At 40.4% G+C, this 57,671-nt stretch carries 53 protein-coding genes (2 of these 53 cut by a window edge); 26 read left to right on the forward strand and 27 right to left on the reverse strand.

Translation table 11 applies throughout. The features are described 5' to 3' along the window. Positions 1-793, reverse strand: partial view of a DASH family cryptochrome gene (locus ABMY35_RS13810; protein WP_349286730.1) — the 5' portion only. The gene continues 572 nt to the left of window position 1, outside the view; 793 of the gene's 1,365 nt are visible here — the first part of the coding sequence; it begins with the start codon at positions 791-793; its stop codon lies off the left edge, out of view. A gap of 88 nt (positions 794-881) precedes the next feature. Here ABMY35_RS13810 and ABMY35_RS13815 point away from each other — a divergent pair, with 88 nt between their 5' ends. Continuing rightward, positions 882-1,142, forward strand: coding sequence for a Rho-binding antiterminator (locus tag ABMY35_RS13815; RefSeq protein ID WP_349286731.1), 261 nt, complete (start codon positions 882-884; stop codon positions 1,140-1,142). Between the two features lie 83 nt (positions 1,143-1,225). Beyond that, complete coding sequence (locus tag ABMY35_RS13820; RefSeq protein ID WP_349286732.1) at positions 1,226-2,524, forward strand: hypothetical protein; 1,299 nt, start codon at positions 1,226-1,228, stop codon at positions 2,522-2,524. A gap of 43 nt (positions 2,525-2,567) precedes the next feature. On the opposite strand, the gene ABMY35_RS13825 is transcribed toward ABMY35_RS13820, so the two are convergent. The 3 genes from ABMY35_RS13825 to ABMY35_RS13835 all read right to left on the reverse strand — a co-directional run bounded on the left by ABMY35_RS13825 (position 2,568) and on the right by ABMY35_RS13835 (position 6,906). Next, the gene (locus ABMY35_RS13825; RefSeq protein WP_349286733.1) at positions 2,568-4,223 is read right to left on the reverse strand and encodes a winged helix-turn-helix domain-containing protein; all 1,656 of its coding nucleotides are present in this window, start codon (positions 4,221-4,223) and stop codon (positions 2,568-2,570) included. 318 nt (positions 4,224-4,541) lie between these two features. Then, positions 4,542-5,540: a cytochrome d ubiquinol oxidase subunit II gene (gene cydB, locus ABMY35_RS13830; protein ID WP_349286734.1), complete on the reverse strand. Its 999-nt coding sequence runs from the start codon at positions 5,538-5,540 to the stop codon at positions 4,542-4,544. Further along, positions 5,533-6,906 (reverse strand): cytochrome ubiquinol oxidase subunit I, encoded by a 1,374-nt coding sequence (locus ABMY35_RS13835; protein WP_349286735.1) that lies wholly within the window; start codon positions 6,904-6,906, stop codon positions 5,533-5,535. Before ABMY35_RS13835 ends, cydB begins: the two co-directional genes overlap by 8 nt. A 235-nt stretch (positions 6,907-7,141) precedes the next feature. Here ABMY35_RS13835 and ABMY35_RS13840 point away from each other — a divergent pair, with 235 nt between their 5' ends. Then, positions 7,142-8,287, forward strand: coding sequence for a hypothetical protein (locus ABMY35_RS13840; RefSeq protein WP_349286736.1), 1,146 nt, complete (start codon positions 7,142-7,144; stop codon positions 8,285-8,287). A 26-nt stretch (positions 8,288-8,313) separates the two neighbouring features. Here the strand turns inward: ABMY35_RS13840 and ABMY35_RS13845 are convergent, their stop codons facing one another. Further along, positions 8,314-8,730 carry a hypothetical protein gene (locus tag ABMY35_RS13845; protein ID WP_349286737.1) on the reverse strand — a complete coding sequence of 139 codons (417 nt, stop codon included), beginning with the start codon at positions 8,728-8,730 and terminating at the stop codon, positions 8,314-8,316. Between the two features lie 319 nt (positions 8,731-9,049). On the opposite strand from ABMY35_RS13845, the gene brnQ reads away from it, so the two are divergent. The 4 genes from brnQ to ABMY35_RS13865 all read left to right on the forward strand — a co-directional run bounded on the left by brnQ (position 9,050) and on the right by ABMY35_RS13865 (position 14,186). Beyond that, on the forward strand, positions 9,050-10,339 hold the full coding sequence (brnQ, locus tag ABMY35_RS13850; RefSeq protein ID WP_349286738.1) for a branched-chain amino acid transport system II carrier protein: 1,290 nt from the start codon (positions 9,050-9,052) through the stop codon (positions 10,337-10,339). Positions 10,340-10,478: 139 nt separating this feature from the next. Next, on the forward strand, positions 10,479-12,719 hold the full coding sequence (locus ABMY35_RS13855; protein WP_349286739.1) for a DUF5916 domain-containing protein: 2,241 nt from the start codon (positions 10,479-10,481) through the stop codon (positions 12,717-12,719). 142 nt (positions 12,720-12,861) lie between these two features. Continuing rightward, the gene (locus ABMY35_RS13860) at positions 12,862-13,266 is read left to right on the forward strand and encodes a hypothetical protein (protein WP_349286740.1); all 405 of its coding nucleotides are present in this window, start codon (positions 12,862-12,864) and stop codon (positions 13,264-13,266) included. Positions 13,267-13,418: 152 nt separating this feature from the next. After that, the gene (locus tag ABMY35_RS13865) at positions 13,419-14,186 is read left to right on the forward strand and encodes a transporter substrate-binding domain-containing protein (protein ID WP_349286741.1); all 768 of its coding nucleotides are present in this window, start codon (positions 13,419-13,421) and stop codon (positions 14,184-14,186) included. Between the two features lie 211 nt (positions 14,187-14,397). Here the strand turns inward: ABMY35_RS13865 and ABMY35_RS13870 are convergent, their stop codons facing one another. From ABMY35_RS13870 to ABMY35_RS13885, 4 genes are all read right to left on the reverse strand, one after another. Beyond that, positions 14,398-15,081 carry a manganese efflux pump gene (locus ABMY35_RS13870; RefSeq protein WP_349286742.1) on the reverse strand — a complete coding sequence of 228 codons (684 nt, stop codon included), beginning with the start codon at positions 15,079-15,081 and terminating at the stop codon, positions 14,398-14,400. A 4-nt stretch (positions 15,082-15,085) separates the two neighbouring features. Then, positions 15,086-16,723: a hypothetical protein gene (locus tag ABMY35_RS13875; protein ID WP_349286743.1), complete on the reverse strand. Its 1,638-nt coding sequence runs from the start codon at positions 16,721-16,723 to the stop codon at positions 15,086-15,088. 55 nt (positions 16,724-16,778) lie between these two features. After that, the gene (locus ABMY35_RS13880) at positions 16,779-18,680 is read right to left on the reverse strand and encodes an alkaline phosphatase PhoX (RefSeq protein WP_349286744.1); all 1,902 of its coding nucleotides are present in this window, start codon (positions 18,678-18,680) and stop codon (positions 16,779-16,781) included. 261 nt (positions 18,681-18,941) lie between these two features. Beyond that, on the reverse strand, positions 18,942-21,014 hold the full coding sequence (locus ABMY35_RS13885; protein ID WP_349286745.1) for a TonB-dependent receptor plug domain-containing protein: 2,073 nt from the start codon (positions 21,012-21,014) through the stop codon (positions 18,942-18,944). A 105-nt stretch (positions 21,015-21,119) separates the two neighbouring features. Here ABMY35_RS13885 and ABMY35_RS13890 point away from each other — a divergent pair, with 105 nt between their 5' ends. Beyond that, entirely contained in the window at positions 21,120-22,010 is an 891-nt protein-coding gene (locus ABMY35_RS13890; protein WP_349286746.1) for a LytTR family DNA-binding domain-containing protein, read from the forward strand. An 86-nt stretch (positions 22,011-22,096) separates the two neighbouring features. On the opposite strand, the gene ABMY35_RS13895 is transcribed toward ABMY35_RS13890, so the two are convergent. The 5 genes from ABMY35_RS13895 to ABMY35_RS13915 all read right to left on the reverse strand — a co-directional run bounded on the left by ABMY35_RS13895 (position 22,097) and on the right by ABMY35_RS13915 (position 27,700). After that, entirely contained in the window at positions 22,097-23,089 is a 993-nt protein-coding gene (locus ABMY35_RS13895) for an Abi family protein (RefSeq protein WP_349286747.1), read from the reverse strand. A 128-nt stretch (positions 23,090-23,217) separates the two neighbouring features. Beyond that, entirely contained in the window at positions 23,218-24,090 is an 873-nt protein-coding gene (locus tag ABMY35_RS13900) for a DUF6236 family protein (protein ID WP_349286748.1), read from the reverse strand. Positions 24,091-24,364: 274 nt separating this feature from the next. Continuing rightward, entirely contained in the window at positions 24,365-25,618 is a 1,254-nt protein-coding gene (yjeH, locus tag ABMY35_RS13905) for an L-methionine/branched-chain amino acid transporter (RefSeq protein ID WP_349286749.1), read from the reverse strand. 393 nt (positions 25,619-26,011) lie between these two features. Further along, positions 26,012-27,217, reverse strand: coding sequence for a zinc metallochaperone GTPase ZigA (zigA, locus tag ABMY35_RS13910; RefSeq protein ID WP_138568944.1), 1,206 nt, complete (start codon positions 27,215-27,217; stop codon positions 26,012-26,014). Between the two features lie 36 nt (positions 27,218-27,253). Then, complete coding sequence (locus ABMY35_RS13915; protein WP_349286750.1) at positions 27,254-27,700, reverse strand: TraR/DksA C4-type zinc finger protein; 447 nt, start codon at positions 27,698-27,700, stop codon at positions 27,254-27,256. 155 nt (positions 27,701-27,855) lie between these two features. On the opposite strand from ABMY35_RS13915, the gene ABMY35_RS13920 reads away from it, so the two are divergent. After that, the gene (locus tag ABMY35_RS13920; RefSeq protein ID WP_349286751.1) at positions 27,856-29,220 is read left to right on the forward strand and encodes a peptidoglycan DD-metalloendopeptidase family protein; all 1,365 of its coding nucleotides are present in this window, start codon (positions 27,856-27,858) and stop codon (positions 29,218-29,220) included. A 56-nt stretch (positions 29,221-29,276) separates the two neighbouring features. On the opposite strand, the gene ABMY35_RS13925 is transcribed toward ABMY35_RS13920, so the two are convergent. From ABMY35_RS13925 to ABMY35_RS13945, 5 genes are read right to left on the reverse strand one after another with little or no spacing between them, the layout of a single operon-like run. Continuing rightward, entirely contained in the window at positions 29,277-31,400 is a 2,124-nt protein-coding gene (locus tag ABMY35_RS13925) for a prolyl oligopeptidase family serine peptidase (RefSeq protein WP_349286752.1), read from the reverse strand. A 43-nt stretch (positions 31,401-31,443) separates the two neighbouring features. Next, on the reverse strand, positions 31,444-33,351 hold the full coding sequence (locus ABMY35_RS13930; protein WP_349286753.1) for a hypothetical protein: 1,908 nt from the start codon (positions 33,349-33,351) through the stop codon (positions 31,444-31,446). Further along, on the reverse strand, positions 33,348-35,240 hold the full coding sequence (locus ABMY35_RS13935; protein WP_349286754.1) for a hypothetical protein: 1,893 nt from the start codon (positions 35,238-35,240) through the stop codon (positions 33,348-33,350). The genes ABMY35_RS13930 and ABMY35_RS13935 overlap by 4 nt, the downstream gene beginning before the upstream one ends. Positions 35,241-35,249: 9 nt before the next feature. Continuing rightward, on the reverse strand, positions 35,250-36,152 hold the full coding sequence (locus tag ABMY35_RS13940; RefSeq protein ID WP_349286755.1) for an ABC transporter ATP-binding protein: 903 nt from the start codon (positions 36,150-36,152) through the stop codon (positions 35,250-35,252). Between the two features lie 2 nt (positions 36,153-36,154). After that, positions 36,155-36,568 carry a GntR family transcriptional regulator gene (locus ABMY35_RS13945; protein WP_349286756.1) on the reverse strand — a complete coding sequence of 138 codons (414 nt, stop codon included), beginning with the start codon at positions 36,566-36,568 and terminating at the stop codon, positions 36,155-36,157. 195 nt (positions 36,569-36,763) lie between these two features. Here ABMY35_RS13945 and ABMY35_RS13950 point away from each other — a divergent pair, with 195 nt between their 5' ends. The 7 genes from ABMY35_RS13950 to ABMY35_RS13980 all read left to right on the forward strand — a co-directional run bounded on the left by ABMY35_RS13950 (position 36,764) and on the right by ABMY35_RS13980 (position 41,028). Beyond that, positions 36,764-37,195 carry an Lrp/AsnC family transcriptional regulator gene (locus ABMY35_RS13950; protein WP_349286757.1) on the forward strand — a complete coding sequence of 144 codons (432 nt, stop codon included), beginning with the start codon at positions 36,764-36,766 and terminating at the stop codon, positions 37,193-37,195. A 105-nt stretch (positions 37,196-37,300) separates the two neighbouring features. Next, entirely contained in the window at positions 37,301-38,257 is a 957-nt protein-coding gene (locus tag ABMY35_RS13955; protein ID WP_349286758.1) for an endonuclease/exonuclease/phosphatase family protein, read from the forward strand. A 66-nt stretch (positions 38,258-38,323) separates the two neighbouring features. Then, complete coding sequence (locus ABMY35_RS13960) at positions 38,324-38,794, forward strand: glutathione peroxidase (RefSeq protein WP_349286759.1); 471 nt, start codon at positions 38,324-38,326, stop codon at positions 38,792-38,794. A gap of 11 nt (positions 38,795-38,805) precedes the next feature. After that, the gene (locus ABMY35_RS13965; RefSeq protein ID WP_349286760.1) at positions 38,806-39,237 is read left to right on the forward strand and encodes a MarR family transcriptional regulator; all 432 of its coding nucleotides are present in this window, start codon (positions 38,806-38,808) and stop codon (positions 39,235-39,237) included. 25 nt (positions 39,238-39,262) lie between these two features. After that, positions 39,263-39,733, forward strand: coding sequence for a hypothetical protein (locus ABMY35_RS13970; RefSeq protein ID WP_349286761.1), 471 nt, complete (start codon positions 39,263-39,265; stop codon positions 39,731-39,733). A gap of 27 nt (positions 39,734-39,760) precedes the next feature. Further along, entirely contained in the window at positions 39,761-40,597 is an 837-nt protein-coding gene (locus ABMY35_RS13975) for a hypothetical protein (RefSeq protein WP_349286762.1), read from the forward strand. A gap of 11 nt (positions 40,598-40,608) precedes the next feature. Next, entirely contained in the window at positions 40,609-41,028 is a 420-nt protein-coding gene (locus ABMY35_RS13980) for an HIT domain-containing protein (RefSeq protein WP_349286763.1), read from the forward strand. 20 nt (positions 41,029-41,048) lie between these two features. Here ABMY35_RS13980 and ABMY35_RS13985 read toward each other — a convergent pair whose 3' ends face one another. Beyond that, complete coding sequence (locus ABMY35_RS13985; RefSeq protein WP_349286764.1) at positions 41,049-41,462, reverse strand: VOC family protein; 414 nt, start codon at positions 41,460-41,462, stop codon at positions 41,049-41,051. Between the two features lie 379 nt (positions 41,463-41,841). On the opposite strand from ABMY35_RS13985, the gene ABMY35_RS13990 reads away from it, so the two are divergent. Further along, the gene (locus tag ABMY35_RS13990) at positions 41,842-42,603 is read left to right on the forward strand and encodes an isocitrate lyase/phosphoenolpyruvate mutase family protein (RefSeq protein ID WP_349286765.1); all 762 of its coding nucleotides are present in this window, start codon (positions 41,842-41,844) and stop codon (positions 42,601-42,603) included. An 81-nt stretch (positions 42,604-42,684) separates the two neighbouring features. On the opposite strand, the gene ABMY35_RS13995 is transcribed toward ABMY35_RS13990, so the two are convergent. Beyond that, positions 42,685-42,912, reverse strand: coding sequence for a hypothetical protein (locus ABMY35_RS13995; RefSeq protein ID WP_349286766.1), 228 nt, complete (start codon positions 42,910-42,912; stop codon positions 42,685-42,687). 173 nt (positions 42,913-43,085) lie between these two features. On the opposite strand from ABMY35_RS13995, the gene ABMY35_RS14000 reads away from it, so the two are divergent. Together ABMY35_RS14000 and ABMY35_RS14005 are read left to right on the forward strand one after the other, a co-directional pair. Continuing rightward, entirely contained in the window at positions 43,086-43,580 is a 495-nt protein-coding gene (locus tag ABMY35_RS14000; protein ID WP_349286767.1) for a hypothetical protein, read from the forward strand. Between the two features lie 31 nt (positions 43,581-43,611). Beyond that, positions 43,612-44,220, forward strand: coding sequence for a superoxide dismutase (locus tag ABMY35_RS14005; protein ID WP_349286768.1), 609 nt, complete (start codon positions 43,612-43,614; stop codon positions 44,218-44,220). A 60-nt stretch (positions 44,221-44,280) separates the two neighbouring features. On the opposite strand, the gene ABMY35_RS14010 is transcribed toward ABMY35_RS14005, so the two are convergent. Further along, positions 44,281-44,943 carry a hypothetical protein gene (locus tag ABMY35_RS14010; RefSeq protein WP_349286769.1) on the reverse strand — a complete coding sequence of 221 codons (663 nt, stop codon included), beginning with the start codon at positions 44,941-44,943 and terminating at the stop codon, positions 44,281-44,283. A gap of 191 nt (positions 44,944-45,134) precedes the next feature. Continuing rightward, entirely contained in the window at positions 45,135-46,760 is a 1,626-nt protein-coding gene (locus ABMY35_RS14015; RefSeq protein ID WP_349286770.1) for a HAMP domain-containing methyl-accepting chemotaxis protein, read from the reverse strand. 144 nt (positions 46,761-46,904) lie between these two features. Between ABMY35_RS14015 and ABMY35_RS14020 the strand changes: the two genes are divergently transcribed. Further along, the gene (locus tag ABMY35_RS14020) at positions 46,905-47,645 is read left to right on the forward strand and encodes a transporter substrate-binding domain-containing protein (protein ID WP_138630758.1); all 741 of its coding nucleotides are present in this window, start codon (positions 46,905-46,907) and stop codon (positions 47,643-47,645) included. A gap of 490 nt (positions 47,646-48,135) precedes the next feature. Here the strand turns inward: ABMY35_RS14020 and ABMY35_RS14025 are convergent, their stop codons facing one another. The 3 genes from ABMY35_RS14025 to ABMY35_RS14035 form a co-directional block, all read right to left on the reverse strand. Then, positions 48,136-50,046, reverse strand: a complete 1,911-nt coding sequence (locus ABMY35_RS14025) for a propionyl-CoA synthetase (RefSeq protein ID WP_349286771.1) — start codon at positions 50,044-50,046, stop codon at positions 48,136-48,138. A gap of 311 nt (positions 50,047-50,357) precedes the next feature. Then, positions 50,358-50,639: a hypothetical protein gene (locus ABMY35_RS14030; protein WP_349286772.1), complete on the reverse strand. Its 282-nt coding sequence runs from the start codon at positions 50,637-50,639 to the stop codon at positions 50,358-50,360. Beyond that, complete coding sequence (locus ABMY35_RS14035; RefSeq protein WP_349286773.1) at positions 50,585-51,205, reverse strand: hypothetical protein; 621 nt, start codon at positions 51,203-51,205, stop codon at positions 50,585-50,587. Before ABMY35_RS14035 ends, ABMY35_RS14030 begins: the two co-directional genes overlap by 55 nt. Positions 51,206-51,368: 163 nt before the next feature. On the opposite strand from ABMY35_RS14035, the gene ABMY35_RS14040 reads away from it, so the two are divergent. The 4 genes from ABMY35_RS14040 (at position 51,369) to ABMY35_RS14055 (ending at position 55,114) form a co-directional block, all read left to right on the forward strand. Next, positions 51,369-52,757: an AlkA N-terminal domain-containing protein gene (locus ABMY35_RS14040; protein WP_349286774.1), complete on the forward strand. Its 1,389-nt coding sequence runs from the start codon at positions 51,369-51,371 to the stop codon at positions 52,755-52,757. Continuing rightward, positions 52,757-53,278: a methylated-DNA--[protein]-cysteine S-methyltransferase gene (locus ABMY35_RS14045; RefSeq protein WP_349286775.1), complete on the forward strand. Its 522-nt coding sequence runs from the start codon at positions 52,757-52,759 to the stop codon at positions 53,276-53,278. The genes ABMY35_RS14040 and ABMY35_RS14045 overlap by 1 nt, the downstream gene beginning before the upstream one ends. A gap of 82 nt (positions 53,279-53,360) precedes the next feature. Continuing rightward, positions 53,361-54,689 (forward strand): AarF/ABC1/UbiB kinase family protein, encoded by a 1,329-nt coding sequence (locus ABMY35_RS14050; protein ID WP_349286776.1) that lies wholly within the window; start codon positions 53,361-53,363, stop codon positions 54,687-54,689. A 47-nt stretch (positions 54,690-54,736) separates the two neighbouring features. Then, positions 54,737-55,114 (forward strand): VOC family protein, encoded by a 378-nt coding sequence (locus tag ABMY35_RS14055; RefSeq protein ID WP_349286777.1) that lies wholly within the window; start codon positions 54,737-54,739, stop codon positions 55,112-55,114. Between the two features lie 44 nt (positions 55,115-55,158). Here the strand turns inward: ABMY35_RS14055 and ABMY35_RS14060 are convergent, their stop codons facing one another. Continuing rightward, positions 55,159-56,820 (reverse strand): asparagine synthase-related protein, encoded by a 1,662-nt coding sequence (locus ABMY35_RS14060; RefSeq protein ID WP_349286778.1) that lies wholly within the window; start codon positions 56,818-56,820, stop codon positions 55,159-55,161. Between the two features lie 155 nt (positions 56,821-56,975). Here ABMY35_RS14060 and ABMY35_RS14065 point away from each other — a divergent pair, with 155 nt between their 5' ends. Together ABMY35_RS14065 and ABMY35_RS14070 are read left to right on the forward strand one after the other, a co-directional pair. Further along, the gene (locus tag ABMY35_RS14065; RefSeq protein WP_349286779.1) at positions 56,976-57,488 is read left to right on the forward strand and encodes an NAD(P)H-dependent oxidoreductase; all 513 of its coding nucleotides are present in this window, start codon (positions 56,976-56,978) and stop codon (positions 57,486-57,488) included. A gap of 34 nt (positions 57,489-57,522) precedes the next feature. Beyond that, on the forward strand, positions 57,523-57,671 hold the 5' end (the start) of the coding sequence (locus ABMY35_RS14070) for a YbhB/YbcL family Raf kinase inhibitor-like protein (RefSeq protein WP_349286780.1). The gene runs 409 nt beyond the window's last position; 149 of the gene's 558 nt are visible here — the first part of the coding sequence; it begins with the start codon at positions 57,523-57,525; its stop codon lies off the right edge, out of view.

The following is a 57,671-nucleotide window of genomic DNA, read 5'->3' on the forward strand; positions in this document are numbered from 1 at the left end:
CTTGACGAGGTGACAAACTGCCTTGCGCAAGATAAGGGCTAAATTTAGTAGACAGCTGCCAGCCATCGAGTTCGTTGCGAGTTTCTTTATAAGTACTTGGTGCAGTTGAATCGAAGTAACTTTTTAAGTGTGCTGAAGCTGCATGCTCACCACCTTGAAATAGTGAATCGGTAAAGTCTTCATCACTTAGCCCTTCACTTTGTAAAATATCACCAATCACCTGCTCTGTACTCATAAAATCTAATGCAGTTTTAGTCGCTGGTGGAAACAGCTCATTCAGTTTTAAGGGCTCGGCAATCTCAGAAATTTTTTGTTTTTCGACAAAACGGCGATACTTTGAAAAGCTATCAAGGTAGGCCGGATGGCTTAAAACCTCAGTGTCATGCCAAAGAGTGTGTTGCCAAGCACTATGCAGCCTAACGGAGGTGTTCTGCTCAACCTCTTTGAGCCATTGCCTTTCATACACACCAACTTGATGCGCTACGGCTAAGGTATTAACTTGTAGCTTCTCACATAAATTGCTTATAGCAGTAACAGGGTTGCCTTTGAGAAGTATTAAGTTTTGCCCTCTGGCGGCTAGTTGAAGTGCCAAATTTGAGATTGCTTGCAAAGTAAAAACGAGACGCCGTTTGCCCATTGCTCGTTGCTGAAAGTTGTTCGCTTTGAAATCTGACTCATTAAGTACATAAACAAACGACATTTCATCTGAAAAATCACACACATTATTCAGCAATAGATTATCTTGTAACCTTAAATCGTGAGTGAACCAATATAGCGTGTTTATCTTTAGCAAATTATTTATCCAATAGAAATATGCACCTATTTTAATTACGTTTAGTTCAACTCATAAGTTCACTATCAAAACGAAATTAGGACAAACAATGAAAACTACAATTAGCTGCGATGTGCATGATTACTTTGAGATTGTCTGTATGAGGAAAAGTCAGATCACCATCACACTGCACTCAGAAAAGATAATATCTGGCGAAGCGTCAGATATTATCTTAAATCAGGAAAAGCAAGAGTGCTTACAGATGAGGGTAAACAATGCACTATACACAATCCCGCTTACTGAAATTAAACACTTACATGCACATAATAATCCTACATCTGCACATAATTTTCAGGTTAAGATTACATAAAGGTTTTAGGTACTAAACTGAATACCCAAATTTTCTTAAGATAACGGGTTACTTGGGTGTAATGATTATTATGAAGGAATGCTATGTCATCTAGAACAATTATTATTAGTTTGTTTGCCTGTTGTATTTCTTTCGCAGCCGGTTACTTTGTTAAAGACAACCAACCCAAGTATGCAAATCAACCAACGGCCAAAGTAAAAGCGCAGGTTACTGAGAAAAGTAATACACAGCAAAAAACAGACCTTACAAAGTCCACGATACATATTCCTAGTTCGTTATCTTCAAAAAACGAGCAGCACACTCTTGATGTATTAGAGGGCTTTCTAAATAATTATCAAGACTCTAACTATTTGACTATTACAAATAAGTCACTGGCACCTCTATACCTGCAACTAAGTCAGTTAGATGCTTATCAATTACAGCAAAAAGCCCAAGACTTACTCAACCTTTTACCCAACGCGGCCGCGTCAAGAGCCCTTGGGGTTACACTTGAAGTGCTTGCTGAGCAAGCACCTATTGCAGCACTTGATATAGCATTAAATTTAAGTGTTCCAGAAGAATTTAAATGGAGTTATGCTTGGTCAGTTTTGTCAGTCTGGACTAACAACTCACCGCTCGACGCCTATGATTGGTACATGGCTCAAGATTTTAGCCAATCAAACCTGAAAGGTTTTGGCACCGAAAACATGGTGTCTACTGCAGTACTTAGTGGCTTATATAGTTATGACAAAGCCTTAGCAATTTCAAAAATTACGGAGTTGTCACAACAGAATAAAGTGAGTGCACCTTCATTATCTTTAATCTCAAGAAGCATTAATGACTCAGAAGAGTTTAGAAATTTGCTCAACGCCTTAGGCGCAGATAAAGAAAGTAAAATGGGGCGAACTGAAATTGCTGGAGAATGGTTTAGTAAAGCTCCTCATGATGCTGCTGCCTGGGTCAATATGCTTAGCGAAGAGCAAAAAACCGAACCGCTTTTAAGACACGCATTAAATCGTTGGGCAGAATCAAGTCCACTTGAAGCTTCAGATTGGTATATCAAGCAATTTAATGAGCAACAGCAATCAAAAGCAATTTCTGAAGCCGCAACCAGTTTTGCCGCACGTGATCCGCAAGCTGCATTGGACTGGGTTGATAGTTTAAATAGAAGTGATACTGACTTTGCAGTCGAAGAGTTATTACATAGGGCCAGCTACGAAAACCCAGATTTTGTGCTTGAACACCTTGATAGAGTCAATGAAGAACAGCGCAAGATATCAGTATTACAATCCGCCATTTATGCTATTCATCAACAAGACCCAAGCAAGGCTAAAAGGATCGTAAACGCTTCGCCTTACAAAGATGAGCTAGAAGAATACCTTAACAGGATAAATGAGTATTAATGATGGTGTTCAGGTTAACGACTTTGAACTCATCTTGAGAAGCTTAGTTAACCGTATAAACAGTCGCATTGTTAAACCACGCATCAACTCGCGCTATTAGCATAGGGTTATCACTGTGATTGGCGATAACCTTTGCCTTATTCGCAAACTGTTCTGCTTTGCTTTGCAATAACTGACTTCTTGCAATATCAGCCCTAGCTAATAATACCCAAATCTGGTTTGCAGGTGCTTGCGAATGGGTCGCGATTTCAAATGCTTGTTGTAAATATTGCTCAACAAGCGCATGATTTTGCTGCGCATTTGATACCTTTGCTAATTCAATTAATGCCGCAGTTTGACCATAATCGCCTTGAAACTGCTTATGATATTGCAGTGCCGCAGTGAGATGGTGTGCAGAGTCGCTAAACTCACCTTGTAAACGCTTGATTTTGCCAAGCTCTTCATGAGAATACGCAATAAATAACTCATCGTTTTGCTGCTCAGCCAATTGTTTCGCTTGTTCAACATACTGCTCAGCACTGAGCAATTCGTTTTCTCTGTCGGTTTGCTGTGGCCAATTTATTTGCAAATATCCAATCATTAAATAAGCGCGCAATAACTCTCTACCTTGCTCTCCTTGAGTTTGAGCCAGATTAATACTGTCTTTTAGCAGCGCTATCGCCTCTGTAATTTGCCCTGAGTTTGCATAGCTCGCAGCCAAATAACGTTTGGCCGCCAATAAATCAGGCTCTGTACTTAATGCTGTTTGCAATAAAGGTTTTGCAGCAACGAAATCTTGCTCTAAATATTTAGCAACACCTCTAGCAAACGCTTCATTACTAAATTGGCTGATGCTTTTATCATTACCTGAGGGCTGATATTCATCGAAGCGAATTGCTATTTTGCTCACTAATTGATTGAACGCGTCATCAACAGAGGATGCGAACTCAATACCTTGCTCCACACCAAATGGAGTTTGTAATTGATAATGCAGTTGGAAATCTTCAGGGAAGCCTGTTAAACGAGTGGCAACGATTAGATCAGCTTCTAACTTCTCTTGAATGGGATAAAGCGCCCCTCTTTGATAAGCTCTGCGCTGCTCGGCGTTCAGCCTTTCTATCGCGAAAAGTACATGATCGCTGTCAATGACTGTTAATTGAGTTGACTGACTTAAACCAAGCGTGAGTTGCTCTTGACCACGCAGTGGCACCCAATTGTGAACGCTGTCTTGCACATCATTCTTCACAGGTAAAAACGCCACTTTTAGAGGCGGCTCTGAACGAATAAATAAAAACACAAACACAATCATAAGCAACAGAAAAACGGCGATTGACGCGCCAATCCACACTTTGCTTTTATCTATGACTGGCCGAGTTTTAATTCTCGCTTGTGGATTAATAGACTGAATTGGCTCTGACTGTATTGATTCAGGTAATAAAGGCGCAACCCACTGATAGCCTTTACGAGAATAGGTTTTTATTACATTAGCACCGAGTAAGTCTCGGATCTCTTTAATCGACTGTGTCAGAACTTGGTCTTGAACAACAACATCATCCCAAACGGCGTTTATGACTGCCTGCTTGCTAACAATATCGCTTTTATGCTCAATAAGATAATTAAGAACTTGCAAGGTTTTTGCACGAATAGAATGTTCAGAATCAACGCTGCTTACTATCCCTGTTACTGTATCTAACACTTTGTCGTCTATCTGAAATCGCATGACATTCTATGGCATTATATTTAGTTATTCTTTTTAGTAGTCTGCTATATCAACTAAAAAGTAGCAAGTTTATGAGGTTGGGAAAATGTTCATAAACTTGCTAGTAAAGTTAAAGTATTAACCTGAGCTTTGGTTAAGGGGTTTACTAAAGTGTTGATCTTAAATTGATAAGTATTTTTCAAGTCTGCAGCCGGAAACTTTCAGGGATAACAAGACGAATTTACGCGTCAATAGCTAGCCTATTGCAAGTAAATTCAACGTAGTTAGCGTTGAAAGTAGCCGCTGGAGATAAATTTATTATCCATAGCTCAGGTTAAATTAATAATATCTTAGGTCGTCGACTTTGCCCCAAAACACGCGATACGAATAAGCGGTGTAGGCCAAGATTGTTGGCACCACAAGTAATGCTCCCCAAAGTAAAAAGGCCAGTGATTCTGCCGCTGCTACTGCCTGCCAAATAGTAAGATGATTTGGCACTATGTCTGGAAAGAAGCTAATTGCTAACCCCAAGAACGACAGAGTAAAAATAGTCACGCTCAAAATAAACGGATGATGTGCTTTATTATCTGGCTGGGTGGTTAGCTGCGATAGCTTCCGAGCAATTAATACAAAGCAACTAAAACAGATAATCGGCAGAGGTAATAACAGCAACATGCTCGGCCAGCTAAACCACTTCAAGAAAATCTCAGGCGACAACCATAAATTTGCGCCTGACACGAGAGCAATACCCACTAATGCAACATACACACAACGCTTACAGACTTTAATTGCATATTGCTGCAACTCGTCTTCTGTTTTCATCACTAACCAAGCTGCACCAATTAAGGTATATGCGGCCGCTACGCCGACTGCACTCAAAAGTGCAAAACCATAAGACCAAGCAGACTCATCAAAGCCCATTACATAGCGGCCTAACATATAACCCTGAGATGTCGCCGCTAAAAGTGAACCAAATTTAAAGGCCAAATCCCATGCATTCTTGTGATCGACGATAGCTTTGGCTCTAAAATCAAACGCAACACCACGCAGAATCAAACCAATCAGCATAAAAGTACAAGGAATATATAGAGCTTTAAGCACCAAGCTATGGGCGGTCGGAAATGCAATTAGTAATAAGCCAATCGCCAAAACCAACCAAGTTTCATTGGCATCCCAAAACGGGCCGATTGAAGCGATCATTTTATCGGCATCATGGTCGTTATTGGTAGGTAGTAAAATCCCCACTCCCAAATCATAACCATCCAAAATGGCATACAACAAAACAGCTAACGCCATCAGTGCAGCGTAAATAATTGCTAAATTATCTTGTTCAAACATACGCAGACTCCTTAATCTCAATACTTGAACGCTTTTTGCCAACATGCTCTTGTAATGATATTTCTTCAATAAGCACCGCTTTTCTCGCCATCAAAAATACAGTGTGTAAATAAGCAACTAGTAAAAACGCGTACACGGTTAGATACATGACTAAGCTAAACCCGACATTTTCAGGCGCAATGGTGGTGGCTGCTTGATCGACTGTTAAAACACCGCTAACGATAAACGGCTGACGACCAATCTCAGTGACATACCAGCCAGCAAGCGTTGCCACCCAACCAGAAAAACTCATTACCACCAAAGTTCGCAGTAACCAATTTGGTAAACAATTACTTTTATAAAGCCTGAACACAGCAAACCAAGCGACTACAATCATAAGTAAACCAAGTCCCACCATAACTCTAAAACTAAAAAAAACAGGTTTTACAGGTGGGTGTTCGCCTTTGAATTCATTTAAGCCTCTAATTTCGCCATCGAGTTGATGGGTTAAAATTAAACTCGCCAAGTTCGACACTGCAAGTTCAAAGTGGTTTGTGCGCTGCTCTTCATCTGGAATAGCAAATAATAGTAGAGGCGCACCTTGAGTTGTTTCCCATACACCTTCCATCGCAGCGACTTTTTGTGGTTGATGTTCAAACGTATTGAGGCCGTGTAAATCACCTACATAAGCTTGTAACGGCGCTAATACAGCAGCCACAACCAGCGCGACTTTAAGGGTGAGTTTAGGCGCTTTCTTATCATCGCCTCGCAATAGGCGGTAACTACTGATCCCAGCAATTAAAAAGCTCGCGGTTAAGCCTGATGCAATGAGCTTGTGAGTAAAACGGTAAGGAAAAGAAGGATTAAAAATGATCGCAATCCAATCGGTCGGATAAGCAATGCCGTCTCGCATTTCAAAACCAACAGGCGTTTGCATCCAAGAATTGAGGCTTAATATCCAAAATGCAGACAAAGTAGTGCCAATTGCAACAACAAAACACGCAATTGTATGCACGCGAACTGGCACCTTATTTATACCAAACAACATGATCCCTAAGAAGGTTGCTTCTAGAAAGAACGCGGTTAGCACTTCGTAACCGAGTAATGGCCCTGCAATGTTGCCCACTTTTTCCATAAAACCCGGCCAGTTCGTGCCGAATTGAAACGACATAGTAATACCACTTACAACACCTAGTGCAAAAGTCAGCGCAAAAATTTTTACCCAGAAACGATAGGCTCGCATCCAAACCGCATCGCCGGTTTGTTCAAACCTGACTTTAAAGAATACGAGAAACCATCCTAACGCGATGGTTATAGTAGGAAATAAAATATGAAAACTGATATTTGCCGCAAACTGAATTCGCGACAGCATTAATGTATCTAACATGTTCCCCTCCGAACACGACCCAAGCACGCCTTAGCTGAAATCCTCCTCAACCAAGATTTTAAAGTTTCAATAATTACTGAAACTTTAAAACATACTAAACACTAAATTGACTCAGATCAATTAATATTCGGTATTAATATTGTGCTCATTGAGGCCGCTCAGAAAATGCTTGTTTCATGACTGAAGTAAAAATGACATGATAGCCGCATCCTTTTAAAACTTTTGGTCGTGCGCTTTGAAAACGGTACGCTTTTTTCTTTATATCTTTCTATCAATCACCGCCGTGGCTGCAAATGCAAATACTCTCTCTATTGAGCAAACGCCAAGCTATGTTTTAACTAATGATGTTCAAGGTGTAGATGGATTAAATAATCCGAGAGATATCGCATTAAGCAAAGATAAAAAATGGGTATTTGTTGCCAGTGCCGATGATAACTCGCTTTCGGTATTTAAGGTGAACTCTGACTTGTCGCTTTCACATCGGCAAACGATTAAAAGCAGCGACAGAATTAAACTCGAGGGCGCGCTTTCTGTGGTGAGCGACGACAGCGGCCAAAACGTTTATGTATTAAGTTATTACCACAGCGCACTGCTACACTTTAGCTATTCTGAAAAAACAGGATTAGCGTTACAACATACCTTGTCCGACAATCTGCCTTTTGCACAAGTATTTAAACAACCTGAAACCATCAAACCAGAACAAGATACGGTTGGGCTCTTTGGTGGTTATGAGCTAGCAATTAATCACAATACTAATCAATTATTTATCGCTGCAACAGTCAGCCATGGTGTTAGTGTATTTAACTTGAATCAAGATGGTAAACCAATACTGTCTCAACGAATTCATACAAACAAAGATACAGCCCTTTCAGGTGCGGTTTCTGTGACAACCAATCATTCAGGCCAGTTTTTGGCTGTTGCAGGTATGAAAGGTAAAGCCGTATCTATTTACAAACGCAATGAAGCTGGGAAATTTCACTTTTATCAAACTCTAAAGCACCCATTTGATATGCCGATTTCTGTGGCTTTTGCTAATAACGGACACTACCTCATTGCGGTCGATGCTATAAACAACGACATTGTTTTGGCTCAGAAAAACCATGAACAAGCATTTGAAGTTTTAAAAGTGGTCAGTAAAGATGAACATGATATCGAGGGTTTGAATAAAGTAACGCTATCTAGAAATCAAAGCGCCATTTTAACTTTCTCAGAGCAAAGCCATCGCATTGATGAATTTCAGATAAACGAAGCTTCACTTATACATTCAAGAAGTCTCTCCCCTAGCGGGCTACAATCTGCCACCGCCCTTGAATTTATTAACTCAACCCATGCTGTTTCAACATGGGCAAAATCAGATGCAATTGCAGTATTTAAACTTTAAATACTGCAATTAATTTAATAGCATATTTAACGACAGGTAAAGCTCATCACCAATTCATAAGGCTGACCCATTGAATCTTCAGCGATACCGCCACCTATAGACATCGCTGCTCCAACATCATCAACTGCATTTTCACCTAGTACCCAAAGCACAGTACCCGCGGTTTCTACCGCGTTGGCGATATTTAAATTCTGTAAATATTCCTCTTCAGGCATACTACCAACATAAGTAATGTTTTCATTCAGTACGTAGGCTTTCTTATCTTGCTCATCACAAAAGTGCTTAGATTGTTTTAATGCTTCATTGCCAGCTTCAGATTTTGTTTGTGCCGTGAGCTTCACATAATGCTCACCGCTGTCTGAAGGGCGAACGTTATTGTGGTGTGCACACGCGGTTAATAAAGTCGCTAAAGAAAGTGAGATGAGTGTTTTCGCTGCATTCATTGTAAGTGCCTAAGATGTTTGTTTTGATGAGTCTAAGTTAGCGCGATTACCTGTGAGAGTCCGTCAAATGTCGTGAGAAGTTGTAGAAAAGTGTAAAAGGACTAAACGCTCAAATAAAAATAAAACCATCAGATTTACGGTATTCATAAATAGTTTATGCAAAAAACCTCAATTATGCTCCCTGCTCGTTTTTATTTATATCTTTGTTTAGATTCCCTTCTCATCTGCATTTTTTCATCGCACAGCCTAAATTTGCATTGTCCCTAATAATCCCTAGAATGCGCCGCTCAATTGACTGACAGGTTATTACGAGGTTTTCATGTCAAAGTCTTCTCTATTAACGCTTGGGTTTATGACCTTTGCGTTATTCTTAGGTGCGGGTAACGTTATTTTTCCGCCACAATTGGGCCAAGGCTCAGGTGAATTTTTCTGGCCAGCAACCATAGGTTTTTTAATCACAGCTGTGGGATTACCGGCCCTCACCCTAATTGCCATAGGCTGCATGGGCGGTAGCGAAGCGCTAACCAATAAACTGCCACGCGCAGGCCATTTACTGTTTTGGGGTGTATTGTTTCTATCAATTGGCCCGCTATTTTCATTACCAAGAACATTCAGCGTGTCGTTTGAGTTTATTGCCAAACCATTTTTCGCTGATTGGGCTTTGTTACCTTTCACTTTAGTGATGGCTGCAACCACGCTATTCTTTGCGCTTAGCCCAGGCAAACTAATGGACAGAATCGGTAAAATCTTAACGCCGGTTTTATTACTGATGCTGTTATTTATCGCCATTAGTGCTTTTTTATACCCGCACGGGCAACTCGAAAACACCGCAGAGCAATACCAATCTTTCGCCATTGCCTCTGGCCTATCAGAAGGTTATATGACCATGGACGTATTAGGTGCTGTGGGCTTCGGCTGGTTAGTGATCAATGCACTTAAAAGTGCAGCCCCTAATGCGCCTGTTGTGCCAAACCTGATCAAAATTGTGCTGATTTCTAGTGTTGCAATGTGCTTCGTTTATATTGCAATCGCTTTTGTGGGTGCAAATTACGGCATTATTGAAAGTAATGGTGGTGCGCTACTATCAAATTACATGAATTGGATCTATGGCACGCCAGGTGTTTTATTAATGGGTGTAATTGTAACGCTTGCTTGTTTGACTACAGCTATAGGTTTGACCTGTGCTTGTGCAGAGTTTACCAGTCAAAACTTCAAAAATAATAACTACAAAACCAGCACCATTACGATTGTCGCCATTACAACATTGGTGGCTAATTTAGGCTTAGACCTGTTGATTGCTATTACATTGCCTCTCGTTGTTGTACTTCACCCTGTTGCTATCAGTATTATTTTATTGGGTCTGTTCTATTTAAAGCGTCCGTTCAACGGCTTGGTTTACAGTTTAACCATTGCAGCCGCGATCACTGGCGGTGTCATTGATGCGCTCAAGATCCTTGGCAATATGCCAGAGCAACTGCATAACGTATTTGTAAATTACCTACCTTTATATCAATACAATGCGGGCTGGATTGTGCCGACATTAGTCGTTTTTGCAGTCGCAAATATGCTGTTCCAACGCAAAGAAAATACAGCTCAAGCTGCTGTATAACTTGCATAACAAATAATCTAAGGCCAACGATTTGCTATAAGTAATATAATTTTACAATTTATATACGCAAAAGTTGGCCTTCTCATTTTTCATTCGATTTTTCTCTATATAATGCCACCAGCAAAAACAGGGAAAAGAAATGAAAAAAATAAAACATACACTTAAAACATGGCTAAAGCGCTCTCCCGTTGCCATCGCCCTTTCAAGTGCCTTTGTATTACCAAACACCTTTGCCGCCCAAATCGATGGAGTACTCGACGAAGTAAAATGGCAAAACGCTCAAGTCATCAACTTAGACAAAACCACCAGCCCATTCACCCTTGCCCAAGCTGATAAGCAAACTCAAGTAAAATACTTCTCTAGTGAAGAAGGCATACACGTTGCCGTGATTGCCACGCAAGCACTCAGTGAGCAAACCTCGATGCGTACCGCCCGTGACAGTGATTTAGAAAGTGACTTCATTGAACTCATTATCGACTTTGATAATGGTAAGAACACCGCTTATGGCTTTGCGCTAGGAAATGGTGGTTCAATGCGCGACGGTATTTGGCAAAACAATAACCGTTTCAAAAGTGACTGGGATGGCACCTGGTTTGGTAAAACCAGCCAAACTGACACAGGTTGGGTAGCTGAATATTTGATCCCTTGGAATGTCGCGCCAATGGCCAAAATTGACGGTGACAATCGCCAAATGGGCATTTACGTTCGCCGTCATGATGTAAAGTCGAATAGAAGTTACAGCCATGCACCAACCTCATCGAGTCAACCTGACTTTTTGCGTGAATTCAGTCAAATTAAAGTGGCGAACCATGCCAGCTCATCTTTAGATATCTTCGCTTCAGCGACATACCAAAACGATATGCTGAACGATACCGATGACAGCAATATCGGCGTTGATATCTTCTGGCGCCCAGATGCAAGTCAACAATTGAGCGTGGCATTAAACCCTGATTTTGGTCAGGTCGAATCTGATGGCCTCGTCGTTAACTTTTCACCATTTGAAACTTTTTTTGCTGAACGTCGCCCTTTCTTCACAGAAAACCAAGCTTTATTCGATATTCAGGGTAATGCCGGTATGCGCCTAGTTCACACTCGTCGAATTGGCGTTTATGGCGACATTGATGCCGCTGTTAAATACACGTCGAATGGCCAAAATAATGACTTTGGTGTGATGGCAGTATTTGAAGATGACGGTCATTTTAACGATAAAGAATCAAACAAGTTTGCCACCGCCCGTGCCCAACACCGTTTTGACGACTCTCAAGTTGGCTATTTAGTTACTTATGCAGATAAAGCGACACAGGGCCGTGAGTCTCAAGTTCACAGTGTCGATTACCGTACTGACGTGTCTGATACACTGCAAATTCGTGCGCAAGTAAACGGCAGCTTTGTTGATTCTGACACACACAAAGATCAAGTCGACGGCTACGGCGCATGGCTGAACTTTGTGCACAAATTCAGTGATAATTGGCAACAACGCTTAAACTTCACGGTTTACGATGAAGAGTTTCAAGTCAATGATTTAGGCTTTTTATCACGCTCAGATTTACAACGTGTTTGGTATAACAACGAACGTTACTTCACCGATTTTGATGAAAGCAGCAGCTTGAAGCAACGTCGTGTTGAAGGTTACTTTATGCGCGATCACAACAGTGATGGCGATCATCTAAGAACTGAAATGGGAATAACCGGTACCGAAGAATACAAAGACAGTGCCTTTTGGTTCTGGCGTTTCGACTATACTTCATCAGGCCTTGATGACAGAACAACTCGTGGCAATGGCGATTTTAATTTAGGTTCAGGCCGCGAGTTTTTCACTGAGTACAACTTTGGTAGCCAAAACAAATTCCGTCACCATGTCGCTTTTGGTCTACAAAGTTATGACCGAGAAGGCAATGGCGGCCGCTTCCACTATCACCCAAGTTACTACTTTACCGATAACTACCGAGTGTCTTGGAGTTTATGGGCTGTGCAACAAAAACAAAGCCTTTATTGGATTGAAGACCAGTTGGCTCGTTATGACTACAAGCAATTAGAAAACAGTTTAGATTTTGACGCCACCATCGATGACAAGCAAGAAGTTCGAGTGCGTTTCCAATGGGTTAGTGTAACCGGTAAAAATGGTAACCTATTTGCAATTAACAAGCATGGTGACCTATACGATGCCAACGCCGTAGTAAGCGACTTTTCTCGTTCAACAACACGACTGCAAATTCGCTACCGTTATGAGATTGCTCCGCTTTCTAACATCTATTTGGTTTATAGCCGTGGTGGACAATCTATCGATGATTTAGATCAGAGCAACTTCTCGCTATTCAAAGAGGGCTGGGACAATCGTACCGGCGACAACTTTGTAGCGAAAATTCGCTATCGTTTCTAAAAGGCGCTCTATATTCCCCAAATCACCTTGTTCATAAACATTCAGTGGTTTGGGGGCTGCTCTACCAAAAGTAACTTGTGACATAGATTTTAGTCCCTTTTTTCGTGTATTATTCATTCTTTAATAATAATGAAGATACGAAATGGATTTATTCAAACCCGCCCTGCTTACCTCTTTGCTATTTAGTGCTAACAGCTTTGCCACAACAACGGTTGACCAAAGAAGTTTATCAGTTGAGCTTACAAAAACCGCAGCAATGTTAAATAAAAACGGGCCTGTGATGTTAGATGAAGAAACACGATTAGACTCAGTTACGACATTTAGCAGTTATATTATTTATAACAACACTATGATTAACTACAGTGTCGAGCAATTAGATACCAATCAATTTACAACACTGCTTCAAGACATAGTAATAAAGCCTCTGTGCGGCAATAAAGACTTAAAAGCATTCAAAGAGTATGGCGTGACTATGGTTTATCGCTATCTTGATAAGTCAGGTAATTTTATCAGCGAGTTATCTAAAGATATGTCATCCTGCCCATAAGTTTATAGCGGTTTATATCCGAATATTCTTAGCAAAAAGGTAAGCGCTTGCATAAAACACCTTATCTTTTTTTTCGTCTTATTTCATTCCTTAGGATTTAATTTCTGTCTATACTTAATTGATAATCATGCTTTTGATAAATGGGCTTTATATTGCGACTGAGTGTTTGCTTTTTACTATTATTATTCAGCCATAACTTGTTTGCTCAGTGTGCCAATGACAAAACCGTGTACATAGGCATCGGTGCTTCTTGGCCGCCTTATGTTATGTATCAACAAGATAGAGCCTTCGGCCTTGAAATTGATATAAGCAGGAAAGTCTTTCAAAAGGCTGGCTTTTGCATTGAGTTTGTCAGGTTACCAACCACCGACAGAGCCATAAAAGAACTCAGCATTGGTTTAGTTGATGTATTACCCTCATCGAGTTTCAATCACGAACGAGACAAAATCGCTGCTTTTACAGCAGCGTACCGACGAGAGAGAATGCGATTATTTACTCACCTGCCTATCAAACCAATCAATAACTTAGCAACCCTGTTCGACCAGAAAATGTCATTTGTGATTAATCCTGGGGCATTTTACGGCGAAGAATTTAATGGGCACTTTAAAAAACCAGAAAATAAGCCACATTTTGCTTTTGTTAAGAGCATAAAACAACGCATGAGTATGGTGCATTTAAAAAGAGTGGAGTTTTTGGTTGAAGATGAAATGGCAGCACTTTATTACTTCTCTACATACCAAGGCGGAAATATTCAGCTTCATCCTTATGTGGTCAATGACAACCCCATTCATTTTATGCTCAATCGTGAGCGCTTTTCTAAGCAAGACATTATGAAAATAAATGATGCTATTGCATACCTAGAAAAAGATATTAGTTCAATAATTGAGCGTTACACGACATCTTCGTCTATAGTGAATTAAAGTCAGATCAAATAGTCATTTTTGTTGCGGTTTTGACTTTTTATGGCCTAAATTTCAGGCTAGTTGTAAATATGAATTTTCCTATTTCCTTTGCAAGATAAAAGGGGTAGCCAGAACTGCGCTAACCCCTTTGTTTCATGCGAATAAAAAACTTCATTTGAATAAAAGCAGCTTGCCCATAAAACCAGCATGAGTAAAAGCCGCCTGTAGACTACTCTCTATTTTGCGTCGCCGGATAAAATACATAACTGCCAACCAGTGTTGCAGCCAACATAAATATCGCGCCGTCATGAATTTGGCTATTAAAGGTGTATCTAAATAATGCCAGTAAACCGAAATAAGCTATGGTCGAATATTGCAGCCAATGCCAGCCTCGATTCACCTTAGGATCTTTCTGAGATGCTATTAAATAGCGACCAAGCCACAAGCCTATTTGTGATGACAACAACACAAGCCCGCCAACTACAAAAAACGATAGCCACACCAAGGACTCAGGCCAATTGATGATCTGTGCAGATTTCGCTGGTCCTGACCAAAGCGCATCCCAACTCACTGCAATGATCAACGCCCATGAAATCGCCTTATGCGTAAAGCTGGCCTCATCACCCTCATGATAATCTTGCAACTCTTGATACAAAAAATAAGCAATAAACGCGAATGCAATCAAGCCAATCATAGGACTAATGCTCGGCAACCACTTCAAGCCAAAATAACTCAGCATATAACCAAACATCGGAAATAAGGTATGCGTTGCTGTCACACCAACAACCCAGCGCACTTTCACTGCCTTGACACTAAATTGTTTGCTGTATAAAGCTGTCACTATGGCAACATCTAGCCCAATGGCTAAGCCCATAAGCAAACAGGCAAAAATAAATTCAAGAAGTAGGCCCATATCTTTACTCCTTTAAGGAACCGCTATTTTCAGCCTGCGCCCAATCAAGTCGAATATCAAAGCCATACCTGAAATCCTCTTCAAGTGGTGGCATATTATCTTCAACTTTTTCAAGTACGTTCGTTGCTACACCCAATGTTGCATCTCGACCGAACAGATAACTTTGCTCTTTCATAATCGTAAAGTATGCTTTGTTCAAATCGAGCGCTCTGCGCTTTGAGGGCATGATTAGTTCATAGATATTAGGCAATAACTGCACCTGAACTTTTTTAACCGACCCATCTTGATTAAACCACTTTTGCAACATTTCTTTGTTTTGTCTGAACTCATCGCCTCCGCCTACTCTTTGTAGGTAGGTTAAAAACTCACCTTGCTGTTGACCCAATGTTGGCGTGTCTTTTTGTGTTTTCAGGTTGATGTAGCCCCACCCTTTCGCACCTTCAACTTTGCGAGCAAAAGAAAACGTTTGATCTATGGTTGTGCCCACTGTTTTATGACACCCATTACATGACTGTAATTCTTGATAATGTTGTTGACGCAATTGGCCATTTTCATCTTCAATAAAGCCATTAATGGTCCAGCTAAAGCCGTTATCTATGCCCCTTTGACGCAGGTTAATTGTGCGAGGGAGTTGTTCAAACTCTTTCTCCTTACCTTCTCTGTGATAAGTGATCGCTACTTTGCGTTTATTTTTAAAGGCATGTTTTTTCATGTAGCGGACTTCTTTCATACGCTCTGCATTGTATGGGTTGCCATTTTCGTCAACGCCAATGTAACGAACAGTATGTAAGAACTCGGTCCCCTGTGGATATAACATATCTGTTAAAGGCACTTTCTTAGCGTCACCAAGGTAATGACTACGCTTTTGCATTGTCGTGATCACAGAAAGCTTGCCGTCACCATTTAAATCCTCCTGAAGCTTGTTTTCATCTAAATCGGGTACTGTGATGCTGTCTAATCGCTTCATCGACATTTCAAGCAAGCTTAAATTAGCAAAATACACGTCTAGGTTATCTTCACCCTTCAACTGTCTTAACGACTTATCAAGTCGGATCATTACGTCGCCGGTAGAGCCATTTGTTGGCCAAAAGGTACTTGGAAAAGGTTTGTAGTTAAACGCCACCCAATGACTGCCATCTTTGGCCAAGCCATTTTCAAAGAACGCTTTTTTTGGCAGTGCAAGATTATCTAATTTGATAGCTTCTATTTGTGGGTGATTTTTATGAGCGTTAATAAAAGAATGATAATTGTCTTCTTTCACCCACTCACTGATAAAGCTATCTTTAATATCTTTTATCTTTAGGGAGCGGTCGACAAACAAGTTTGTCCAACTGTTTGTCATTCCCGCTTCTGAAAATTGATAGTCTCCCTGCAAGTCACCATCATTCAAGATATTGGGTCTTTTATCTGTGCTAGGATAGCTCTGATGACAGGCCATACAAGGGTTATGCTTGCCTTCGGTTTTGGTGTAACACTGAGGCGGGATCACTGACTCTGGATTATAAATCTCATTTTGTTTAATAAAATCGAGCGCCTTGAGCGTGTTAGTGTGTTTATACTCAGCCGCACTTTCATTGGCGTAACATGACGCTGAGAAAAGTGCAGTGGCTATAGATGATAGCCAAATTAATCTTGTTCGCATGATGATTACCACTGATGAAAAAAGCAGAGATCTAACGATCTCTGCAACAACTGGATTAGTTCTTAACTGGCTCGTACAGCCATAATGTGTTGTTCTCTTGGAAGCCATCTTCACCAATGATGATACGGCCATCATCCATAACAATGACATTGTCTGGCTGTGAAAGCTGGTTCACATCACATCTTGCCGCACCATCTAGCGAGCTACGATAAGTAGAACCCATAACAACGGGCTCAATACGGCTGATGTTATAACCTGCTTCTAGCTTGGCACGATAAACACCGCCACAATCCTTCACACGATTTGATAATTGAATATCACCTTCGCCATCAATCATCGTTTTATCTAAGTCAGCAATCGCAATATAAACAAATGCTTCAGTGACTTCTTCATCAGCAATCGTATTCACACCTTCGATGGCCTCTTTAGCACGATCAGTATTAATCGAAATACCTTCCAGCTTACGCCATTCTGCAGTAGCACCTTTTGCCTTTGCCGCTTGACGAGACTCTAAGAATACAACTCGGTCATCCATTGTCGCACCTGCTGTAACCTTACCACCGCCGTTTTCAACAGTCGGATAAGTGGCTTTGCCTTCATTCCACGCTGCAACATCAGCTAATGTCATATAGCTAGTTTCACCTTCAACATAGTCTTCAGTACCAATGCCATCGAAGTCAGCAATCCAAGCTTCGATAGTGGCATTGTCACCGCGACCAAGTTCAATCCACTCAACATCGAAACCTGTTGTTGCTGGGTCGTTTTGACCAACGTCTTGCTTTAACTTAGCGCCATATAAAGTACCAGCACTTAAGTCCTCCGGCGTGTCAGCTACAAACTTAAATAGCACACCACCAGTATCATCTTGCGACATATAAACAGTTTTACCATCAGGCATAACTGTTGCGTTTTCATGTTCAAAGCGACCTAATGCATAGTGCTTAACCACTTCTGGCTTATCTTCTGTTGGCTTTTTCACTTCAGCAATGTAGCCATAACGATATGGGTTTGGCGCGTCTGGTGCTGTTAATTTCCACATGTAGCCCAAGATGCTTGAGTCAATTGCAGACTGATTATTCCAGCTTGCACTCGTTGTAGAATCAACCGATGTGTTAACAATCCACTCTTCAGAAGTAAGTGGTGTATTCCATGGTGTCACTGAACCAAAACAGTTAGCAGCTGTACCGTGAACACCTTTAAAGTCAAGCATCATGGCATCATCGACTGACCACATGCCTTTGTCATCTTTGGTTAATGCTAAACGGCTCATTCCACCTGGGTACATTTCCCAGTTAGTGAACAGGTAACCTTTACCCTCACCCGAAGAAATAAAGCCATTAAAGTCAGGCATGTCGTTTTCAAGGATTAATTCATTATCTTGGTGTGAGTAGATATGGCCTAAACCTGATGGTAATTTGCCCGCATAAGTATCGCCGGTTTGACCAAGAATTTGATACTGACCGTATGCTGACATCACAGTTTGACGCTCTTCTTCACTTGAAGGCACTGGAGAATCAATCAATGTTTTTGGTAATTTATTAAAATTAGCGCCAGCGAGCACACCCACTGTACCCGTATGATATGTTTTGTCGTTTAAATCATCCTTCACAGCATTACTGTCAGATGGATGTTGCGCGTTGAAGAATAGGTCACCTTCTTTTGTTAAGAAGATACCTGTTACTTCAGCGCCTGTAGGCACTGTCGCTAAGCGCGTTAACTTACCCGCGGTGCCATCTAAACCATTTTCGCCAGCTTCACCTTGTGAACCAGTTTCGCCTTGTGCCCCGGTCTCACCTTGTGAACCAGTTTCCCCTACTTCACCTTGCACACCTTGTTGGCCTGTTTCACCTTGAGGGCCTTGCGCGCCCTGTGTACCGTCGTCACCATCTAAACATCCTGATAATGCAACCAAAACACTAAGTGTGACGGCACTTAGCTTTAGACTATTTGTTTTCATTTTTTTACCTTGCTACGTTGTTTGTTGGTTTAAAACGCAGGCTAGGTTAGAGGTTCTATTTTAAAGTTAGGCTTAATATCAGTGACAGTTCAATGACTTAAATTTATAATTCCTATTACAACCGTCATCTTAGACAAGCGTATTTCTTAATTAGAAAAACAACATAAAGCGAATGGAAGACCAGACATTTATTGACTTTAACATAATAAAAAAAGAGGCATTTAAGCCTCTTTATCCTGCTTTGCTAAATGACAACTGTCTTTAAAAAGTCATACTAATCCCAATTGACGGCAGTGGCATATCAGGAAATTGATAGTCTTTTTCAAACTCAGTATAAGCCGCATTGTATTCGAGTTCTTGCACTGCTCTTGAGCCATACACATTTAACACTTCAATATACATGTTGGCGTCGAGGCCAAACAACTCGGTTTTATAATCAGCACGAATATCTAAACGATGATAGTTACTCCACTGTTCAGCGTTAAACTCGCCGTAGTTTGGCACATAGAATAATGGCTCATTTGTGGCGCTGTTTGGTTCAACATAAGGCGTTGCAGAGTTTACTTGCGTGAATCTTCGACCACTTTGGAAACGCCATTTCGCGCCTATTTGCCAGTTTTCGTCCCACTTATAATCAAGTACAATGTTCGCCACCCAAGGTAAATCAAATTCAGAGTTAAATTCTAGCTGCGTCAGTGGGTTATCTCGCTCTGTTTTACTGTAGGCAATACTCGCCCACCCAAACCAATCGTCTGACAACTGCTTGTTAACTAAAAGCTCTATGCCATAGGCTGTGCCACTGGCAACATCTTCAAATCGGGTAAAGCCAGAGATATCTTGTGCTAACGAGCGCTTTTGCGCATTCGGGTTTGCCACAACAAGGTTATCAAGCTCTTTATAGAACAGCTCCGTTTTCATACTTAATCCATTATCAAGAGTCGATTCAAGATTTAGTACAATATGGGTCGCCTCACTGGCTTCAAGATCAGCGTTGCCATAGCCTTCAATAAGATATTGATAGTCATCAATTAATGTATGGTGTATGCCTGCGCTTAGGTTGACTTTGTGCGATTCGTTTAATCGATACCCAAGACGTGCGCGTGGCTCTAAGTAAGTTTGGCTGTTGTTACTAGAACCTAGTAACGCAACGCCGAGTTGATAATCCCAGTTTGAACTTAAGTCGCCATTAGCCGAAACATAAGCGTGATACTGCTCAAATTTTAACGATCCGTCTTCGGCAAACGTGTCGCTGAAATAGCTTGTCGGACATACTTCAAATTCTAAGTTACATGGTAATAAGCGACCGCTACTTACATAATCCACTTCTGTTGATTGCACTTTTGCACCGAATAAAACATCAACATCTTCGCCTTGATAGAAACTATCAGCCTTTAAAATCAATTTAGTTATGTCGGCATCCCAACGAAACACATCCCCTTCTCGCTCTTGTTGGTTTTGCGTCAATAAATTAAGGCTAGTCGTTGTTTCAAAGTCGCCATTGAAGTTTTGCCAACTGATCGCTTGGCTATGGAAATACGTTTGATACCGTTCTCCAGATGCCAAATCTGGGTTTTTGGCTATGTCTCTGCCATCAGCATCGAATGCAATTTCGATATAATCTTTCGCACCACTGGCGGTCGCTCTGATCACATTGTTGTCGTCTAAATCCCAAATCAGTTTGGCTTGGTAATCTCGATTTCGTGGTGGTACCGCAAAAGAAAAGTCTTCGTCTTCAATAAAGTTATCAACATAGGTATGCACTAAACTCTCTCTGAACGAGACATAAAAAGCTGCATTTTTTGCAATGGCTTGTTCATACAAAAAGCCACTTCTAAAGAAACTTAAATCTAAAACATTGGTTGGGTTATCTGCATCGGGATCTCTAAGCTCAGTTAAAATCACACCGCCATTTGCATTGGCATATTGGCTCGACCATGCCCCTGTTTTTAATTCAAAACTTTCTATCAACAACGGGTTGTAGACACTGATCCCATCATTGTGAAACACATAGCCCATCTCAAGTCCGTCAGTTAGGTATAAATTGTCACTCACAGAGCTGCCGCGAATGGCTGGTTGTGCGACGGGTCCACCTGTACTAGGCGTCGCAAGAACGACACCCGGCAATGCTTCGAGGCCTTTTAATGGATCATTGCCCGTACCGGGTAGAGACAGTAATTTACCAGAACTGATTTTTATGCCGTCAGGCTTAGAGGCCACCACAGTAATACTTTCTATATTTGCTTTGTCGTCGTCATTGTTATTTGGCGTATTAGCTAAAGCGTTTGTCGCGAAAGTTCCAACTAAAACAGCTAAGGTGGATTTAATAAAAGTCATTTTTGCATCCTCAATATGCGTTTATTTAATGACAGTAATTTACGCTGTTGTTGCTTTCTGGTTTAATTAAGCCCTTGATTTATGTATGAATGGGCGGTTTATTGTATGAATGGGCAATTTCCAATTGGTTCCATTAGCCCTTGGCGTTATTTTGCCAGTATTGGCTTTTTTCTAGCATGCCTTTTAAGTATCTCAGATGATGACAATGCACTACCGCATTGGCTAAATTTCGTCGTTTGGCAGGTGCAAGTATTTTCTTGTTTGTCGTTTTTTATTGTCACACACACCTTAATGAAAGGCGTATTAGCAAGACAGAACGATATTGTAAAACTGGCCATCAGCTCAGTGATTGCTGTGACTATTTATGTGCCATTTTCTTTGTTACGCGACGTATATATAGAGCAAGAAACGGCTTATACCCTATATGCGCTATTTGAAGAGTGGCAAAATATGGCGCCTGTAGCACTCATTTCATGGGTGGCGATAAACCTGCCTTGGCTAAGTGGCTTTCAGATCAAACGCACTGAAAAAAATCCTTCCCAATCAAAAGAAAAATATCAAGCCATTGATAATGCTGCTAATAAAAATATAAACAAGACGATTGAGCCTTTAACGATTAACCCTGAACCTGCAGAGCCTGCAGTTGAGCTACAAGATAATTCCGCTACACCGCCGGATCATGACTTTTTAAAAATCGCAAAAATAGACAACATAGACTCACTCATTTGTTTAAAAGCAGAACTGCATTATTTGAAAGTCGTTACAGAGCAAGAACAGCATCTGATCTTATACAACTTAAAAGATGCCATTGAAGCACTTTCAAACATCGACACTACACTCGGCGCAGGACAAACCCACCGCAGTTATTGGGTAAACCCAAATCACGCAGAAAAGTTACTAAGGAAGAATCGCGAAGGCGAATTGGTGTTATCGAATCAAGATAAAGTGCCAGTCAGTCGAGCAAATATGAAGAAGGTAAAGGGGTGGTTTGGGTAAAAAGTTAATTTTTTAGGTGATTAAATGTATATTACCTACTTTCTTTAAAATTGGCTCAAGTGAGAAATTATAATAAAATCAGGTTTTTATAAAGTGAAAAGATTTAAATCTAGTCCTCCTTCAGGGATGCCCATTGAAGTCTTCATGCAAATTGGAAGATCAGGTGATGACTCAATTTCATCTAAAACATTCCTAATCCAGTCTGAATTTGGGCCTATTTTTTGAACCAAGTACCAAATTATTGCTATTAAACCATATAACCTTTTTCTACTATCTGTTGTCAGGCTTAATTGTTGAAAGTATATTGCATCCTCAAAATCACCTGTTGGTACTCCAATTGGATTATTTGTAGTTTGATTCCATACCCGAGTATGGTGGGCGCATCTATTTCTAAGAATATTAATTGCCTGTAACCAACGCACTAATAAAGAAGGATTACTCACTCCAAGCCGCGCTGCTATATTATTCTGATAAGTTCCCTTTAATAATTCAAAATACTTAGAAAGAGTACCAAATGACCAAGCCTCAACTACGACCCACATAGGCATAGAACGTCCAGACTTTTTATGCCACACAATGCAATCTTCTTTGCTTCTTGATAACTCAGAGCGTTGGCGGTTACTCCATTCATTCCATGCATTTCTGATCTGGTTATGGTGGTAGTAATCTTCAAGTTGAGAGGGATTTATGAAATTAGGGTTTAGGTAGGCCAATTCATCAGCTCTTCCTAGTTCATGAGCTAGGACAGTTTTTAGGTTAATCTCTATTCGCTCAATTGCATCGAGTAATAACAACCTGAGTTTTTTATCGAAAAGGTATAGTTGGAAAACCTTATCAAAGTCAGTGCTTTCAATGAAATTATCAAGCCTCTTTGGTTTCCCATGCTGAATAATAGCATTACCAGCAGCATCAAAATCAATTTTACGACAAGGATACCAAAAGCCACTTAAACGATAGTAGCCAACTTGAGATAGTTTTCGCTGAGCTCTTTCTGGATCTTCAATTGACATACCGTTATTTGTCAAATATTCAACCAACTCATCGTATTCCTTGAATGGCTTCGCATTAACAAGAGCCAATTTCCTAACCCCCAGAAACAAGAAGGCCTAGACGTAATACCAAGTAAGACTCGATAACAGCGGCCTAGGCGCGATTAGCGCTAATGTTATAGAAATTATAATTGTAGTCAAGTGGTATTTTAATTACTCTATTTTGCAAAATGTTCTTGTTTTAAGGCGCTTAAATAAGAAAGGTCAAGTTGATTTCCTACTGAGCTAGCCAATTGATTTGATGAGCTTACTTCAAACTTCATACTTGACAATATAGCTTGTCCTGCTGCTGCAAACATACCTACAATTGGACTCCCGAATGATGCCCCAACAACCCCTCCAGCTATTGCTCCTTTGGATAGGCTACCTAAATTAATGTCTAATGAAACTTTTCTACTTGCAAGAAGTCTAGAGCCCCAACTTTCTATTGCAACTACATCCAAGTCTTTTATAGCTTTCTCTAATTGTGAAATTTTTGCTATTTTGGCCCTAGGTATATCTTGGGAATTCGAAATTTCTAAATAAAGATCGTCAAGTGTTTTTCTTAATGCAGTAAGCTCATCATTACGCTTAAATTTAAACTCAATTAATTTTTCAAGCGGGATATTAGGTAAAGGCACTGGCAAACATTTATTTAGTTCGAAGTCAGCAGTTACTAACTCTTTGGACATATTTTTAGGTATATACAGTTGGTTTCCACTCTGATGCAAAGCCCACTGACCAGGGTTTTTCTCTGTTAATGAAGTCGTAATCTGACTTAAACCGTGAAAATGCATTTTTGCTAACCCGCTACCATCAAATGTTCCGTTGAGGGACATTCGAGCAGTTTCTTTTCGAAGAATACCTGCGTCAACTAAAACTTGAGACTCATCGCTTAAGCTAGAACCAAAAATATTACTATCAGTTACTACAACTTTATCCCAATAGAGTGCTAAAAACCTTATTTGCTCTGGAGGCAATCCGCCATTCATAGTTAACGAATTTCCATTGGTGATAATTTCTTGTGCGGGGGTAACTATGCCTCTTTCCAAAATGCTCTCCTTGGTTGATAGCGATTAATTTACCATTCAATCAATCGCTTATTATCTTTCATTGTTACTATTTTTATCAAAAGATATATGCTATTGCTAGAAGTGGAGTTTTTATTAATAACTAAATTAGTAAAAATAGAGTTGGTATTAAGCTCAGTTCTTATTTGTTAAAAATCCAAATCAATCTCAACTAACATCTAAAAAACAAAAAGGCACGAAGCTTTCACCTCATGCCTTTGTCGATTTAAAAATCACTAAGCAATTAAACCCGACGCTAAGCATTAATCACTTTGGTAAGCTGCTTCCGTTTTTGCAGCATCACAAATGGGGTGATCACAGCCATCAAAATAAATGCATAGATCATGTGAGCGCCTATGCCGATGGCAAGTGCTATGCAAAACCCTAGACCGAGTAAAATCATAGGGCGGTTTTTAACACTTAGTAATCGCCATGCTGCTAACATGGCCGCAGCGTAAATCACAACAAACACACCGTTCACCCAGTTAATTAAGTCTTCTAGGTCTTGTTGGCTATAAAATGTGACAATTAATACCAGCGCAATTACGAGCATGAGCGTGGTGAGCGCGCTTAATGGCACATTGAATTCATTACGTTTTGCCAAATAGCTTGGTAATACGCCCTGCTCTGAGAAACTACAGATCAATCGAGCTAGGCTTGCGGTATACACGTTAACGGTTGCCAGTCCACCAGCAACCCCTAATACACCGATAATATAATGACCGTTGTGACCGAATAATTCACCAAAGAACGTATTGAACAGCCCAACCATGTTGAGTGATTCGTTGTTCGGATAGGCAATGACTAATGAGGTGCAGGCCACATACACAGTGCCAACTAATACTGTGCCGATGAGCATCGCTGGGATCATGTCTTTTTCTGGGTTTCTAAAGTCATCTGACAGGTGCGACATTGCCTCGACACCTAAGAAGCTCCAAAATGCGATACCCGCAGCGCCAAGCATGGCATAGGGTTCGAATGAACTGGTGTTAAAGTTGGCCGCAGTTGGGTTACTTTTACCAAAGAGTAAAATCACCAAAGTTAAAATGATCAGCGTAAGCGCAAATTGTAATTTGGCCGACACTTGAATTCCGCGTAAATTGATTAGCCATAAGAACAATAAAGTAGAAAGCTGACCTAAGAGTAAAGCTTGCCCTTGCACAGGCACAATTTGCTGCACAAACATAAAGGTCATGACTATGGCTGCAGGTGCACCAATTGGCACCACACACATAAACATTAACCCAATCACTCGACCCGCAACTTTGCCAAATGCTTTTTCGACAAAATAAGCTGGCCCTGCCGCATGAGCAAAGCGTGCGGCTAATTTACCAAAAATCAGCGTGACCGGCACAATAGCCATAGTTAATAGTATCCAAGCATAGAGCGCGCTAAACTCTGCCTGAGCCACAGTTAATTGTGGCAATATAAACACCCCGGTGCCCAACAAAGTGGTGGCCATCATGCCCGCCCCTTGCCAACGCCCGATACCTTGTTTATCTGTTTTCATTTCTCGTTACCCCTTGTTATTCTAGGGCTAGTATATAAATGTTATTCATTGCATTCTGCGCAATATCACCCACTTTCAGCACATCAAACCGTCAAAATGACGGCTTTCCTGAAAAATACCTGCAATTTGATTATGATGTTCTTAATAGAAGATTTTTACATCAGTGACTGAGTACATGGTTTTCTTTAATAAAACTCAAATTAACTTCGTTGAACTGAATAACATTTTCTAAAAGACCAGCATCGTTGGAACTTTGCCCAAACCAAGTGTCTAAGCCTCTTTAGAGTATATGTCTGATATGAATAAATAGGTTTAATAGGTGAGTAATTAAAAGAAAGTGTGATGTCTGTTTAATTTGAACTAGCTCCTTGTTGAGCTAGTTCATTGGATAGTTTATTCAATCCAAGCAGGAAATGGATCCGGCAAGGATTTCCAAATATCTATGCCTAATTGCAATTCCTCGTCGTTCAATAGGCACTCATCTAGTTTATTGATGAGCTCGGCTTTATCTAAACCTTGACCAATGAAAACCAGCTCTTGGCGTCTATCGCCGAAGGGTTCAACCCATTGCGCTTCAATTGCAGAAACATATTCAGGATCTTCAGGCCACTCTTCACGAGGTACCGCAAACCAGAATAAACCAGCCTGACCATATCGAGCAATGCCGCCAGCTTGGCTCCAACTGCCAGCAATGTTAGGTCGGGTTGCTAACCAAAAAAAGCCTTTTGAGCGCAATAGTTTTCCTGCTTTGTCGTTTGCATGTAAAAAATCATAGAAACGCTTCGGATGAAATGGACGCCTACGACAATAACTAAAACTAGTTATACCGAATTCTTCTGTTTCAGGCACATGCTCACCACGCATTTCTTTGAGCCAGCCAGGAGCTTGCTGCGCTTTTTCAAAGCTAAAACTGTTAGTATTTAAAATTTGTTTTAATGGAATTTGGCCATGTGTGATTGGGATTTGAATTGCCTCTGTATTCAAACTACTTAAAATACTTTGTAATTGTTTGAGCTCCTCGGCACTCACCAAATCTGTCTTACTGATCACGAGCCTGTCTGCAAACTCTATCTGTTCAATCAGTAAATCAGCAACACTTCGTTCGTCTTCCTCGCCAAGGCTTTCACCAACTTCCTGCAAAGATTTTGCCTGATTGTAGTCCTTTAAAAAATTAACAGCATCGACGACCGTAACCATAGTATCTAACTTGGCGACGTTTGATAAACTTATGCCATCCTCGTCCTCGAAGGTAAACGTTTCGGCAACAGGTAAAGGCTCTGAAATACCTGTTGATTCGATAACAAGGTAATCATATTTATCAGATTTAGCTAAGCGAGTAACTTCCTCTAGTAAATCTTCTCGAAGAGTACAACAGATACACCCATTGCTCATTTCAACGAGCTTTTCTTCAGCTCGGTTTAAACTGACTTCGTTTTGTACCGTTGCCACATCAATGTTAACTTCACTCATATCATTTACTATCACAGCGACTCGTAAACCGTCACGATTGTTTAAGATATAATTGAGTAATGTGGTTTTGCCTGCACCAAGAAATCCTGATAAAACAGTTACAGGTAATAAGTTTGTTGAGTTTAACATTGTAATTTCGCCCCAAGTTACAAGTGTTTTAGTAGGTTAAGATTCTTCTCGAATCTTTGCATAAGTATGCTCTGTAAGCTCTTTTGTTTGTTTTACATCTGCACAATATTCTGCTGTCGGCCTTGCTAAGAGTCTTTCCACACCAATTGGCTCGCCACTTTCTTCACAATAGCCATATTCTCCCAGCCTAATGCGCTCTAAAGATTCTTGGATCTTAGGAAGTAAACGCTGCTCTCTATCAACAATCCGCATCAGAATGGCGCATTGTTCTTCCCAGGATGCCCTATCACTGATATCTGTCAGCTCAGGACGATTAAGTAATTGCTCCTTAGCTTCCCTAATGTGTTCTCGCGTTATGTCATGAAGCTCAATTAAGTAATTTCGAAAGAATGAAAGCTGTTGCTCATTCATATAATCTGATTGAGGTGCCGCTTTTATCTCTTGTATAGATAAAGCACCATACACTTTATTTACATCTTGCATGTTAACCTCCCGATTGATTGTTATATTATAACACAACAAAGTGGATGATCAGTTTGTTTGTTCACCGCCTATTTTTATCAAGCTCGTCAGTAGGACTGATTGAGCTGTGCTATTTCTAGAAAGCCAATGTGCTTAAGATATAAATGAATGATTTAATGAAAAGAACTAAATTTATCTTTTTTGGGCTGTTACCCAAATTGCCAAGAAAACACTCGGTAGCAATTGTCGTTTCGACTTTTATGCTCGCTTGGTTGATTAGTTTTGAGTCTTCGCATGAGCACTTAGTCGCAGACAAGCAAATAGATGTTGATGAAGTTATAGCGGCCAAACCGAACTTAATCGCAAGTAAAGTTTCTGACCTTGCTGAGCAAGTTACAACTGCTTCTTCTAGAGTAAGTTCAGAACCCGAATATCAACATGCTGAAGTGGCTATTTCTGTGGGTGATACACTGAGCGCTATATTTGAGCGCTTAAACATTCCACAACACACGATTTATGAAGTACTGAGTGCTGATGAATCTTTATTGGCATTAGAGACGCTTAAGCCAAATAATATCCTTATTTTTAAGTACCTTACTAAAAATCATGAATTACAGGAGTTAGAGTTATTCGTTCATGCTGGTCATCGTGTAGTTTATCGTCGTGCTGAAGATGGTGGCATAGAGTATGAAACACTAATTCAAGATGGCGAATGGCGAACTAGACTCGTTAGTGGTGAAGTAAATGGTAGTTTTTACCTCTCTGCACAAAAAGCTGGATTGTCTGAAGCTGACGCAGCAATAGTCACTAAAATATTTAAGGAACAGATCAATTTTACTCGCGCTCTACGAAGGGGCGATAAATTTCAAATAATTAAAAATGAACAATTTGTTGATGGCAAACCTACTGGACAAGCCCATATTGTCAGTGCGAGGTTTCAACAAAAGACCAATGAATACACTGCTTTTTTATTTGATGATGGGCGTTTTTATGACAAGCAGGGTCATAGTTTAACAAGAGCATTTAGAAGGTTGCCGCTACAAAAATCGTACAGAATAAGCTCTCATTTTAACCCCAGAAGAAAGCACCCTGTTACAGGTCGTATTAGGCCTCACAATGGGGTAGATTTTGCCACACCTACCGGTACTAAAATCATTTCTACAGGCGATGGAGTTGTAACTAGAGTAGGCAATCATAAATTTGCTGGAAAATATATAGATATTAAACATAGTAGTAGGTACAAAACACGATATTTGCATTTACACAAGGTCAATGTCCATAAAGGTCAGTCAATAAAACGTGGACAAATAATAGCGCTTTCAGGCAACACAGGCCGTTCAACAGGTCCACATCTGCACTTTGAACTGCACATGAATGGTAGACCTGTTGATCCATTGAAAGCCAAAATTCCACTAACCCGCTCATTAACCAAAAGCGACAAAACCGCGTTCTTAAAGCTGGTTTCTATGCGAACTAATATGCTAGATAGTTTACTTGATCCTGAAATAAACAAAGCGCACGAAACCATATTGGCAGATTGAAGTGCAAGGTGAGCTTACTATTCACCCTAGCTCGATATCAGAAGACAACTTTTGATTTAAAGCTCATCCGATAAAGCGAGCTTATCAATCTCCATATGCTTTTTAATAAATCGGATCAAACGCTTGTCTTTGTTTGGATCTAGCGGTAAATAATGTCCGTCTAAATATTTGGCTAAAACTCTCTCAAGCAAATAACTATACGCCATTAAACCTTGCTTTGATGTGGGTGAATGCAATGCACTAGGGTCAACAAAATAACTCACCGCTTTATTTGCCTCTTGCAGTCTCAATACATAGTCGTTGACGTCATTGATGAAGATTTTTCTATCTCCGCGACCTGCCCATACAAATACAGGGCTTTGAATTTTGTCAGGGTGAGCGCTGGGGGAGTTTGCAGTAAGTTGTTCTTTAGCGGCTTTGTCATCCCAATCTAAGATCATTTGCCTAAAGTAATAATCACTGAATTGCCCTCGCACTTTTTCAGCAAAGCGATAATACAATCTCGCTGAACGGCCAATATCTAAACTCGGCGCGCCAGCAAACCCCACCTTGAACAGTTTGGCTTCAAAAGTCAGCGCCGTCAGACTGCTAAAGCCACCAAAACTGTGGCCTATGATGGCAAGTTTGTCTTTATTTCCGATCCCTTGAGATAAAATGAAATGCGTACCATCAATGATGTCGTTGTGAGCAATACCAAGTCCGAATTGTTTATTTGCCCCTTTTTCATACCCTTTGCCATAACCTGTTGAGGCTCTGAAGTTAGGTTCAAACACAATGTAGCCTCTATTCGCCAATAACTGTGTTTGTCTGTCAAAACCCCATTTCACTTGTGAGAAAGGGCCGCCATGTGCTTTAACCACTAAAGGCGCATCAGATAACGCAACACCATTTGGCAACGTTAAGTAACCATGAAGCTTAAATCCATCACGACTTTGATATTGCACTGGCGCTTTTTCAGATACCCAAGTATCTTTCATTTTCTCATCGTTTTGCGGTAATGCGTTTGTTTGTTCATGTAAAATACGCTGCAAAGTGTGTTGCTTTGGCTGATAAATATAATGATGAGTTGTGGGGCTATTCGCTTTCAAAGTGATCAACCAAGGTTTGGTTTGATAGGCTTTAATACTCGCGGGTAACGCATAAGTGAATGCTTTGCCTTCGAGATATTCACGAATATGCGTTAAGTGTTTAGCCACAACAGGGTGGTGGCTCATTTGCTGAGTTTTGGCCCCTTGGTATAAATAGGAAGTTGGAATGAGTAAGCCATTCTCGTCTTCGCCCAATGTCGCTGACACCAAGTCGAAGGCTTGCTGTGGTTGCGCTGCAACATCTAGCAACGTCTGCGTTTTTAAATCAAACCAAGCCAGTCTTTTAAACTCTGCATCATGATTGGTTTGAAGCAGTAATTGTTGTGATTTGTCGTTAAAGCCCTGTATTTGGCATTTATCATCCCATTGACAGGTGAAGACCACTTTTAAAGACCCATCAGCCTGAACTTGATGAATAAAACGCTCTCCGCGATTGCCTTCAGCGGTATTCACTTGCTTGATAAAAGCTGCATTACCCGTTTTCGAATTTACTAACAGCTGTGAAAAAGGCATTGTTGTCTGCCATATCACACGCGCTTTACCAGCAGCTGCAACGCTCAATATTTCAAAGATGCGCTCGTTGGTACGCCACTTTTTAACTAAAAAGCTGGCAGGCTGACTTGGGTCTACGCCCAAAAATCGCTCTTTCTTTTTCCAATCAATTTTGGCCAATCTTTTTAGCTTGGCTTTGTGTGTTAATGGCAACACTGAAAGCTGCTCGCCGACTCTCACAAACAACGCTGAGCTGTCTTTTGAAATCTCAAATGATGGGCGCTTTCTAAGTGTAACTAGCTTAGTGATTTTATGGTCTGCAAGGGTATATTGATTAAGCGACCAGCGTTTTATACCCGCTTTTTCTTCACTGCTGAGATACAAAACATAATCGGCATTGGGTGATAGGGTCACTGCCTGTATACGCTCGCTTTGTAAAAAGTGCACTGCCGGTAGAAGCGGCGCACGGTTTTTTTGTTGCACACGTTGTTTGACCTCACTGAGATCGGTTAAAAACTCAGCTTTGGCAGAGCTTGTGCACATTACCCATATAATCAGCGCGCAACGAAGCATACCACTGAAAATGTCAGTCATATTCATTATTCACTACCTGGTTGTTGATGCGCCGAAGCGCATCACATGGTTAATTTAGGATTGCGTTAGAAGAAGTTGATGAGACTTTGATATTCGCGCCTCTTATGTTACTAAACCATGGGGTCAACAACATAAAACAAGCCACGCCAATTAAGCTCATAAATAGAGCCATACCCACCCAGAACAGTTGTTGCTGTGTGCTTAATTGTGCTCGTCTTGCCAGCAGATAAACCAAAGCCATACTGAATAAAGTAAACCCTATGGCATATGCCATAACTTGCGCTGACCTTGTTCTCGAAATAGTGTCATTAAATACAGCGCCAATGCTTTGATCATTGCTGTTTAGCGCCTCATTGGCTGCTTCAAATACGGTGGCAAAGAAAATCGGCGATTGCCAAAACGCTTGCTCAGCCACAAACTTTGGTAAAGGTCGGTGTGCAATATACTGCTTTGCAGTCACTGGCGTCACTTCACCTGCATAGTCAGCAAACACCACAGACACACCGGGTTTTTGGAAGCCAAAGTAAGAGCGACCATGAAACAGAAATAGTGCTCCGTCAGGTAACATATAAAACTGCGTGTTCATTCTGCCATAGGCTTGCTCAGGATAAGCAACAGAGAAAAGCGGAGCACTGCTGGTATTCAAAGCAAAGAAATCACGCTTTTCGAAAACCAACGCTCTTTGATTTGTAGCCATAGAAACAAGTTCACCATCGCGTTCAGTTTCAAAAGGCCCGTAAAAGTATTCACCGTCTTGCGTTTGAAACTTTATTTCCATGAACTGCTCTTCGAAATCAAGCACGTAAAGCGTATGAGGTGTTAGGATAAAACGACCTGCTATTAACCTTGGCGGATGAGAAAATGCCTCTAGGTTTTGTATGTCATTGATTGATGTCACAGCATGAAAGTCATTTTGATCTATTACATGTTTGAGGTTTTTGCTAACCAAGTCATAACCCAAAAACACTTGATATTGATGTGAAAACTGCCACTTCGTCAGGGTTTTCATGTCTATGTATCTTTGTTGCTGATCTTGATGCATCAACTGGTTCAATGTATCGAACGAAGTTGGATGTGTGCTCATAAATAATGTGCTGACACCCTCTAAATTCGGTAGCAAATGGGTTCGCCACTGTACTTCATCGGCAGGTAAGATCCTATCTAGAACTGCTTTGGCATCTGGCCCCCACATTGAAGCGTAATACTCGGGTATGTCGGCTTTTTCAAAACGATCAGGATGGGTCGAAAATAGCGTAACTGGAATATGGTAAAACAGAGCCTGAGTCGACATTAAAATGGCACCCAAAGCAGGCCCCATGAGTATAGCAGCGATAAATTGGCGACTCATGCGTGTATCGTGTTGACTGACATTCAATTTGAATGCTGAACTTGCTAAAAAATACACAAGTACAACCACTATTGAGTCAATAAACAACACAATAAACGGCGAGCTTGGTGTGCTGCTGATCACAAAGAGCAGCATACCGAGAATAAGTAGTGCCCCTTTATTTGCCGATAGCGCAATATACACACCGGTGAAATACGCAAATGTCGCAAGGAGTGCGATATGACCGACATATAGGTAATGCCGAAACTCAATGAGTTCAAGTGACGCACTATCTAGCACAACGAGTATTAACAGTAATGGCACAACAAGCACTATCATTACAATGCTTAACCCTGCTGCGATCAACGCTTTGAAAATGATTTGCTCTGCTAATGGGCGGTGCATCAGATACGCCCAATGGTTCTTCCTTTTATGCAATAAAAATTGCGTCACAGAAAAGATCAAAGGCAGTATTATCGCAAGGCCACTCAGCACAGTGCTGAACATGCCGCGGCCAGCCATAAGGTCGCCCTGACTCGATAAATAAGCCAGTAAAGCTAGAAATATAAATGCCGCCGTTTTGGCATACGCTTTATAGCGATTAAGCTCAGAAAAGAATAGATCCCTCATGTGGCTGACTCCCTTTTAATTAACCCTTGTAATTTCGGCCATGGCATCAGTATCAAGAATGCAATCAGCGCAGTTGGGCCAGTAATGAGCGAAATCAGTAACCAAAACTTATGCGTTTTATCATCTAATTTGGCTTTTTTGCCAAGATAAAAGATTGAAGCAACAGTGAGTAAACAACAAAAAACAATCAGTAATGAAAAATTTAAGTCGATCGGCCTCTGCCAAATAAAACCTTCACCTATTGATGGCTCAGAATTAAACATCAATGTTGAATGCACTAAGTTATCTACAACATTCAACACCAATGGAGAGAACATTAACTTTTGTTGATGCAACCAATCTGGCAGCGCTGAAAGCTGCACTTCTTTGCTCACTAGTGTGATGTTGTCGCCCTCATGAGGCAGGTAAATTAATTGAGCGCCAGCTTTGAGTGCCGCAAATAAATTGCCGTCGTGCACCATGAGGACATAACCGTCCATCACCTCTGCCATCACAAACTCAGGCGATACAGGGTGTGCAAAGTCTAGCGACACTTGTTTGATTGGTGCTAGGCCGCCAAGACTGTCAACAAATTCCACTTTATTGAATAGATAAACTTGCTGGTTTGAGCTCATAAAGATCACATCAAACATAGGTACTAAAGTCGAGGTGAAGTGCTCTTCTGAACCAGTTAATGCAAATTTCAAGTCGATACGTTTATTCTCAAAATCAACTTGATAAAGCTTATTTTTGGTTTGCACATAGTGAGTGCTTGTTTGTACTGCCACAGCCACATCGGCAAATTTATCAGACTCGGTCAGCTGACTTGCTTGGTCTACAAACCCTGTGCGGCCTAAGAAGCCAACTCGTTCACCAGTTTGTCTATCAATACCGACAAATAGCATTTCTGAATGAGAGAACACCCATTTTGTGGTATCTGTCTCTAGCGCAAACTGACTATGTCGAGTATGTAAGTAAAAGCCATGCTTATGTTGAGGCTTATAAAAGTGTGCTCGCGATAGCGTGTTGGCTTTAGCAAGTTTAAGCTGCCTTTGTATCGTATCGCCAAGTGGCTGTTCGATATCTCTGGCAAGCCATTGCATTACCTCAAGGTCAGTGTGCTTTCGTAATAATTCATAATCAAATTGCCCTTGGGTTTCTAATTCGTGCAGCGGTTTAGCAAAGTCGTATTGCTGCGAAGTTAAGCTTAGAGGAATGTGGTAATAAAAAGCTTTTAACGATATTAAACCCACGACCGCAACAGGCTGAATAAAAAGCACAGCAATGGCGATGAATCGCTTAGATGTTTGCTCTGCAGCAAGATTAACGCGAAAAGAAGCATAAGCCAAATAACCGCTAAACAATAAGAACATTGAATCTAACAGCAAGAAATACAGCACACTTTCTTGGCGTCTTAAAATCAAATAAGTGAGTGCGAACAATACGCCAATTGCGAGTTTATTGTTTGCCAACGCAATAAATTGGCCCAAGGTATAGCCACATAGCATGACCAAAAATGCATGCACGACATTAGTGTAATGTCTTGCTTCAACCACTTGCTGCGTCGTGATATCTGCAATCAACACATTCACTAAAAATGGTAAAATAAAGGCAATAAACAGCAGTAATGCACCGGCAAGACTTAGAGCAAAATAAATTCGCCCTTTAGATAAAGGCCGATGCATCAGATAGATCCAATGGTTCTTTCTTCTGTGCAAAGACACAGACACCAACCCAAATAACCCCCCAACAGCAACGCCACCTAAAATAATGAAAAGATGTAACTCAGATTGCGGCTCTACTACTGAGAAAAATTTGCTGAATGTGCTCCACAGCACCAACTGAAGTAGGCATATGCCCCAAGCAAAAAGTTGGTAGCGCTGATATTCACTTTTGAATAAATCAAACATTACGCTCTCCTACTTTGGTACTCGGTGATTTTTTGCCAAGATAGAAGCGATGGCTTTATCTAAGCTAACAGGGGCTTGCGTGGCGGCTTCAATGCCAAGCGCATTAAGTTTTTCTAATGCCTCTGCGGCCTCTAAGTCAGCCAAAACTAAATGGGTTTGTTCGTCTATAATACGTGCCGAAAGTACGTTACCCAGTGTGCTAAGTTGTGACTTACTCAGGGCCTCATCAAAGATCCAATACGTCACCATGTCGCAAAATTTTTCAGGGCATTCGTTATATTTCATCTCGCCATTTTCAATCACAATTAACTGTTCAGCGACACGTTCTATCTCTTCCATCTGATGCGAGCAGTACACTATGGTGGTGTCGATATCTGCCTGGGTGAACATCAGAGCTTCTAAAAACGCCTGCTTGGCAACGACGTCTAAACCCAGCGTTGGCTCATCTAAAATCAGCACTTCTGGCGCTTGCGCTAAGGCCATAGCGAGATTTAAACCCGCCCTTTCACCACGAGATAACACCGATACTTTTTGTGACTGCTCAACGTTAAAGTTACCGATCACACTGTCATAGAGATCTTGTCGCCAGTTTTTATAAAGATTTTTCTGCATGGCGGTCACTTCATGGACTTTCATCCAGGTTGGCAGAGTATGCTCTTCGTTCACATAGCCAATACGACCTCTGTGTTCAGGCTCTAAAGACTGACTGTTATGACCCAAGATAAAAGACTCACCCGAGGTCGGGGCATCGAGTCCTAGGAGTATTCTAAATAAGGTACTTTTACCCGCACCATTAGCACCAATCACGGCATGAATGCCACCCTGTGCTATTTTCAAATTAAGAGATTGGATCGCGACTTTCTTTCCAAAACGCTTATGCAGTGCTCGGGTTTCGATAATGTAATTAGCCATAACTAACGCTCTTTATCCTGCTTATTAATCGTTTGTAACTGCCCTTGTATATGCTCAATAATCTCTCGGTGACTAAAGCCTAAGCTGATGACCTCATTAATGAAATTATCAGTTGCTTGCTCAAGCTTTTGCGTTCGCTCTTCCTCAGATAAAGTGCATTGTTGCTGAGTCACAAAAAGGCCTAAACCCTTCTTTGATTCGACTAAGCCAAGGTCAGTTAATTCGTTGTAGGCTTTGGCTACCGTATTTGCGTTAATGGTCAATTGCATTGCCAAGCCACGCACACTGGGTAACTTACTTCCTGTTGGTAATATTCCGCTGGCAATCTCTTTTCGAATGCCATCGACAATTTGACGAAAAATCGGCCGAGCGTCCCCGGTCACAATTTGTATCGCCAGTGCAGTAGTTTTTGTCATTAGCTAATTATTCACTGTACTATCTGTAGTAGTACAGTAGATCGAGTGTACCACTTCGTCAATAGTACAGTTTGAGTTATTTTTATATATCCTTTATTTTCAATGAGTTGATTTATTTTACTTGTCTACTAATTGCTGAAGACGGTATGATCTCTGCCTGATTGAAGTATAGATTTTGAAATTTACAGGCTAAAAGTGGACAAATTCGACAAACAGATCATTGCTGAATTAAAGAAAGATGCGCGCCAAAGCGTTTCTGCCATTGCCGATACTGTGAGCCTTTCACGCTCTGCCGTTACCGAGAGAATCAAAAAACTCGAGCACAGTGGCGTTATTCGAGGCTATCAAGTGCTGCTGAGCGAATCTCAAAAAATTGGTGTATCTGCTTATTTTGAAATTCAGCATAAATGTGCCCGTTGCTCTGAAGTCGTGCCTTTGTTTCAGGCTATACCAGAAGTGGTCACCTGTCGTGGGATCACAGGTGATATGGATTTATTGGTTTTTGTTCAAGCCGAATCAATGCAGCGCTTGCATGAAATTCGTGAACACCTCGACGCCCAGCCTGATTTTGTGAAGATAAAAACGCATGTGGTGATGAGTGAGTGGATTGATAACCGAGCCAGCTAATACTCTAAAAAATAATCAATATTAAACACCAAACTAACAAAACTTCTCATTTTTGTGTCAACTATACTAAAGTTTAGCTAATAATAAACGCGACTTGGTGATGCATTGTTATTCATTCTACTTTTCATTGAACTGAGTTTACTCGTACTTATCTTACTGCCTTCGGTGGCATTAAGTGGTGAGTATTACCTGCTCGATTTACTGAGTAACTTTCAACTTCACTTTTTTATATTGGCGCTGTTTTTTAGCATTCCTTTGCTGCTAAAGTCGGTCAAAATCGGGGCTATATCAGTGGTTATTTCAATCGCACTTTTTGCCAGTAGCCACCTTTGGTTGTTTAATAAGACACAACCTTTAAAAACCGAATCTTTAAACGAGCTCTCCAAACTGCATATCGTGCAAGCCAACTTAAGTTACTACAACCCAGTACTAAGAACTGCCGTTGAAGAACTAAACTCACTCGATGCCGACTTATATCTTTTTTACGAATTTAACCAAGAACAAAAACCTCTCTTTCTGGAAATAGCGGCTAAGCGTTATAAGTTTGGTGATGGGGATTATGATGGCTTTCCTGATGGAATGGGTTTAATTAGTAAATACCCACTTACAAACATAAAAAAACATAAAGTTTTACCACGAAAAGGGACGGTGATTACTTTGACTTTGCAATTACCAAAACAAAGGCTCGATCTCATTTTATTGCACCCACCCTCACCACGTACCCCAGATAAATGGCAAAAACGCAATGTGTTATTGGGCAGTGTTCAACCCTTGGTAGAGCTTGCGAAAAATAAACATATTCTGGTGGCCGGTGACTTTAATACCACACCTTGGTCAAATCACTTCCCACGTCATCATCAACTCAACCCGTGCTATCAACAAACAGGCATGTATGCATCTTGGCATGCTTCTAAATACCTACATCCTTATGGTTGGTTAACGGGTTTACCGATAGATCATTGTTTAACGAGTAACGGCGTTAAAGTATCTCAATTCAAAACCCACTCACTACCGGGTAGCGATCACCTCGCATTAGATTACAAATTACTATTAATTGATTAGTGTTTGACCTTTTAAATCGCACGCGATATAGTCTCGGGAGATTTAAAATAAAAAGGTGCTTAATTTATGTTTTATGATTTAAAAGCGACAAGCTTACAAGGCAAACCGATCAACTTCTCTGATTTTAAAGATAAAGTTGTATTGATCGTTAATACCGCAAGTAAATGTGGGTTTACTTATCAATATGAAGGCATGCAAAAGCTTCACGAAGAATACGCAGACAAAGGCCTTGTGATCATCGGTTTTCCTTGCAATCAATTTGGCAATCAAGAGCCTGGTGATGCCAGTACCATTCAGCAAGGGTGTTTGATTAACTATGGCGTTGACTTTTTGATCAGTGAAAAAGTGGATGTAAATGGTGAAAATGCACACCCGGTATTTCAGTATTTAAAGTCTAAGAAAACAGGCTTTTTTGGCAAAAACATTAAATGGAATTTCACAAAGTTTTTGATCAATCGTCATGGTGAAGTTGAGAGCCGCTTTGCGCCAGTGACAAAACCGCAAGCAATTGCTAAGAAGATTGAAAAGCTACTTTAGAGAGTGCGCAAATGCAAAACGATGATTTACTAAAATTAGAAAATCAGTTGTGCTTTCCGCTTTATGCCGCATCAAGGCTGGTAACGCGTCTTTACCAGCCTTTGCTTGAAGCTCATGGTCTCACTTATCCGCAATATATTGTTTTGTTGATCCTTTGGGAGCAAGATGGCTTAACGGTAAGTGACATTGGTGATAAAGCCATGCTCAGCAGTAACACCTTAACGCCGCTACTAAAAAGAATGCAGAGTGCCGAATTAGTAGAAAGAGCGAGAAGCGAGTTTGATGAGCGTAAAGTGATCATAAAACTGACTGAAAAAGGGCTAGCATTAAAAAGCGAAGTCGCTTGTATTCCTATGCAATTGCTTGAGAATAGCCAAATCGATATTGAAAAAGCTAAGCAACTAAAAAGCTTATTAGACGAGTTAATTGGTAAATTAGCATAGCCTTCAACCGATAAAAAGCGCCTTTATGAATCTAACTGTTAAACAAGTTTTCACTGATATTGAACATATTTATCTTAATTTGGCTCAGGCGTATGAGGCTGAATTTTCAAAAATAGTCGGAAAAGCACCAGATGAAGATGGCATTTTTCCATTAGACACACAATTAGATGAGTCCACTTTTGGCTTTATTTGTTATGTTGACAACGTACCTGCTGGCATTGCCGCAATATCGCAAAATAGTGAATATGAATTTGAGGTATGTGAGTTTTACATCGTGCCTTATTTCAGACAAAAGCAACTTGGCATGCAGTTTAGTCACAAATTATTTGATTTATTCAAGGGCCATTGGCAAATCAAGCAAATAGCAGGCGCAGATTATGCCACGCTATTCTGGCAAGAAACTTTGCGTTGTTATCAAGTAGGTCAGTTTAGCGAAGACACCTTTTCAGACCCATATTGGGGGAAAGTCACTAGGCAAAAGTTCTCAAACCTGTAATGATAAGAAAAAACAAAGAGTAATATTATGAAGGATCATAACTTAATCTACTTATCTGTAACAATTATCTTATTTGCTTTTGTTGACTCTGTAGGCGCATTATTAGGCTTTTGGTCTATTGAAGGCGCTGAAAGAAATCAAATATTAATTTGTGAAAGTCTCATCCTATTCGCGTTATTATTAAATAGCTGGCTTATTTATCGAAAAACCATCGCTAACACTCAATCCCCAGCACACAAACAAATTGCTTTTCTCAGTTTTAGTAGCCTTTTCTTATGCTTATTAGGTGATATTACCAACTTCAATCTTCCTGAAACCTTTTATCGATATGAAAGCGCTATTAAGCATGACTATTTAGCCGAGTCTATTTACTTTTTCTTGCCGGGCTACACCCTACTTTTGCTCGCTGGCATTCATGCCATCCAATTAAACACCAAAGATAAACGCTTTATCAGATACCCTGTGATCGCTGGCTGTGTGGTCGGTATGATCTCAATGGTTATAATGCATCTTCCTAATACTGACTTGTTTATCACCATCAGCACAGGGATTTATGCCATGCTGATTGGCGTTGTTGGCTTTATTGGTTTTGCATTTATCTTATCTTGCGGCGGTTTAAAAGCATCAAAAGGCGAGTTACTGGTTGGCTCTGGCTTTATTCTGGCTGCTGTTGCCGATGCCATCATCGGCAACTTTTGGATATACGGTCATCAAGGCGAGGGGTTTTATCCACAAGTGAGATATATTAATTGGGTGGTTTACATAACCTCTCAATGCATGGTGATCCATTTACCTCATCTACTTGTAATAAATTCTAAGTATTCGCATGATAAAAATCATCAAGATTCCAATCCTGTGACGTAACCGAGGCAAAAATGAAAGATCATTACCAAGCAAATAATATCTTTGCGAAGATTTTAAAAGGCGAAGTCCCTTGCATTAAGTTATTTGAAGACGACTATACGCTTGCTTTTATGGATATCATGCCGCAAAAAGAAGGCCATACTCTGGTTATTCCTAAACAAGCTGCCACAACGATTTACGACCTCACAGATCAAGCTGCACTGGCTTGCATGAAAACGGTACAGAAAGTAGGTAAGGCCGTTGAGCAAGCCTTAAATGTGCAAGGAACTTCGATTGTGCAACATAATGGCAATGAAGCAGGTCAAACTGTGCCACACTTTCATTTCCATATTATTCCAGGATCATTACACGGTTTAAAAGCGCATGCTGAAGTGAAGGCTGAACCGGAGCATATAGAGAAAGTCGCGGAGAAAATTAAGGCATATATATAACATATGCCTTTTACACAAAATTAATCTGAGTTTCGTTCATTCGGTAAATCAGATAAATACTCTACAAACTCCACTTCAAAACCGTCTGGGTCGATAAAATATAAATTTTTTCTAAATGGGTGTTCACTGCCAACTTTATCTATTTCAAACCCAGCAGCTAACATTCTTTTTGCAAGCGCATCGATATTTTTAACAACATACGCAAAGTGCGCGAGACCCACTTGATGCCCTTCAAGCCTACGATTGTCACCTTCACCGTGGTCGCTCATGGCTAAATAATGGTAATCATCACCAAAATGTACCCACGTACGCTGTTTTCCATACCATTCTCCCTCACCTTTGCTGCGAATAAACCAATGTGGAAATGCTGCCTGATAAAACTTGAGAGAACGTTCGATATTGCTGACGACTAAATTTACGTGTTCTAAATACATAATGCGCTCCTTACTTATTAGCCATGGTTGCGTTAAAAAGTTGCGTGATTCTTTCGATTATTTTTGTGTGCTTCATTGTCTTCATCCTTTGATTATTTTCTTGTCTGTTGATTTGATGAAGCCACTTTAAAAGCTCAAGTTAACTTGAGGTAAAGTGCAAATTTTCTGATTGATACCATTGAAAAAGTTGATGAGTAGAAAAAGCTAAAAGCTAAAAGCTAAAAGCTAAAAGCTAAAAGCTAAAAGCTAAAAGCTAAAAGCTAAAAGCTAAAAGCTAAAAATAATATGAACATTCAGTTCCGAAACTGTCGAGTAATGAACTCTCCTTCTCCTTAATATTTACTCCGTTAAATAAATAAATTCACACTAGGAACGTATTATGTTTAGAAAATTACATCACCAAGAAACTCCCTTAATTCTTTGTAATGTATGGGATGCAGCGAGCGCTATCATTGCCGAAAAGCTTGGCTATCAAGCAATCGGCACATCAAGCGCTGCCATTGCGACGTCATTAGGAACAACTGATGGTCAAAACATCTGTTTTGAAAATCTATTAGCAGTAGCGAAACAAATATCAGAAGTGACCACATTACCACTTAGTGTGGATATAGAAGCTGGTTATGCTGACACGCCACAAGAGATTGTCGATAACATTGCAAAACTGGCAAAGTTAGGAGTGGTTGGCATTAATATCGAAGACAGCCAGTTAATAAATGGCCGCAGATCTTTAGTCGATAAGTATGATTTCAGTGAGAAACTGTCACAAATTATAGCGCTTTTAAATGACGCAGATATTGAGATGTTTATAAACGTCCGCTCAGATACTTATATTGTTGATGCAGCCAAAGCTTTACCTGAAACTATCGAGCGAATTAGCTTGTACGAAGATGCTGGGGCGGATGGTATCTTCTTGCCTTGCTTAACGGCTCCTGACGATATCAGCAAAATCGTTGCTAACTGCTCATTGCCACTTAATGTCATGTGCATGCCAGAGCTGGAAAGTTTTAACCAACTGCAAAAACTTGGAGTGAAACGTATTTCAATGGGTAATTTTGTTTACGATAGTATGCTCGCCCACTTAGAAAATACCCTGTCATCTATTAAACAACATGGTTCGTTTAAGCCTCTGAACCTCGTCTAATAGGCTGTTAATTAGGGTTATACTCTCAGAGCTAGCGGCAAGGCTGATGACACTAAAATAATGCAAATAAACCTTACTCTGCTATTTATCATCGCCGTTATCTTCTTTACGTTTGGGTTGTTCTTGCTTTGCTTTAGCCACGTTTTTAAATGCCGGTGGTGGGATTGGAAACAACGAGATTAACGGCATTAACGCCATAAATAAATAGGCGCCTTTAGGCATTTTTTTAACCCATTTTATTGCGCTTCTTCCCAAAAAAACAAACAGTAAAATAATTAAAACTCCTAACCCAATGGTTAAAAAATCCATTTTAACTACCTAAAAGTTGATTAATACATAATCAACTTAATTGTGATCTCCCTCCTTTAATTCAAGTTATTAAATATAAATTTATGCCCTATAAGTAATTTCACTTTGACAACAAAGCCGAAAAGATCAAATATAAATAACAATCATTTTCAATTGCGTTATATATTTTACTTATGGATACCAATAACACGCTGATCCAACAGGCTATGCTCACTTGGCAAAATACAATATGCGAAGGTAACAACGCATTCGAAAACAATCGCTATATTACTGCGGACAAATTATACCAAGATAGCTTAGAACACTTAGCTGATATTGGTGGTTTCATAACTTCAAATACACCGCCACCTACATCTTGGGTAATTGATCAATTTGTACCAGCACTTGTTGTGTCGTACCTGAATTTAGTCGACTCTTCTATGGCCCAAGGAAAACATGAAATTGCTTGTGACTTCTTAGTTGAGGGCTATAACGTGGTGTGTGATTGTGGACACTGCTTACTGAATACTACTCAAGACGAAAACCACTATTTATTTTCAAAACATTTATCTCAGCTACAGCTTCATTCATTTGCAATTAGAAAGCACCTTGCTCAATCACCAAATTTACTGAACAAGCTCGAACAAATTTCAGAGCCATATTCCGTCACATCGCTGACTTATCACTAATTTATATCTATCAAAACCGAAGGAGTGCTTAATGCCATTCACACTACCAAAACTAAATTATCAATATGACGCATTAGAGCCACATATTGATACAAAAACCATGGAAATTCACCACACTTTGCATCATCAAACCTATGTAAATAAAGCCAATGAAGCGCTTGCAGGCACTGAGTTTTCTGAGAAAAGTGACGAGTGGTTATTAAGAAATATCCAAACCCTACCAAGCTCTCTTCAAGGTGCAGTGAGAGACCATGTTGGTGGGCATCATAATCACAGTCTATTTTGGGAAGTGATGTCTGAAAATGGCGGGCAGCTGCATGCAGGTAAATTAGCCGATGATATCAATGAAGCATTTGGTAGCTTTGATACTTTTAAAGAACTTTTCATCAAAGCCGCACTAACACGTTTCGGTAGCGGCTGGGCGTGGCTGGTTGTGAACGAGCAAGGTGAGCTACAAGTAACCAGTTCACTCAATCAAGACAGTCCATTAATGGATAATCTAGTGCCTATTTTAGGCTTAGATGTATGGGAACATGCATACTATTTGAAGTATCAAAATCGCCGCCCAGAGTATATTAATGCCTTTTTTAATGTCATTAATTGGGCCGATGTAGAGCGCAGATACTTAGCTGCGGTTTAATAAAAAACATAAATCAATATGTAAAGTGCTTCAAGTCATTCAACTTGAAGCACTCGCATATCACACCATTCTTTTTCGCAAATCAAATTTATCAAGATCATTCAGACCGAGATCTTCAAATTGCGTATTGATTTGATTACTAAAATTGAGCTGCTGGTTTTCTTCATCTGGTTTATCTTTACCAGCCAATAAATCATTAATTTGCAGTTGTAGTTGCGCGCTTAAATCAGCAGTCATATTTCTTAACTTCTCTTTATCAGAGCGATGCAATGCTGAGTCTTCATCTATATCTTGATCTGTCAACGATAGCATTTCCATGCGCACTTTTAGCTCTTTATACTCAAGATAATTTATACCTAAGTTATTGAAGATAAGTGCCTCATTAATTTCTGAAGGTAATATTTCTACATCAATTGGCATTTCCATTATCTCTATCATGGTTTCTTTATAAGTTTCGATAGAGCGCTCTCTGTCACTTAACGTATCATCAACTCTCTCAGAGGCCTTGTCTTTGGCTATGTTATAGAGTGCTTTGGATTGCTCTGAAAACGGAAGGCTTTTTGTTAGGAGACCAACGGCAGATTGCTGTTGATATTCTTCAGATTTATTTAAGTTGTTCAACTGAGTAGCAAACGAGGCGTGCTTATTTAAACTGTCTGTTTGTGTTGCTGAATGCGCTTTATTAAAGCTTTGATCAGTATATATGCTGCTATGAATTTTCATTGCTATCCCTAAACCTGAACGTAAAACTGAATTAACAGATGAGTATTCAGATAGAGTTAGCAAGCTTTGTACCATGCAAAATCATTAGTAAAACACTGAAAAACGAGCTCAAGTCTTCATGCAGGTGCAATAACTTTCCTGCTGAAAACTTTTATATTCTGTTTGTTGCCGTGACACTAAGTTCTATGCTTTTAAACTTTGAATTGTTTTACTTCTTGCTTTAATTGCTCAGCCATATCTGACAGCTCTTCCCCCGAAACTGAATTATTTTGGGCATTCATTGAGATTTCATTAATACTTAAGTTAAAACCTTCAATTGAATTAGACATTTCACTTGTTACACAAGTCTGCTCTTCAGTAGCCGTTGATACTTGAATATTCATAGATGCTATTTCACTTACTGAGCTGCTGATGGCCTGAATTTTTTGAGAGGAATACTCGGCCATTTCTACACTTTTCGATGCTCTATTTTCAGCATCTGACATAGCTGAGACAGCATTATTTGCCTGAGTTTGTAGTTTACTAATCATCTCTTTTATATTCTCAGTGGCCTTTTGAGTATTATGTGCCAACGTTCTCACCTCGTCCGCAACTACCGCAAAGCCTCGACCTGAATCTCCTGCTCTCGCAGCTTCAATCGCAGCATTTAGAGCTAGCAAGTTAGTTTGTTCAGCAACACCTTGGATCATCATTACTACTTGATTTATTTCTGTTGTTTGATTGTTCAGTTCATTAATTAACTGCGCATTATTAACCACTAACTCAGCAAGCTCATGAATTGCTCTTATACTTTCCTCAATGGTTTTTTGCCCTTCAATAGATAAATTTTCAGCGTCTTCAGCATTTGTTGCGGTACGAGATGCACTATCTGATACTTCAGCAATCGCAGAGCTCATTTCAGTAATTGCTTGAGCAATCATTGCTGTTTGTTGTTCTTGCTCTTGGGCTGAAGAAGCTATTTGACTGCCTGATCTTGCGACTTGAGAAGATAATCCTGATAAAGAATCAATGGCCGATGAGATTTTACTTAACATGGCATTAAATTTGTCCATCATCATATTAAAGTCTATAGCTATTTTACTAAACTCATCGTTGCCATTTTCTTCAACACGTAAGGTTAAATCTGTATCTCTGACAACTTGTTCTATCGTTTGGCCCATTTTTGATAAAGGCGCATTGATACTTTTATAGATTAAGAAGCCTACTGATAACATTGCAACTACAATAACAACCGACAAAACAATAAGAGAAAATTCCACTTTCTCTGCTTCTTCATCCCCTTCTATTTTTAACAATTGAGCTTGCTTCACCTGATAGTTAATTAAATCGCCAAAACTTGCGCTGAGTGGATCAAAAGTGTTGTAAACTTCTTTCACAAACGATGAATAATCTTTTGAATTAAAAGTGTTCTCTCTAATCTCCGATAAATATATCGCAATCAATTGATCCACTTTTTCTCGTTGTTGTTCAGCTGAACTAATAAGCCTTTTCTCTTCTGCACCCGTCACATTTTTTAGATATAACTGCCAATTTTTTCGGGCTACCTCTTGTGCTTTTAAAATATCAGCTATGGCTTGTTCTTTAGATACAGCCCCACCTCTAAGCTTGTGGAATGTGTCGACGATAATAACAGCGTAGTCGTCAGAAACGACTTTGATTTCTTGCATTGGAATGACACGAAGGTCGTATAACTCATCTAAATCATGAACGATGATTTTGACTTCTTTTAAGGTAAAAATCGTCGCACCTATAAACAAGATAATAGGCATACAAGCGAGCAAAATAAGTCTAGATTGAACGGTTAATGTATTTATCATAGTCAATGAGCATGAATTTTTATTTTGACTAAGTATTGACCACAATCTAAGTAGATGCAAAAAAGGAGGTTATAAAACCTGATTTCTGTCCTTCAATTTAAATAATCTTTACTAAAATTAAAAAAACTGAGTGGAGAGATTAACGTGAAATCAATCATAATATTTATCACTGTTTTGTGTTTCTCATTTACTATCAGTGCTAAAATGTTAAATGTATATACTGAAGAATTTCCACCCTACCAAGTAAGATTATCTCCAAAAAATATCACTGGAATTTCTACCACATTGGTTAAGGGGCTTCTTGATGAAGTTAATATTCCATACAAAATTCACGTTTTACCTTGGTATCGTTCTTACCATAATGCATTAAAAGAAAAGAATGCACTGCTTTATTCTGTGGCTCGTACAAAAGAGCGTGAGGATATATTTAAATGGATTATGCCTTTATGCGATATAAATGTTTCTTTTTTTTGGAAAAAAGATAACAACAAGATTTCTATTTCTTCTGTAAAAGACGCAAAAAAATATGTTGTTTCCGTTGCCTCTGGTCAGCCTAGTGAGTTATACCTAAAGAAACATGGCTTTAGTACCGATGACAACTTAGTCATTCTAGCAAGCCATGAACAAGGGTTAGGTCTGCTATCCAAAGGACGAGTAGATGTAATTTTTGCAGCTGATCTATTTATTAAAAACCTTACTCAAGAAGAGTTTTTTAATAAATTAAAGCTAGAAAGTTTCACTATTAAAGCTTTGAGTAAAAAACTTTATCTAGCAGCAAATAAGTCTTCTGATCCAAATTTAATTCAATCTTTAAAGAGAACAGCAAAACTTCAAATGAATAAAAGCAAAAAGGACAAAGTTTGTAGTGATATTTCAGATTCGTAGTTTAAAATCTGAATCATTTGGAGGATTGCTATAACACTGCTTTTTAAGCTAAGAATATTTGGATATGTTTTACTGAAGCAATTAAGCTTGCATCAAACTCATGTAAATCAGTTGATGACTTTTTACAGAATACATAAGCTGTCTAATTGTATTGTTAAATCAAGCAAAAAAGAGGGAGCTATTGATTTTTGAGATGTCAGCAGCACTAATCAAATTATGAGCTAACCCAAATATGCAATCAACTGTTCAAAACACTCATTCATTAAAAACAAAATTTAGAACAATTTAAACGTATACTTGAATCAATTAAGAAGCATTGTTGGAAGAAGGCTACTCTTTAATATCAACGGCTTTAAAAGTATGACCGAAAGCAGCAAAAGGTAGAGATATACATTAATTTTATCGTAACACTGCTTCTTAGAAACAGTGTTACGGTCTTGCTACTTCATCTAATTAGTTTCTCAATTTATGTAAATTTTATGCTGCGTTCTTAAGGTTTACAATACCTTGAAAATGATTGCCACTGAGCTTGTATCTCTTCAATTACTGAAGGGTCTTCAATTGTCGAAGGCACTTGAATTTGCTCACCATCGACCAACTGTCGTAAGTTTTTGCGCAGTATCTTACCAGAACGGGTTTTAGGTAAGCGCTCTACGACTTGAATGGTTTGCAAACAGGCTATGGCACCGATTTGAGCACGAATAGAGGCGCGGATCTCATCGGCAATGTCATCGTCTTGCTTAGTACAGCCTTCTTTTGTTACCACCATAGCAACGGGTACTTGCCCTTTCAGGTTATCTTTGCTTGCAAACACCGCGCACTCAGCCACACTTGGATGCGCCGCAACCACTTCTTCCATTTCTCCGGTTGATAAACGGTGGCCCGACACATTAATCACGTCATCAGTTCGACCCATGATAAACAAGTAGCCATCTTCATCGATATAGCCGCCATCACCCGATAAATAATAACCTTTATATTGAGACAGATAACTGTGCTTAAAACGTTCGGCATTGCCCCAAATTGTGGTAAGGCACCCAGGAGGTAGTGGTAATTTCACCGCAACCACACCTTTTTCATTCGCTTTACATTGACTGCCATCCACATCAAGAATATGAACTTGATAACCCGGCGTTGGCACCGTAGCACTGCCCGCTTTGGTTGGTAATTGCTCAATACCGACTGGGTTACAGGCTATTGCCCAACCCGTTTCTGTTTGCCACCAGTGATCAATCACTGGGAGGCCTGTTTTATCTTGTAGCCACTCATAGGTTGCGGGGTCTAGTCGCTCGCCTGCTAAGAACAATCTTTCTAAACTAGATACATCATATTTTGCCAATAGCTCGGCTTCAGGATCTTGCTTCTTAATCGCTCTGAAAGCCGTTGGTGCACTAAACAACGCATTCACTTTATACTCTTCTATTACTCGCCAAAATGCACCAGCGTCTGGTGTAAATACAGGCTTACCTTCGTATAAAACCGTGGTGCAGCCATAAATTAACGGCCCATAAACAATATATGAGTGGCCGACGACCCAACCTATGTCCGAAGCTGCCCAAAATACTTGCCCAGACTGCATGCCATACACGGTTTGCATACTGTAATTAAGTGCTACCGCATGACCACCCTGTTCACGTAAAACGCCTTTCGGAGTGCCTGTGGTGCCAGAAGTATAAAGAATATAAAGCGGGTGAGTTGCAGGGAGTGGTACGGCATCTGTTGGATGCGCTTTTTCAAGTACAGTTAGCCAATCTAAATCGCGCTTGGCTTGTAACTGCGCTTGGGCCTGTTGTCGTTGGAAAACCACGCAATGAGCCACTTTGTGAACTGCAAGCTCAAGTGCTTCGTCTAGCATTGGCTTGTATTCAATTATACGGCTAGGCTCAACACCGCATGATGCAGTAAGCACCAGTTTAGGTTTAGCATCATCAATGCGCATAGCAAGTTCTCGCGGGGCAAAGCCACCGAAAACCACTGAGTGCACGGCGCCTATTCGGGCACAGGCCAGCATAGCAATAGACGCCTCAGGGATCATTGGCATGTAAATCACAACGCGATCGCCCGCTTCTACCCCTAAATTTTTTAAGCCACCAGCAAACAAGCTGACCGCTTCATGAAGTTGATTATAGGTGTAAGTTCGCTTTTGCTCAGTGACTGGTGAGTCATAAATAAGCGCCAACTGCTCGCCTCGTCCCTGTTCAATATGATGATCGAGTGCCAAATAGCTGGTGTTCAGTTCACCATCTGCAAACCAATGGTCAAGTTGCTCATAACATTGGCTGACACCTTGAGTAGGCTGTGTGTGCCAGTTCAGCTTTTGTGCTTGTTTAAGCCAAAATGCCTCTGGGTTCTGTTGAAAGTCTTGATAATAAGACTGATAGTTTATGTTTTTTGTTGTCATAATGGTGCCTTTAATTTCGCCAAGTAACCTTGGTTAATTTATGGTCTTTACACTCTCACGCTAGTTTACGCTGACGTTGAGGGACACTAGACTTTAGTCGATTTACCCTATTAAATCTTTGAATTGTTCAACACATGGATAATGTTCTCTGGAATATTTATGATAAATATCATCAAGATAGGCTCTTAGTTCTGAGACTGTGATTTAATCAAGAGTAACAACATCGTATACTCAACTTCGTATGCCGGTTTGCGATTCTTTATTAAGTCACCACTGTTCAGATCCTCTTCGCAGCGACATTGGGATTGGTATCACAGTGCATTGAAGTGTTTTTGTTTCAACTTGGGAAAGTCTGTCCGATTTTTATATTTTAAATACAAATTATTAAACACAGCCGTTTTTGAAAGCTTATCTAATTCCGTTAAAAATTGACGACCCGATTGCTGATCTGACACTTTACAGCAAGCCTGATAGGCTTGGATCAGCTCAGCAATGGTTTTATATTTGGCTTGCTGCAATTTGAGTTGATATTGCGCTTCTAAAAAAATGCCACACCACTCCAATACACACGCTGCTGAGCGTTGAGTTGCCACATATTGCTACTCACACTCGCTAAGCGCGCATCTTGAAGATGTGATAAACGATATGTGTTAGATTGTCCGCGCTCAAGCCCAGCTCTTAGTCTCATCATCATATTGTCATAAGTAATAATGCCGCTGTCTTTCATGATTTGGTTTTGCAAAAAAGTCGCTAAACCTTCACTCAACCAGAAGTCTTCGTAATTTAATAACGGGTGATATAAATGCGCTAACTCGTGATACAGCGTCCAGTCGTTTTTTAATTGTTTGAGACTCGCATAGCGACTAAATTGAAGCTCAACACCATCTTGCTCGCCGCGAATGACTTCGGCCCAAGGTACGGCTTCAAAAGCAAAATATTGCGGTTTCAAATATATTGGTACGTTTTTTTGTATTAAAGGCCCGAGTGTTTTTTGGGTTGCGTCTATGCCATGGTTTATCCAGCTTTTCACTTTAATTTTCTGCCCTTCGTTGAGCTCAGACAAGCCAACGAAGTCGACTTTTGTATGGGCTAACCGAGCAGCCAGACTGTATTGAGAAAACACCAATATAAAAAATGCCAAACCATAAATAATGTTCAATCGCCACCTCACAACACCCAGTTTCAGTTTTCCTAAAACAATACTCTACTCAAGTAATTTTAGATGACCTGTGAAAGCTGGTTTTACATTCAGTGCCGTTTTTGGCTAGTAGTCTGGCACTATCCACATATAATGACTGCAATAATCGTTACTTGGAGCAGCTATGCTCAGTCTAGAAACCTGTCAAAAAGCCCGTTTTTCAAGAGATCCCCGCTTTGATGGTAAGTTCTTTATTGCTGTCAAAACTACGGGTATCTATTGCAGAACGATTTGCCCTGCATCGCCACCAAAAGAAGAAAACGTAGAGTATTTTAAAAATGCAGTGCAGGCAGCGGAGGCTGGTTATCGTCCATGCTTGCGATGTCGCCCTGACAGCGCGCCAAGTTCGGCGGCCTGGCAAGGCAATGGCGCAACCTTAAATCGTGCTGTTCGTTTAATTGATGAAGGAGCATTACAAACTGGTTCTATTGTTGAACTCGCTAGACGGTTAGGCGTCAGCGATCGATATTTACGAAAACTATTTAACGAGAAAATGGGCGTTTCTCCAAAAACGTATGCACTCTATCAGCAGTGTTTGTTTGCCAAAAAGCTACTGCACCAAACCAGTTTGCCTATTACTGAAATTGCGCTCGCCAGTGGCTTTGACAGTATTCGCCGCTTTAACGATTGCTTCAAACAACAGCTTAAACTTACTCCGACTCAAATGCGTAAACAGACAAATAAAAATAATGCAAAACTGACCTTAAAACTGTCGTATCGACCACCATTTGATTGGCAAAAGATGCAGCGTTTTTTATCTGCCAGACTTATTCCGGGGCTTGAATGGATTGGCGAAAATTTTTATGGCCGCAGCTTCATTTATCAAGGTGTTAAAGGACAATTCACCGCTCACCATCAAGCTGAGAAGCATCAGTTTTTGGTCGAAATTAGCCTTGAAGACAATCGTGTTCTCAAGCCTGTGGTCAGTAATATTCGCCGCGTGCTCGACTTAGACGCCGAGCTCGAGCAAATTGAGCAAGATCTCACCGACGCACTTGGCACTAATACACTGATAAGCTCAGGGTTACGCTTGCCCGGTATTTGGGATGTGTTCGAAGCGGGTATGCGCGCTATTTTGGGTCAGCAAATATCTGTCACTGCTGCCAAAAACTTAGTGATTAAACTGGTTGAAACCTTAGGTGAAAAACAAGCCAATGAAGAAGAGGCGTATTGTGAAAATGTGCTGTACTTCCCCACACCCGAAGCCATTGCGCAAAGCGACCTAGCATTTTTTAAAATGCCTGAAAGTCGCAAACAAACCATTACAAGATTTGCTCAATTTGCTCAAAACCAACCCGTTGAAGCGCAAAACCCAGATAACTGGCTAGCACTCAAAGGGATCGGCCCTTGGACTGCAAATTATGCCAAAATGCGCGGCTTAAGCGACCCAGATATATTTCTCGCTACCGATCTTGGAGTGATTAAAGCACTAAAAGCACACGATGATTTTGACTCTGAAAAAGCCGCCCCTTGGCGAAGCTACCTTACTTTTCAACTATGGGACAAACTATAATGTATTGTGACTACTTTGGGAGCCCACTTGGCACGATGGAAATAAAAGCAAACGATGAAGGAATATGTCAGCTTATTTTCTGTGGCGAACATAGAGAGCCTGTTGTACCGTCAAAGCTCATCACCCTATGTATTACGCAACTCAAAGAATACTTTGCCGGCACTCGCCAAAACTTTGATCTTCCCCTTGACCCTATAGGCACTAAATTTCAAAAGTCGGTCTGGCAAGCACTGTGTGATATTCCATTTGGTCAAACTCATTCATATTTACAGCTCGCAGAGCAGCTTAACAACCCAAAAGCTGTGCGCGCCGTCGGTGGTGCGAACGGCAGAAACCCAATAACTCTGATTGTGCCCTGTCATCGAGTTATTGGTGCATCGGGCACATTAACTGGTTACGCTGGAGGCGTTGAGCGAAAACAATGGCTACTAGCACATGAGGGCGTGTCTGGGTTTGCCAAACCGCTCGTATTGGATGAAGTCATTCATACTCGACAAGATAAGACGCAATTTTTGCGCTAGTTGCATTGAGAAAGAACGATCTGAAACTATTTGCATATCGTAGAAACAAAAGTTCAGCATTTTAGAGCACTAAATTTTTTATATGGATAAAAGTAAATCAGTTCCAACGTCTCGTTTATCTCGACTCAGTAAATTTGGCTTGCTTGCCTCGAAAGTAGCTGGCAACGTTCTGTTAGATAGTGCTAAGTCTGTCGCCAAAGGTGAAAAGCTAAATAAACAATCCTTGATCCTATCCCCTAAAAATATTGAGAATTTGGCTGAGCAGCTCGCTCAACTTAGAGGCGCAGCCATGAAGTTGGGACAACTTTTATCTATGGACTCGGGTGAAGTGTTGCCTCCCGAATTAAGTAAATTACTGGCAAGACTGAGGTCCGAAGGCCATGCCATGCCCCACAAACAATTAGTCGGCGTACTTAAGTCGCACTGGGGAGATAACTGGCTCGACAAGTTTTCACACATCGAATTAAAACCTTTTGCCGCCGCTTCCATTGGTCAAGTCCACAAGGCCACACTAGAAAATGGCGAAAAATTAGCGGTAAAAGTTCAGTACCCCGGGATCGCAAAAAGCATAGAAAGCGATGTCGATAATCTGGCAAGCCTTCTAAAAATGAGTGGTCTATTACCCAAGCATATCGACATGGCGCCGCTCATTTCTGAGGCAAAGCAACAGCTTTTAGATGAATCTGATTATCAGCTTGAAGCGCGTCATTTACAGCGCTATCAAGAGAACCTTGCAAGCTTCGAGCAATTTAAGATACCCAAAGTAGATAACAATTTAACCACTGAACATATACTCAGTATGGAGTTTGTTGAAGGTATCGATTTAGAAACCTGTGTGTCTTTGCCACAAACCCAACGTGACGCCCTTGCAAACGACTTAATCTACTTATTTTTCTTTGAGCTTCTAAAATTTAATACTGTGCAAACCGACCCAAATTTTGGCAATTATCTTTATCAGCCCGATACAGGAAAAATAGTATTACTGGACTTTGGTGCAACCCGAGAGCTCACACAATCAGTATGTAATGGTTATTTTGCCCTATTTTCTGGTGCCATGTCTGAAAATAGAAATTTAGTGGCATCAGCTGCTGAGCAAATTGGTTACTTCAACTCTGAAATAGACTTGGAGTACAAACATAAAGTCGTGGATATTTTTATGCTTGCTTGCGAACCGCTTAGACAAGATAAATCCTATGACTTTGCTACGAGCCCTCTTGCCAAACAAATTCGCGACAAAGGACTTGAGATGAGTACTGATAAATCCAAGTGGCACTCTCCGCCTATCGATGCACTGTTTATACATCGTAAGCTTGCTGGGCTTTACCTGATTGCCGCTAAACTCAATGCCAAGGTGAATGTACAACAGTTGTATAAATCTTTCTTACAACAAGCAAAACTAGCTCAAAAATAATTCAGCGTGTAGCATGGGGTAATCGCCTAAATAAAAAGGATTACCCCGTGAATTTAAATCAGGTCACATTGCCAGTTAAAAATATGCCAATCGCCGTAGAGTTTTACCAAACGCTTGGCTTTGAACTGATAGTTGATACACCACACTACGCACGATTTATGTGTCCTGAAGGGGAAGCGACATTTTCTCTTTCTCTAAACGAAAACGATTTTAATAGCGGCACCACCATTTATTTTGAGCACGAACAGCTAGATGAGTGGGTTTCTACACTGCAAAACAAAGGCATCGAGTTTGCGCAACTCCCCACCGATGAACGTTACTTATGGCGTGAAGCCGTGTTGTTTGACCCATCTGGCAATACAATCAAACTCTATTGGGCCGGCGAGAATAGGTTAAATCCACCTTGGCGCGTTAACCCAGACTAGGGCTAACACGCTATTTTTTGAATTTCATGATAGTGCTCACTCAGCTACCATTTCAACATATTCTCTACCACTTTCAGTTTGTCGTTATACACTTTTAAACCCAAACTATGTAGCACAGCAACGACGCTAAAAGACGGAATATTGACCATGCGCTTATGCTGACTGAACATCAGGCTGAATAAAAGCCCATATACTTTTGCAGTGTTAAATTGTTTTGGACGTTTGATCTGCCATTGATCTATGCCTTCTTTTGGCAAAGTACAAGGAATATGATCTGGATAAGCCTGCCAAGGAGCATCAAGCGCTTCAGGAAACGCATACTGCAAAAAGTCATGATAAAAACGGTGCTTTCTCACCCGAGAAATAGGCTGAGATAACACATGACGCAACACTTTCCAAGAATAGAATGGCAGACAGAAATCCATTTGGTAATCATCAACTTTATCGAATGGGATCGCCAGATGATGATGTTGATCATTCAACAGTAAGAATAAGTAATAGGCTTTATCTAAAGGCACATCGCCGAATTGCTTTAAAGAACGAATAATATTGGCTTTCAATGTTGCCTGCATGCCTTCAGCGCCGCGAATAATCGACTTAGGAATATACGCAAATTGCTGTGATAAATACGCATCAGCTAGATGCTCAACATCTTGAGTTAACGCCGCTTGATACACTTTTTCAGAGTAGTAAATCACACCCAAGCCAACACTCCCGCCATTACCTGACCATGAAAGTCCCGGGCGAGTGACACGATAGTAATCTGGGTGAGCACCGTTACGCCAATGCTTACCTAGCCTGTCTTCAACCGTTTTCGCTTGCGTGTCTTTTACTTTGATCACATCAAGGTTGATGTTCTGACTATCAGCAAAAGCTTGTGCACAGTATAAATCTTGGGTTTTAACCTGAGAGAAGTTGAGCGCTGACATATCTAAATTACGGCGCTTCAATAAACAAGCAATCAGTCTTGAATCTAAACCGCCTGAAAGCGTAGTGAGAACATGTTTATCATTGCCTAAATATTTATCAACGTTATTGTCTAAGTCTTGCTTAAGCCCTTCTAATGCGCCTTCATAGTATTCACCCGCTTTAGCCAATGCACACCAATCAAAGTATTGGGTTTTGCGCACACCTAAACTCGACGCTTGTACACGATGACCAGGTTGAATACATGAAATCTCCTGATAATGAGTATGGTCAAACAGGTAATAACCTAATGTTGCATACTCCATCATGCCTTCTTCATTACAAGTCAGTGGTAAGCCTAGCTCTTTTAACAAGCTGAACTGTGTGCTAAAGATAAACGCCTCTTCATAATACATATAATAAAATGGACGAATACCTAGGGCGTCTGTCGCAATATCTAAGCAGTTTGATTCTATGTTGTAGCGGGCCATGCAAAATACCCCTTCACATGACTTCAGCATATTATCGGTGTAGTTTTTATTTAGGGTATCTAAGTCTCTGACTCTATCTGAAGACAGCAGCGGATGGCCAACAAGCGTTGCAATTTGCGAATCTGTTTGCAAAAAAGCACTTGGCCCGAAGGTTTGATAATCGAGTGTCGCCATATACAAGGCGCGCTCTTGCACTGAATTAAACTGGCCGTCGACACGATTTTTTTCTTCTAGCTTGAACTTTTCAATAATAAAGTCATGCTGTTGCGTCAGCCCCGATGCACAATAAATTCCGAATAATTTAGCCATGAGGGTCACCTTGTTATCTATTAAGTTTATCTTTGAGTTATTGGATAAAACTCAAGCTTCGTACCAAGCTGACAAAAAATTTGAAAAAACACCTTTACCTAAAGTTAGGTTGAGCTTTTAAGCTACGTGCCATTCAAACTAAAAGGAAGCGAACAATGGCAAATACCCTCATACTTTTCTCTAGCGCCAATCAAGCAGGCAACACCTATCAACTGACTCAAGCTGTGCGAACACAATTAGATGAAAACCATACCCGCTACTTTAATTTAGACTCGCACAATTATGCCGATTACAACTATCACAACCTTTATAGTCGAGATGACTTTTACGACATGGCTGAAGCGCTCTCATGGGCTGATAATATCGTTTTTGCCTCTCCAGTTTACTGGCACGGCGTCACTTCGAATATGAAACGTTTAATCGACCGCATCACAGAATTAACAGAGAACCCTGAGATTAAACATATAGGTAAAGGGCTTAAGAATAAAAAAGGATTTGTACTGACAACCTCTGCCAGTAAAGAAGTTTGCCCTATTTTTGCTGGTTTCTTTGAGAAAGTATTCAGCTATTTCGATATTCACATGACTGGGCTTTTACATTTAGATTGCAGTAAAACACTTACCCTACCAAAGCAGCAGATCATAAATTTTGCTCAGCTGTTAAAGTAGCTTGTACCTATTTTAATTTTAACAAGAAATACGAATGCACCAGCGTTTTGTCTCTTTAGCTGCAACATTGTTAATTTCAATGACCGCCTTTGCCAAAACAAATACTTTTGAGTTATCCAGTAACGATATCAAAGTTGGAGAAGTGCTTAGCTCAAAACATGTTTATAAAGGCTTTGACTGTGA

Source organism: Pseudoalteromonas sp. BZB3 (assembly GCF_040104455.1).
GTDB lineage: Bacteria > Pseudomonadota > Gammaproteobacteria > Enterobacterales > Alteromonadaceae > Pseudoalteromonas.

Excerpts from the sequence above, each read along its gene's own strand:
- ABMY35_RS13815 (WP_349286731.1), top strand. The coding sequence starts at position 882 with ATGAAAACTACAATTAGCTGCGATGTGCATGATTACTTTGAGATTGTC.
- ABMY35_RS13820 (WP_349286732.1), top strand. The coding sequence starts at position 1,226 with ATGTCATCTAGAACAATTATTATTAGTTTGTTTGCCTGTTGTATTTCT.
- ABMY35_RS13825 (WP_349286733.1), bottom strand. The coding sequence starts at position 4,223 with ATGCGATTTCAGATAGACGACAAAGTGTTAGATACAGTAACAGGGATA.
- cydB (WP_349286734.1), bottom strand. The coding sequence starts at position 5,540 with ATGTTTGAACAAGATAATTTAGCAATTATTTACGCTGCACTGATGGCG.
- ABMY35_RS13835 (WP_349286735.1), bottom strand. The coding sequence starts at position 6,906 with ATGTTAGATACATTAATGCTGTCGCGAATTCAGTTTGCGGCAAATATC.
- ABMY35_RS13845 (WP_349286737.1), bottom strand. The coding sequence starts at position 8,730 with ATGAATGCAGCGAAAACACTCATCTCACTTTCTTTAGCGACTTTATTA.
- brnQ (WP_349286738.1), top strand. The coding sequence starts at position 9,050 with ATGTCAAAGTCTTCTCTATTAACGCTTGGGTTTATGACCTTTGCGTTA.
- ABMY35_RS13855 (WP_349286739.1), top strand. The coding sequence starts at position 10,479 with ATGAAAAAAATAAAACATACACTTAAAACATGGCTAAAGCGCTCTCCC.
- ABMY35_RS13860 (WP_349286740.1), top strand. The coding sequence starts at position 12,862 with ATGGATTTATTCAAACCCGCCCTGCTTACCTCTTTGCTATTTAGTGCT.
- ABMY35_RS13870 (WP_349286742.1), bottom strand. The coding sequence starts at position 15,081 with ATGGGCCTACTTCTTGAATTTATTTTTGCCTGTTTGCTTATGGGCTTA.
- ABMY35_RS13875 (WP_349286743.1), bottom strand. The coding sequence starts at position 16,723 with ATGCGAACAAGATTAATTTGGCTATCATCTATAGCCACTGCACTTTTC.
- ABMY35_RS13880 (WP_349286744.1), bottom strand. The coding sequence starts at position 18,680 with ATGAAAACAAATAGTCTAAAGCTAAGTGCCGTCACACTTAGTGTTTTG.
- ABMY35_RS13885 (WP_349286745.1), bottom strand. The coding sequence starts at position 21,014 with ATGACTTTTATTAAATCCACCTTAGCTGTTTTAGTTGGAACTTTCGCG.
- ABMY35_RS13890 (WP_349286746.1), top strand. The coding sequence starts at position 21,120 with ATGAATGGGCAATTTCCAATTGGTTCCATTAGCCCTTGGCGTTATTTT.
- yjeH (WP_349286749.1), bottom strand. The coding sequence starts at position 25,618 with ATGAAAACAGATAAACAAGGTATCGGGCGTTGGCAAGGGGCGGGCATG.
- zigA (WP_138568944.1), bottom strand. The coding sequence starts at position 27,217 with ATGTTAAACTCAACAAACTTATTACCTGTAACTGTTTTATCAGGATTT.
- ABMY35_RS13915 (WP_349286750.1), bottom strand. The coding sequence starts at position 27,700 with ATGCAAGATGTAAATAAAGTGTATGGTGCTTTATCTATACAAGAGATA.
- ABMY35_RS13920 (WP_349286751.1), top strand. The coding sequence starts at position 27,856 with ATGAAAAGAACTAAATTTATCTTTTTTGGGCTGTTACCCAAATTGCCA.
- ABMY35_RS13925 (WP_349286752.1), bottom strand. The coding sequence starts at position 31,400 with ATGAATATGACTGACATTTTCAGTGGTATGCTTCGTTGCGCGCTGATT.
- ABMY35_RS13930 (WP_349286753.1), bottom strand. The coding sequence starts at position 33,351 with ATGAGGGATCTATTCTTTTCTGAGCTTAATCGCTATAAAGCGTATGCC.
- ABMY35_RS13935 (WP_349286754.1), bottom strand. The coding sequence starts at position 35,240 with ATGTTTGATTTATTCAAAAGTGAATATCAGCGCTACCAACTTTTTGCT.
- ABMY35_RS13940 (WP_349286755.1), bottom strand. The coding sequence starts at position 36,152 with ATGGCTAATTACATTATCGAAACCCGAGCACTGCATAAGCGTTTTGGA.
- ABMY35_RS13945 (WP_349286756.1), bottom strand. The coding sequence starts at position 36,568 with ATGACAAAAACTACTGCACTGGCGATACAAATTGTGACCGGGGACGCT.
- ABMY35_RS13960 (WP_349286759.1), top strand. The coding sequence starts at position 38,324 with ATGTTTTATGATTTAAAAGCGACAAGCTTACAAGGCAAACCGATCAAC.
- ABMY35_RS13965 (WP_349286760.1), top strand. The coding sequence starts at position 38,806 with ATGCAAAACGATGATTTACTAAAATTAGAAAATCAGTTGTGCTTTCCG.
- ABMY35_RS13970 (WP_349286761.1), top strand. The coding sequence starts at position 39,263 with ATGAATCTAACTGTTAAACAAGTTTTCACTGATATTGAACATATTTAT.
- ABMY35_RS13975 (WP_349286762.1), top strand. The coding sequence starts at position 39,761 with ATGAAGGATCATAACTTAATCTACTTATCTGTAACAATTATCTTATTT.
- ABMY35_RS13980 (WP_349286763.1), top strand. The coding sequence starts at position 40,609 with ATGAAAGATCATTACCAAGCAAATAATATCTTTGCGAAGATTTTAAAA.
- ABMY35_RS13985 (WP_349286764.1), bottom strand. The coding sequence starts at position 41,462 with ATGTATTTAGAACACGTAAATTTAGTCGTCAGCAATATCGAACGTTCT.
- ABMY35_RS13990 (WP_349286765.1), top strand. The coding sequence starts at position 41,842 with ATGTTTAGAAAATTACATCACCAAGAAACTCCCTTAATTCTTTGTAAT.
- ABMY35_RS13995 (WP_349286766.1), bottom strand. The coding sequence starts at position 42,912 with ATGGATTTTTTAACCATTGGGTTAGGAGTTTTAATTATTTTACTGTTT.
- ABMY35_RS14000 (WP_349286767.1), top strand. The coding sequence starts at position 43,086 with ATGGATACCAATAACACGCTGATCCAACAGGCTATGCTCACTTGGCAA.
- ABMY35_RS14005 (WP_349286768.1), top strand. The coding sequence starts at position 43,612 with ATGCCATTCACACTACCAAAACTAAATTATCAATATGACGCATTAGAG.
- ABMY35_RS14010 (WP_349286769.1), bottom strand. The coding sequence starts at position 44,943 with ATGAAAATTCATAGCAGCATATATACTGATCAAAGCTTTAATAAAGCG.
- ABMY35_RS14015 (WP_349286770.1), bottom strand. The coding sequence starts at position 46,760 with ATGATAAATACATTAACCGTTCAATCTAGACTTATTTTGCTCGCTTGT.
- ABMY35_RS14025 (WP_349286771.1), bottom strand. The coding sequence starts at position 50,046 with ATGACAACAAAAAACATAAACTATCAGTCTTATTATCAAGACTTTCAA.
- ABMY35_RS14040 (WP_349286774.1), top strand. The coding sequence starts at position 51,369 with ATGCTCAGTCTAGAAACCTGTCAAAAAGCCCGTTTTTCAAGAGATCCC.
- ABMY35_RS14045 (WP_349286775.1), top strand. The coding sequence starts at position 52,757 with ATGTATTGTGACTACTTTGGGAGCCCACTTGGCACGATGGAAATAAAA.
- ABMY35_RS14050 (WP_349286776.1), top strand. The coding sequence starts at position 53,361 with ATGGATAAAAGTAAATCAGTTCCAACGTCTCGTTTATCTCGACTCAGT.
- ABMY35_RS14060 (WP_349286778.1), bottom strand. The coding sequence starts at position 56,820 with ATGGCTAAATTATTCGGAATTTATTGTGCATCGGGGCTGACGCAACAG.
- ABMY35_RS14065 (WP_349286779.1), top strand. The coding sequence starts at position 56,976 with ATGGCAAATACCCTCATACTTTTCTCTAGCGCCAATCAAGCAGGCAAC.